Source organism: Pseudomonas sp. GW823-FHT03E05, assembly GCF_058796855.1.
The window spans coordinates 278,409-334,803 of sequence record NZ_JBXAJB010000006.1 but is presented as its reverse complement, the minus strand read 5'-3'; the positions used below and the strand labels follow the sequence as shown (position 1 = coordinate 334,803).

The following is a 56,395-nucleotide window of genomic DNA, read 5'->3' as shown; positions in this document are numbered from 1 at the left end:
CTGCTGCTGCCTAAGGCACTGCAAGCCCTTTCAAAATCATATGTTTAATTTGATGGCTGCGTAGGCTGTCACCCCAATACAGGAATTTATAGTCATGTCTCTGACTAACGAGCAAATCATCGAAGCAATCGGCCAGAAAACCGTTCTGGAAGTTGTTGAGCTGATCAAAGCAATGGAAGAAACCTTCGGCGTTACCGCTGCTGTTGCCGCTGCTGGCCCAGCTGCTGCTGCCGCTGTTGTTGAAGAGCAAACTGAATTCAACGTCATGCTGACCGAAGCTGGCGAGAAGAAAGTTAACGTGATCAAGGCTGTACGTGAACTGACCGGTCTGGGCCTGAAAGAAGCCAAGGCTGTAGTTGACGGCGCTCCTGCCATGGTTCTGGAAGCTGTTGCTAAAGAAGCAGCTGACAAAGCCAAAGCAGCTCTGGAAGAAGCAGGCGCTAAAGTCGAGCTCAAGTAAGCATCGACTTTGTGTCTCCAGCCCAAGCGTTAAGCGAACGGCTGATGGCTGGTGGCTTTTGCCACCGGCCTTTTTCCGTTATTGGCGACCGACTGGGTCGGTGCCAGTAACGTGCTGTAGCCCACCCTGTGCGGTGGCGCAAACCAAAGGGTTTGCACGATTTTCTGGCTGCTCCCGTCGGGAGGAGCCGAATAAGCAGGTGACCAAGCTGGGGAACGCTGATGGCTTACTCATATACTGAGAAAAAACGTATCCGCAAGGACTTTAGCAAGTTGCCGGACGTCATGGATGTGCCGTACCTCCTGGCCATCCAGCTGGATTCGTATCGTGAATTCTTGCAAGCGGGAGCGACTAAAGATCAGTTCCGCGACGTGGGCCTGCATGCGGCCTTCAAATCCGTTTTCCCGATCATCAGCTACTCCGGCAATGCTGCGTTGGAGTATGTCGGTTATCGCCTGGGCGAACCGGCGTTTGATGTTAAAGAATGCGTGTTGCGTGGTGTAACTTACGCCGTACCTTTGCGGGTAAAAGTCCGTCTGATCATTTTCGACAAAGAATCGTCGAACAAAGCGATCAAGGACATCAAAGAGCAAGAAGTCTACATGGGTGAAATTCCCCTGATGACTGAGAACGGTACCTTCGTAATCAACGGTACCGAGCGTGTAATCGTTTCCCAGCTGCACCGTTCCCCTGGCGTATTCTTCGACCACGACCGTGGCAAGACGCACAGCTCCGGTAAGCTGCTGTATTCCGCGCGGATCATTCCTTACCGCGGTTCGTGGCTGGACTTCGAGTTCGACCCGAAAGACTGCGTGTTCGTCCGTATCGACCGTCGTCGCAAGCTGCCGGCATCGGTTCTGCTGCGCGCGCTGGGCTATACCACTGAAGAAGTGCTGGACGCTTTCTACACCACCAACGTATTCCACGTGAAAGGCGAGAGCCTGAGCCTGGAGCTGGTGCCTCAGCGCCTGCGTGGTGAGATTGCCGTTCTGGACATCCAGGATGACAAGGGCAAGGTTATTGTCGAGCAGGGTCGTCGTATCACCGCTCGTCACATCAACCAGCTGGAAAAAGCCGGTATCAAAGAGCTGGATGTACCTCTGGACTACGTCCTGGGTCGTACCACCGCCAAGGCTATCGTGCACCCGGCTACCGGTGAAATCCTGGCAGAGTGCAACACCGAGCTGAACACCGAGATCCTGGCGAAAATCGCCAAGGCTCAGGTCGTTCGCATCGAGACTCTGTACACCAACGACATCGACTGCGGTCCGTTCGTCTCTGACACTCTGAAGATCGACTCCACCAGCAACCAATTGGAAGCCCTGGTCGAGATCTATCGCATGATGCGTCCTGGCGAGCCACCGACCAAAGATGCTGCCGAGACTCTGTTCAACAACCTGTTCTTCAGCCCTGAGCGGTATGATCTGTCCGCCGTTGGCCGGATGAAGTTCAACCGTCGTATCGGTCGTACCGAGATCGAAGGTTCTGGCGTTCTGTGCAAAGAAGACATCGTTGCCGTACTGAAGACTCTGGTCGACATCCGTAACGGTAAAGGCATCGTCGACGACATCGACCACCTGGGTAACCGTCGTGTTCGCTGTGTTGGCGAAATGGCCGAGAACCAGTTCCGCGTTGGCCTGGTGCGTGTAGAGCGTGCGGTCAAAGAGCGTCTGTCGATGGCTGAAAGCGAAGGCCTGATGCCGCAAGACCTGATCAATGCCAAGCCAGTGGCTGCGGCAGTGAAAGAGTTCTTCGGTTCCAGCCAGCTGTCCCAGTTCATGGACCAGAACAACCCGCTGTCCGAGATCACCCACAAGCGTCGTGTTTCTGCACTTGGCCCAGGTGGTCTGACCCGTGAGCGTGCAGGCTTCGAAGTCCGTGACGTACACCCGACCCACTACGGTCGTGTATGCCCGATTGAAACGCCGGAAGGTCCGAACATCGGTCTGATCAACTCCCTGGCGGCCTATGCGCGCACCAACCAGTACGGCTTCCTCGAGAGCCCGTACCGTGTGGTGAAAGACGCTCTGGTAACCGACGAGATCGTGTTCCTGTCCGCTATCGAAGAGGCCGATCACGTGATCGCCCAGGCTTCGGCGACGATGAACGACAAAGGTCAGTTGGTCGATGAGCTGGTAGCTGTTCGTCACTTGAACGAATTCACCGTCAAGGCGCCGGAAGACGTCACCTTGATGGACGTTTCGCCGAAGCAGGTAGTTTCGGTTGCAGCGTCGTTGATTCCGTTCCTCGAGCACGACGACGCCAACCGTGCATTGATGGGTTCCAACATGCAGCGTCAGGCTGTACCGACCCTGCGTGCTGACAAGCCGCTGGTAGGTACCGGCATGGAGCGCAACGTTGCCCGTGACTCCGGCGTTTGCGTCGTGGCTCGTCGTGGCGGTGTGATCGACTCGGTCGATGCCAGCCGTATCGTGGTTCGTGTTGCTGATGACGAAGTTGAAACCGGTGAAGCCGGTGTCGACATCTACAACCTGACCAAGTACACCCGCTCCAACCAGAACACCTGCATCAACCAGCGTCCGCTGGTGAGCAAGGGTGATCGGGTTCAGCGCAGCGACATCATGGCCGATGGTCCGTCCACCGACATGGGTGAGCTGGCACTGGGTCAGAACATGCGTATCGCGTTCATGGCGTGGAACGGCTTCAACTTCGAAGACTCCATCTGCCTGTCCGAGCGTGTGGTTCAGGAAGACCGTTTCACCACGATCCACATCCAGGAACTGACCTGTGTGGCTCGTGACACCAAGCTTGGCCCAGAGGAAATCACTGCAGACATCCCGAACGTGGGTGAGGCTGCACTGAACAAGCTGGACGAAGCCGGTATCGTTTATGTAGGTGCTGAAGTTGGCGCAGGCGACATCCTGGTGGGCAAGGTCACTCCGAAAGGCGAGACCCAGCTTACTCCGGAAGAGAAACTGCTGCGTGCGATCTTCGGTGAAAAAGCCAGCGACGTTAAAGACACCTCCCTGCGTGTACCTACCGGTACCAAGGGTACTGTTATCGACGTACAGGTCTTCACTCGCGACGGCGTTGAGCGCGATGCTCGTGCACTGTCGATCGAGAAGAGCCAGCTGGACGAGATCCGCAAGGACCTGAACGAAGAGTTCCGTATCGTTGAAGGTGCGACCTTCGAACGTCTGCGCTCCGCTCTGGTCGGCCATAAAGCCGAAGGCGGCGCCGGCCTGAAGAAAGGCCAGGAAATCACCGATGAAGTTCTCGACGGTCTTGAGCACGGCCAGTGGTTCAAACTGCGCATGGCTGAAGATGCTCTGAACGAGCAGCTCGAGAAGGCTCAGGCCTACATCGTTGATCGTCGCCGTCTGCTGGACGACAAGTTCGAAGACAAGAAGCGCAAGCTGCAGCAGGGCGATGACCTGGCTCCAGGCGTGCTGAAAATCGTCAAGGTCTACCTGGCAATCCGTCGTCGCATCCAGCCGGGCGACAAGATGGCCGGTCGTCACGGTAACAAGGGTGTGGTCTCCGTGATCATGCCGGTTGAAGACATGCCGCACGATGCCAATGGCACTCCGGTCGACGTAGTCCTCAACCCGCTGGGCGTACCTTCGCGTATGAACGTTGGTCAGATCCTCGAAACTCACCTGGGTCTCGCGGCCAAGGGTCTGGGCGAGAAGATCAATCGCATGGTCGAAGAGCAGCGCAAGGTCGCAGAACTGCGTACCTTCCTGGACGAGATCTACAACCAGATTGGCGGTCGTAACGAAGACCTGGACAGCTTCTCCGATCAGGAGATCCTGGATCTGGCGAACAACCTGCGCGGCGGTGTTCCGATGGCCACTCCGGTGTTCGACGGTGCCAAGGAAAGCGAAATCAAGGCCATGCTGAAACTGGCAGACCTGCCAGAAAGCGGCCAGATGCAACTGACCGACGGCCGTACCGGCAACAAGTTCGAGCGTCCAGTTACCGTTGGCTACATGTACATGCTGAAACTGAACCACTTGGTAGACGACAAGATGCACGCTCGTTCTACCGGTTCGTACAGCCTGGTTACCCAGCAGCCGCTGGGTGGTAAGGCGCAGTTCGGTGGTCAGCGTTTCGGGGAGATGGAGGTCTGGGCACTGGAAGCATACGGTGCTGCATACACTCTGCAAGAAATGCTCACAGTGAAGTCGGACGATGTGAACGGTCGTACCAAGATGTACAAAAACATCGTGGACGGCGATCACCGTATGGAGCCGGGCATGCCCGAGTCCTTCAACGTGTTGATCAAAGAAATTCGTTCCCTCGGCATCGATATCGATCTGGAAACCGAATAACACGTGACGCGAATCGAGAGCGGGGCAGGATTGCCCGCTCTCTGCTCCGCCAGGAGGAAAGGCCTTGAAAGACCTACTGAATTTGCTGAAAAACCAGGGTCAAGTCGAAGAGTTCGACGCCATCCGTATCGGATTGGCCTCGCCTGAGATGATCCGTTCGTGGTCGTTCGGTGAAGTTAAAAAGCCGGAAACCATCAACTACCGTACGTTCAAGCCTGAGCGTGACGGCCTGTTCTGCGCCAAGATCTTTGGCCCGGTAAAGGATTACGAGTGCCTGTGCGGTAAGTACAAGCGCTTGAAGCATCGCGGCGTGATCTGCGAGAAGTGCGGCGTTGAAGTTGCGCTGGCCAAGGTTCGTCGTGAGCGCATGGCGCACATCGAACTGGCTTCGCCGGTTGCCCACATCTGGTTCCTGAAATCGCTGCCGTCCCGTATCGGCTTGCTGATGGACATGACTCTGCGTGATATCGAGCGCGTTCTCTACTTCGAGAGCTACGTCGTTATCGATCCAGGCATGACCACCCTTGAAAAAGGTCAGCTGCTGAACGATGAGCAGTACTTCGAAGCGCTGGAGGAGTTCGGCGATGACTTCGACGCCCGCATGGGTGCCGAGGCTGTCCGCGAGCTGCTGCACGCTATCGACCTGGAGCACGAGATTGGCCGTCTGCGTGAAGAGATTCCGCAAACCAACTCGGAAACCAAGATCAAGAAGCTGTCCAAGCGTCTGAAGTTGATGGAAGCCTTCCAGGGTTCCGGCAACCTGCCAGAGTGGATGGTGCTGACCGTTCTGCCGGTTCTGCCGCCAGATCTGCGTCCACTGGTCCCGCTGGATGGCGGTCGTTTCGCGACTTCCGACCTCAACGATCTGTATCGTCGAGTGATCAACCGTAACAACCGTTTGAAGCGCCTGCTGGATCTGTCCGCTCCGGACATCATCGTGCGCAACGAAAAGCGTATGTTGCAGGAAGCTGTCGATGCACTGCTCGACAACGGTCGTCGTGGCCGCGCTATCACCGGTTCCAACAAGCGTCCTCTGAAATCCCTGGCTGACATGATCAAGGGTAAGCAAGGTCGTTTCCGTCAGAACTTGCTCGGTAAGCGTGTTGACTACTCCGGTCGTTCGGTAATTACCGTAGGTCCGACCCTGCGTCTGCACCAGTGCGGTCTGCCGAAGAAGATGGCTCTCGAGCTGTTCAAACCGTTCATCTTCGGCAAGTTGGAAATGCGTGGCCTGGCCACCACCATCAAAGCCGCCAAGAAGATGGTCGAGCGCGAACTGCCAGAGGTTTGGGACGTTCTCGCTGAAGTGATCCGTGAACACCCGGTTCTCCTCAACCGTGCACCGACCCTTCACCGTCTGGGTATCCAGGCGTTTGAACCGGTACTGATCGAAGGTAAGGCTATCCAGCTGCACCCTCTGGTCTGTGCTGCGTACAACGCCGACTTCGACGGCGACCAAATGGCCGTGCACGTGCCGCTGACACTGGAAGCCCAGTTGGAAGCGCGTGCGTTGATGATGTCGACCAACAACATTCTGTCGCCAGCCAACGGTGAGCCAATCATCGTTCCGTCGCAGGACGTTGTATTGGGTCTGTACTACATGACCCGTGAAGCGATCAACGCCAAGGGCGAAGGTCGTGTGTTCGCGGACCTGCAGGAAGTCGACCGCGTATTCCGCGCCGGCGAAGCGGCTCTGCACGCCAAGATCAAGGTTCGCATCAGCGAAACCGTCAATGATCGTGATGGCGGCAGCGTGAGCGCCACCCGTATCGTCGACACCACTGTCGGCCGTGCTCTGCTGTTCCAGGTTGTGCCGAAGGGCCTGTCGTTCGACGTCGTCAACCTGCCGATGAAGAAGAAGGCGATCTCCAAGCTGATCAACCAGTGCTACCGCGTGGTTGGTCTGAAAGAGACCGTGATCTTCGCTGACCAGTTGATGTACACCGGTTTCGCTTACTCGACCATTTCCGGCGTTTCCATCGGTGTTAACGACTTCGTTATCCCGGATGAAAAAGCTCGCATCATCGGTGCTGCCACCGACGAAGTGAAAGAAATCGAGAGCCAGTACGCCTCCGGCCTGGTAACCCAGGGCGAGAAGTACAACAAAGTGATCGACCTTTGGTCGAAGGCCAACGACGAAGTATCCAAGGCGATGATGGCCAACCTCTCGAAAGAGAAGGTCATCGACCGCAATGGCGACGAAGTCGAGCAAGAATCGTTCAACTCGATGTACATGATGGCTGACTCGGGTGCGCGGGGTTCCGCAGCACAGATCCGTCAGCTGGCCGGTATGCGTGGTCTGATGGCCAAGCCGGACGGCTCCATCATCGAAACGCCGATTACTGCGAACTTCCGTGAAGGTCTGAGCGTACTCCAGTACTTCATCTCGACTCACGGTGCTCGTAAAGGTCTGGCGGATACCGCGTTGAAAACTGCGAACTCCGGTTACCTGACTCGTCGTCTGGTGGACGTTGCGCAGGATCTGGTTGTAACCGAGATCGATTGCGGCACCGAACACGGCCTGCTGATGACTCCGCACATTGAAGGCGGCGACGTTGTAGAGCCACTGGGTGAGCGCGTATTGGGTCGTGTTATCGCCCGTGACGTATTCAAGCCGGGTACCGAGGACGTCATCGTTCCTGCTGGCACCCTGGTAGACGAAAAGTGGGTTGAATTCATCGAGCTCAACAGCATCGACGAAGTGATCGTGCGTTCGCCGATCAGTTGCGAAACCCGCTATGGCATCTGCGCCAAGTGCTACGGCCGTGACCTGGCTCGTGGTCACCAGGTGAACATTGGTGAGGCGGTCGGCGTTATCGCTGCCCAATCCATCGGTGAGCCGGGTACCCAGCTGACCATGCGTACGTTCCACATTGGTGGTGCGGCAAGCCGTACTTCCGCAGCCGACAGCGTTCAGGTGAAGAATGGCGGTACCGTCCGTCTGCACAACCTGAAGCACGTTGAACGTGTGGATGGCCACCTGGTTGCTGTGTCCCGTTCCGGTGAGCTGGCAATCGCTGATGACTTCGGTCGTGAGCGCGAGCGTTACAAGCTGCCGTACGGTGCTGTGATTTCGGTTAAAGAAGGTGACAAGGTCGACGCTGGCGCTATCGTGGCCAAGTGGGATCCGCACACTCACCCGATCGTTACCGAAATGAAAGGTACCGTGACCTACGTGGGCATGGAAGAAGGCATCACGATCAAGCGTCAGACTGACGAATTGACCGGTATGACCAACATTGAAGTGCTTGACGTCAAAGACCGTCCAGCTGCCGGCAAGGACATCCGTCCTGCTGTGAAGATGGTGGGTATGGATGGCAAGGATCTGCTGCTGCCAGGTACCGACGTACCGGCACAGTACTTCCTGCCGGCTAACGCCCTGGTCGGTGTTGCCGACGGTGCGCAGATTGCGATCGGTGATGTTATCGCTCGTATTCCGCAAGAAACTTCGAAGACCCGTGACATCACCGGTGGTCTGCCGCGTGTTGCCGACCTGTTCGAAGCTCGTCGTCCGAAGGAAGCGTCGATTCTGGCTGAAGTCAGCGGCACCATCGCGTTCGGTAAAGAGACCAAGGGCAAGCGCCGTCTGGTCATTACTCCGAACGACGGCAGCGATCCGTATGAAGAGCTGATTCCGAAGTGGCGTCACCTGAACGTCTTCGAAGGCGAACAAGTGAACCGCGGCGAAGTTATCTCCGACGGTCCGAGCGATCCACACGATATCCTGCGTCTGCTGGGTGTCAGTGCGCTGGCCAAGTACATCGTCAACGAGATCCAAGACGTTTACCGTCTGCAAGGCGTGAAGATCAACGACAAGCACATCGAGACCATTCTGCGTCAGATGCTGCGTAAGGTTGAAATCGCCGAGTCCGGCGACTCCAGCTTCATCAAGGGCGACCAGATGGAACTGACTCACGTACTGGTAGAAAACGAGCGTCTGAGCACCGAAGACAAGTTCGTCGCCAAGTTCACCCGCGTACTGCTGGGTATCACCAAGGCGTCCTTGTCCACCGAATCGTTCATCTCGGCGGCCTCTTTCCAAGAGACCACCCGTGTACTGACCGAGGCGGCGGTAACTGGCAAGCGCGACTACCTGCGTGGCCTGAAAGAAAACGTGGTCGTGGGTCGTCTGATCCCGGCCGGTACTGGCCTGGCGTATCACAGCGAGCGTAAGCGTCGTCGTGATGCAGACAAGCCGCTGCGCGTAAGCGCAAGCGAAGTCGAAGCAGCACTGACTGAAGCGCTGAACTCCAGCGGTAATTGAGGTCTGCAGTAGATTGAGACGGGGCCCCGGCTTTTTCGATTGAGAATCAAGACACTTTTTGTCGAGGTTCGCTGATCGGGGAGGCCGGGGCCTTGCCTTGACTGGGGGCAAGATCCTCTTTAGACTCTTGTACCCCTAAATTTGGTGGAGCTCCTGCTCTGCCATTTTGTTTATGTCGAAAGACAACAGTGGAGCTAGTAGATGGCAACTATCAACCAGCTGGTACGTCAGCCGCGTAAGCGTATCGTCGAGAAATCCGACGTGCCTGCGCTGCAGAACTGCCCGCAACGTCGTGGCGTGTGCACTCGCGTGTATACCACTACGCCGAAAAAACCTAACTCGGCACTGCGTAAAGTGTGCCGTGTGCGTCTGACCAACGGTTTCGAGGTTTCCTCGTACATCGGTGGTGAAGGCCACAACCTGCAAGAGCACAGCGTCGTACTGATTCGCGGCGGCCGTGTAAAAGACTTGCCAGGTGTTCGTTACCACACCGTTCGCGGCTCCCTGGATACCTCCGGCGTTAAAGGTCGTAACCAAGGTCGTTCGAAGTACGGTACCAAGCGTCCGAAGTAATCGGTCGTTTTGCAGTTTTTAATTATATTGAGTCGATAAGAGTAAGGTCGGGCACGCGTCCATTGGATCAACTGTCCCGAGCTAACCTGAAGACCGTTTGAGGGCTTATCAATGCCAAGACGTCGCGTAGCAGCCAAACGTGAGATTCTGGACGATCCGAAATACGGAAGCCAGATCCTCGCCAAGTTCATGAACCACGTAATGGAAAGCGGCAAGAAAGCCGTTGCCGAGCGTATCGTTTATGGCGCGCTGGAAAAAGTTAAAGAGCGCAAGAACAGCGATCCCCTGGAAATCTTCGAGAAAGCTCTCGACGCCATCGCTCCGCTGGTCGAAGTGAAGTCGCGCCGTGTAGGCGGTGCTACTTACCAGGTTCCGGTCGAAGTTCGTCCGTCCCGTCGTAACGCTCTGGCAATGCGCTGGTTGGTAGACTTCGCCCGCAAGCGCGGCGAGAAGTCTATGGCTCTGCGTTTGGCTGGCGAACTGCTGGACGCTGCCGAAGGCAAAGGTGCTGCAGTTAAGAAGCGTGAAGACGTTCACCGTATGGCTGAAGCCAACAAGGCTTTCTCGCACTACCGCTTCTAATATCGGCATCATTCATTTTGCGAGGGCTTTATGGCTCGTACTACAGCAATCAACCGCTACCGTAACATCGGTATCTGTGCCCACGTTGACGCGGGCAAGACTACCACTACCGAGCGGATCCTGTTCTACACAGGTCTCAGCCACAAGATGGGTGAGGTGCATGACGGCGCTGCGACCACCGACTGGATGGTGCAGGAGCAGGAGCGCGGTATCACCATTACCTCCGCTGCTGTAACTACCTTCTGGAAAGGTTCGCGCGGCCAATACGATAACTATCGTGTAAACGTTATCGATACCCCTGGCCACGTTGACTTCACCATTGAAGTAGAGCGCTCCCTGCGTGTACTCGACGGCGCGGTCGTTGTGTTCTGCGGTACTTCCGGTGTTGAGCCTCAGTCTGAAACCGTATGGCGTCAAGCCAACAAGTACGGTGTTCCACGTGTTGTTTACGTGAACAAGATGGACCGTGCCGGTGCCAACTTCCTGCGCGTTGTTGGCCAGATCAAGAACCGCCTGGGTCATACCCCGGTTCCGGTCCAGCTGGCTATCGGTGCTGAAGATAACTTCGAAGGTCAGGTTGATCTGATCAAGATGAAGGCTATCTACTGGAACGACGACGACAAGGGTACTACCTATCGCGAGGAAGAAATTCCTGCCGATATGCTGGACCTGGCTAACGAGTGGCGCTCCAACATGGTTGAAGCTGCTGCTGAAGCCAACGAAGAGCTGATGAACAAGTACCTTGAAGAAGGTGACCTGACTGTCGAAGAGATCAAGGCCGGTCTGCGTGCGCGCACCCTGGCTAGCGAGATCGTTCCGGCCGTCTGCGGTTCGTCGTTCAAGAACAAGGGCGTTCCCCTGGTTCTCGATGCCGTTATCGACTTCCTGCCTGCTCCTACCGAGATCCCGGCGATCAAGGGTATCCATCCGGATCTCATCGAGAAGCCGAAGGATGAGCTGGTAGAGGCTGACTACGACGAGCGTCATGCTGACGATGCTGAACCGTTCTCGGCTCTGGCATTCAAGATTGCTACCGACCCGTTCGTTGGTACTCTGACTTTCGTGCGCGTTTACTCGGGCTTCCTGAGCTCGGGCGACTCCGTGATCAACTCGGTCAAGGGCAAGAAAGAGCGCGTTGGTCGTATGGTGCAGATGCACGCCAACCAGCGTGAAGAGATCAAAGAAGTACGTGCAGGCGACATCGCTGCTCTGATCGGCATGAAGGACGTCACCACTGGTGACACTCTGTGCGATCTCGACAAGCAGATCATTCTTGAGCGTATGGACTTCCCTGAGCCTGTAATTTCGGTAGCGGTAGAGCCGAAAACCAAGCAGGACCAGGAAAAGATGGGTATTGCACTGGGCAAGCTGGCTCAGGAAGACCCGTCGTTCCGCGTCAAGACCGACGAAGAGACTGGCCAGACCATCATCTCCGGTATGGGTGAGCTGCACCTGGACATCCTCGTTGACCGCATGAAGCGCGAGTTCAACGTCGAAGCCAACATCGGCAAGCCGCAGGTTTCGTACCGCGAGAAGATCAGCAAGAGCAACGTTGAGATCGAAGGCAAGTTCGTTCGTCAGTCCGGCGGTCGCGGTCAGTTCGGTCACTGCTGGATCCGTTTCTCGGAGCCAGACGTCGATGCGAACGGCAACATCACCGAAGGTCTGGTCTTCACCAACGAAGTTGTTGGTGGTGTGGTTCCTAAGGAATACATCCCGGCTATCCAGAAGGGTATCGAAGAGCAGATGAAGAACGGCGTCGTTGCCGGTTATCCGCTGATCGGCCTGAAGGCTACCGTGTTTGATGGTTCCTACCACGACGTCGACTCCAACGAGATGGCGTTCAAGGTGGCAGCCTCCATGGCGACCAAGCAGCTGGCCCAGAAGGGTGGCGGCGTTGTGCTCGAGCCGATCATGAAGGTTGAAGTTGTAACCCCAGAGGACTACATGGGTGACGTGATGGGTGACCTGAACCGTCGTCGTGGTCTGATTCAGGGTATGGATGACTCGGTGTCCGGCAAGGTTATTCGTGCTGAAGTGCCACTGGGTGAAATGTTCGGTTATGCAACTGACGTTCGTTCCATGTCTCAGGGTCGCGCGAGCTACTCCATGGAATTCTCCAAATACGCCGAAGCTCCGTCGAACATCGTCGAAGCTCTCGTTAAAAAACAAGGCTGATTCAGTCTCCCCTTTAGGCTAGGAGTTAATTGTCGTGGCTAAAGAAAAATTTGAACGTAACAAACCGCACGTCAACGTTGGCACTATCGGTCACGTTGACCACGGTAAAACCACTCTGACCGCTGCTCTGACTCGCGTTTGCTCCGAAGTTTTCGGTTCGGCTCGTGTTGACTTCGACAAGATCGACAGCGCCCCAGAAGAAAAAGCTCGTGGTATCACCATCAACACTGCGCACGTAGAGTACGATTCGAACATTCGTCACTACGCGCACGTTGACTGCCCAGGTCACGCCGACTACGTCAAAAACATGATCACTGGTGCTGCCCAGATGGACGGCGCGATCCTGGTTTGCTCGGCTGCCGATGGTCCGATGCCACAAACTCGCGAGCACATCCTGCTGTCCCGTCAGGTAGGCGTTCCGTACATCGTTGTCTTCCTGAACAAGGCTGACATGGTTGACGACGCTGAGCTGCTGGAACTGGTTGAGATGGAAGTGCGCGATCTGCTGAGCACTTACGACTTCCCAGGTGACGACACTCCGATCATCATCGGTTCGGCTCTGATGGCTCTGAACGGCCAAGACGACAACGAAATGGGTACCACCGCTGTTAAGCGTCTGGTAGAAACTCTGGATACCTACATCCCAGAGCCAGAGCGTGCAATCGACAAGCCGTTCCTGATGCCAATCGAAGACGTATTCTCGATCTCCGGTCGTGGCACCGTGGTAACTGGCCGTGTTGAGCGTGGTATCGTTCGCATCCAGGAAGAAGTTGAGATCGTTGGTCTGCGCGACACTCAGAAAACTACCTGCACCGGCGTTGAAATGTTCCGCAAGCTGCTCGACGAAGGTCGTGCTGGCGAGAACTGCGGCGTTCTGCTGCGTGGTACCAAGCGTGACGACGTTGAGCGTGGCCAGGTTCTGGTTAAGCCAGGCACCGTTAAGCCGCACACCAAGTTCACCGCTGAAGTTTACGTTCTGAGCAAGGAAGAAGGCGGCCGTCATACTCCGTTCTTCAAAGGCTACCGTCCACAGTTCTACTTCCGTACTACTGACGTGACTGGTAACTGCGAGCTGCCAGAAGGCGTTGAAATGGTAATGCCAGGTGACAACATCCAGATGACTGTCACTCTGATCAAAACCATCGCGATGGAAGATGGTCTGCGTTTCGCTATCCGTGAAGGCGGTCGTACCGTCGGCGCTGGCGTCGTAGCCAAAGTCATCGAGTAATCGACGACTCATGAAGAAGCCCCCGCTTGCGGGGGCTTTTTTATTGGGTTGACACTCTGTGGGGCCGTCTATAGAATTGCGCCTCCTTTTAACGGGCGTATTGCGCCCGGTGGGAATAGCAGCCTGGAGTCTGAAATCCAATGCAAAATCAGCAAATCCGTATCAGGTTGAAGGCTTTCGACCATCGCCTGATCGACCAATCCACCCAGGAAATCGTGGAAACCGCGAAACGTACTGGTGCTCAAGTGCGTGGTCCAATTCCACTGCCTACCCGTAAAGAGCGGTTCACCGTTCTGGTCTCCCCGCACGTCAACAAAGACGCGCGTGACCAGTACGAGATCCGTACTCATAAGCGCGTACTGGACATCGTCCAGCCAACGGATAAAACCGTTGATGCTCTTATGAAGCTTGATCTTGCGGCAGGTGTGGAAGTGCAGATCAGCCTCGGCTAAGACTCGGTCTTAGTCGTGTAACGCTCTGAAATGGGCGGCCATAGCGGGTGAAAGCCCCGTACACTCATGAGGTTTACAACATGACTATTGGTGTAGTCGGTCGTAAATGCGGTATGACCCGTATTTTCACCGAAGAAGGTGTCTCCATTCCGGTCACGGTCATTGAGATCGAGCCGAATCGCGTCACCCAGTTCAAAACTGAAGAAACCGATGGCTATCGTGCAGTGCAGGTCACTGTAGGTGAGCGTCGTGCTTCGCGCGTGACTGCTGCTCAAGCAGGTCACTTCGCTAAAGCGAACGTTGCTGCCGGTCGTGGCGTTTGGGAATTCCGTCTTGAAGAAGGCGAGTACCAAGCTGGCGATCTGATCAATGCAGAAATCTTCGCTGCTGGCCAACTGGTAGACGTTACCGGTCAGTCGAAAGGTAAAGGCTTTGCCGGTACCATCAAGCGTTGGAATTTCCGCGGTCAAGATAACACCCACGGTAACTCCGTTTCCCACCGCGTCCCGGGCTCTATTGGCCAGTGCCAGACTCCTGGTCGTGTATTCAAGGGCAAAAAAATGTCCGGTCATATGGGCGCTGAGCGCGTGACCGTGCAGTCCCTGGAAGTAGTGCGCGTCGACGCTGAACGCAATCTGTTGTTGGTCAAGGGTGCTGTTCCTGGCGCTACTGGCGGCAACCTGGTTGTACGTCCGGCGGCCAAGGCTCGCGGTTAAGGGGAAGCTGACATGCAATTAAATGTAAATGACGCTCAAGCGATCGAAGTTTCCGAACTGACATTTGGCGGCGAATTCAACGAGACGCTGGTTCACCAAGCAGTCGTGGCCTACATGGCCGGCGGCCGTCAAGGTAGCAAGCAGCAAAAGACCCGTTCCGACGTTTCCGGTGGCGGCAAGCGCCCATGGCGTCAGAAAGGTACTGGCCGTGCTCGTGCCGGTACTATCCGTAGCCCAATCTGGCGTGGCGGCGGTACCACTTTCGCAGCTCGTCCTCAGGATCACTCCCAGAAGCTGAACAAGAAGATGTATCGCGCAGCAATGCGTTCCATCCTTGCTGAGCTGGTGCGTACTGATCGTCTGGTCGTGGTTCAGGATTTCGCTGTTGAAACTCCGAAAACCAAAGATCTGCTGGGCAAGCTGAACAACATGAGCCTGACCGACGTTCTGATCGTGTCGGACGCTGTTGATCAGAACCTGTACCTGGCTGCTCGTAACCTGCCACACGTTGATGTTCGTGACGTGCAAGGTTCCGATCCAGTTAGTCTGATCGCATACGACAAAGTGTTGATCACTGTGTCGGCCGTGAAGAAATTCGAGGAGCTGCTGGGATGAACCAGGAACGCGTATTTAAAGTTCTGCTTGGCCCGCACGTTTCCGAGAAGGCTACGGTTCTGGCAGACAAGAAAGGCCAGTTCGTTTTCAAGGTTGCTACTGACGCAACCAAGCTGGAAATCAAGAAGGCCGTCGAAAGCCTGTTCAGCGTGAAAGTGGAACGCGTTACTACCCTGAACGTTCTGGGTAAGAGCAAGCGTACCGCTCGCGGTCTGGGCAAGCGTAATGACTGGAAGAAGGCAGTTATCTCCCTTCAGCCAGGCCAAGATCTCGATTTCAGCAGCAGTGCTGAGTAAGGAAGGGGTGCATCATGGCAATCGTTAAATGCAAACCGACTTCCCCTGGCCGCCGTTTTGTGGTCAAGGTGGTCAACCAGGAGCTGCATAAAGGCGCTCCTCACGCACCGCTGCTCGAGAAGAAATCGAAGTCTGGTGGTCGTAACAACAATGGCCGCATTACCACTCGTCACGTTGGTGGTGGTCATAAGCAGCATTACCGTCTGGTCGACTTCCGTCGCAACGACAAAGATGGCATCGCTGCCACTGTCGAGCGTATCGAATACGATCCAAACCGTACTGCTCACATCGCTCTGCTGCTGTACGCAGATGGCGAGCGTCGCTACATCATCGCCCCTAAAGGCGTGAGCGCTGGCGACCAGCTGATCGCAGGTGCTCTGGCACCGATCAAGCCGGGCAACGCTCTGCAACTGCGCAACATTCCAGTTGGTAGCACCGTACACGGCATCGAACTGAAGCCAGGTAAAGGCGCGCAAATCGCTCGTTCGGCTGGTGCTTCGGCTCAGCTGGTCGCTCGTGAAGGTGTCTACGTGACCCTGCGTCTGCGTTCTGGTGAGATGCGTAAAGTGCTGGCTGAATGCCGCGCGACCCTGGGCGAAGTCTCGAACTCCGAGCACAGCCTGCGTTCGCTGGGTAAAGCTGGTGCCAAACGCTGGCGTGGCGTTCGCCCAACCGTTCGTGGTGTTGCCATGAACCCGGTTGACCACCCACATGGTGGTGGTGAAGGTCGTACCTCTGGTGGTCGTCATCCGGTATCGCCATGGGGCTTCCCGACTAAGGGCGCGAAGACTCGTGGTAATAAGCGTACCGACAAAATGATCGTCCGTCGTCGCAAGTAAATAGAGGGATACGACAGTGCCACGTTCTCTGAAAAAAGGTCCTTTTATTGATCTTCACCTACTGAAGAAGATCGAAGTGGCGGCGGAAAAGAACGATCGCAAACCAGTTAAGACCTGGTCGCGCCGTTCCATGATCCTGCCACAAATGGTCGGTCTGACCATTGCTGTGCATAACGGTCGTCAGCATGTTCCAGTTCTCGTGAACGAAGACATGGTCGGCCACAAACTGGGCGAGTTCGCCGGTACCCGTACATATCGCGGGCACGTGGCTGACAAGAAAGCCAAGCGTTAAGGGGTAAGGAATGATGGAAGTAGCCGCTAAGTTGTCGGGCGCTCGAATCTCCGCCCAGAAAGCCCGCTTGGTCGCCGACCAGATCCGCGGGAAGAAGGTGGGCGAAGCGCTCAACCTGTTGGCTTTCAGCAGTAAGAAAGCCGCCGAGATCATGAAGAAAGTGCTGGAGTCGGCCGTAGCCAACGCCGAGCATAACGAAGGCGCAGACGTTGATGACCTGAAGGTCTCCACCGTTTTCGTCAACGAAGGGCGTTCGCTGAAGCGCATCATGCCACGTGCCAAAGGCCGTGCTGATCGCATCGTCAAGCGGTCTTGCCATATCACTGTCAAGGTTGCTGACAAGTAACGGAGTCGAAGAGATGGGTCAGAAAGTACATCCCATTGGCATTCGCCTGGGAATCGTCAAGGAGCACACCTCCGTCTGGTACGCAGACGGTCGGACTTATGCGGACTATTTGCTCGCAGATCTGAATGTGCGTGAGTATCTCCAAGACAAACTAAAAAGCGCGTCCGTAAGCCGTATCGATATCCATCGTCCGGCTCAAACTGCACGCATCACCATCCACACCGCTCGTCCCGGCATCGTGATCGGCAAGAAAGGTGAAGATGTTGAGAAGCTGCGTCAGGACCTGACCAAGCAAATGGGTGTGCCTGTGCACATCAATATCGAAGAGATCCGCAAGCCGGAGCTCGACGGTATGCTGGTTGCGCAGAGCGTAGCTCAGCAGCTGGAGCGCCGCGTAATGTTCCGTCGTGCTATGAAGCGCGCCGTACAGAACGCCATGCGCATTGGTGCCAAAGGCATCAAAATCCAAGTGAGCGGTCGTCTCGGCGGTGCTGAAATCGCACGTACTGAATGGTATCGCGAAGGTCGTGTGCCACTGCACACCCTGCGTGCCGATATCGACTATGCCACCTACGAAGCTCACACCACTTACGGTGTGATCGGTGTGAAGGTTTGGATCTTCAAAGGCGAAGTAATTGGTGGTCGCCAAGAAGAGCTGAAGCCGCAAGCACCTGCGCCTCGTAAAAAAGCTGCTAAGTAAGGGGTACGCCAAATGTTGCAACCAAAGCGTACGAAGTTCCGCAAGCAAATGACCGGCCACAACCGTGGTCTGGCATTGCGCGGTAGCAAAGTCAGCTTCGGCGAGTTCGCGCTGAAGTCTGTTGCTCGTGGTCGTCTCACCGCTCGTCAGATCGAGTCAGCGCGTCGTGCTCTGACCCGTCACGTAAAACGTGGTGGCAAGATCTGGATCCGTGTATTCCCGGACAAGCCTATTTCCAAAAAGCCTCTCGAAGTTCGGATGGGTAAAGGTAAGGGTAACGTCGAATACTGGGTAGCCCAGATTCAGCCAGGCAAAGTCCTGTATGAAATCGAGGGTGTTTCTGAAGAGCTGGCGCGTGAGGCTTTCGCCCTGGCTGCTGCAAAGCTGCCGCTCGCCACCTCCTTTGTTAAACGGACGGTGATGTGATGAAAGCGAATGAACTTCGTGAAAAATCCGCACAGCAGCTGAACGAGCAACTGCTCGGCCTGCTGCGCGACCAGTTCAATCTGCGTATGCAGAAAGCAACTGGCCAGTTGGGGCAGTCTCATCTGCTCTCGCAAGTTAAGCGTGACATCGCTCGCGTGAAGACTGTGCTCAACCAGCAGGCAGGTAAGTAATCATGGCTGAAGCCGAAAAAACTGTCCGTACGCTGACTGGCCGTGTTGTCAGCGACAAGATGGACAAGACCATCACCGTTCTGATCGAGCGTCGCGTTAAGCACCCTATCTACGGTAAATACGTTAAGCGTTCGACTAAGCTGCACGCGCACGACGAAACCAATCAGTGCCACATCGGCGACAAAGTCACTATTCGTGAAACTCGTCCGATGGCCAAGACCAAGTCTTGGGCCCTGGTTGATGTTCTCGAACGCGCTGTGGAAGTCTAAGGGCTAGGGGTCGGAGAAATTATATGATTCAGACTCAATCCATGCTCGATGTGGCCGATAACAGCGGCGCTCGCCGCGTTATGTGCATCAAGGTGCTGGGTGGCTCCCATCGTCGTTACGCTGGTATCGGTGACATCATCAAAGTTACCGTCAAGGAAGCAATTCCTCGCGGTAAGGTGAAAAAAGGCCAGGTGATGACTGCTGTTGTAGTCCGCACTCGCCATGGTGTTCGTCGTGCAGACGGCTCCATCATCCGCTTTGATGGCAACGCTGCTGTTCTGTTGAACAACAAGCAAGAGCCGATCGGCACCCGTATCTTTGGGCCAGTGACCCGTGAACTTCGCAACGAGAAGTTCATGAAGATCGTCTCGCTCGCCCCAGAAGTGCTGTAAGGAGATCCGACATGCAAAAGATTCGTCGTGACGACGAGATCATCGTGATCGCCGGCAAAGACAAAGGTAAGCGCGGTAAGGTGCTTAAGGTTCTGGCTGACGACCGTCTGGTCGTCGGTGGCCTGAACCTGGTCAAGCGTCATACCAAGCCTAACCCGATGTCGGGCGTACAGGGCGGTATCGTCGAGAAAGAAGCGCCACTGCACGCTTCCAACGTCGCCATTTTCAACAGCGAAACCAACAAGGCTGACCGCGTTGGTTTCAAAGTAGAAGACGGCAAAAAAATTCGTGTCTTCAAGTCGACCCAAAAAGCGGTTGATGCTTGAACACTGCTAGGTAGAAGACCATGGCACGACTAAAAGAGATTTACCGGAAGGAAATCGCTCCGAAACTTAAGGAAGAACTTAAGCTTTCGAACGTGATGGAAGTTCCGCGCGTTACCAAAATCACCCTGAACATGGGTCTGGGCGAAGCAATCGGCGACAAAAAAGTCATCGAGCATGCTGTTGCTGACCTGGAAAAGATCACCGGCCAGAAAGTCGTTGTGACCTACGCTCGTAAATCCATCGCGGGCTTCAAAGTCCGCGAAGGATGGCCGATCGGCGTCAAAGTGACCCTGCGCCGTGAGCGTATGTACGAGTTCCTGGATCGTCTGCTGTCGATCTCCCTGCCTCGGGTTCGCGACTTCCGCGGCCTGAATGCCAAGTCCTTCGACGGTCGTGGCAACTACAGCATGGGCGTTAAAGAGCAGATCATTTTCCCGGAAATCGATTACGACAAGATCGATGCTCTCCGCGGTCTGGACATTACCCTGACCACCACTGCTAAGAACGATGATGAAGGCCGCGCTCTGCTGCGTGCTTTCAAATTCCCGTTCCGCAACTGATTGGAGTAGGAAAATGGCCAAGAAGAGCATGAAGAACCGTGAGCTGAAGCGTCAGCTCACCGTTGCCAAGTACGCCACCAAGCGTGCAGCGCTGAAAGCTATCATCGTGGATCTGAACGCAAGTCCAGAAGCTCGTTGGGAAGCTACCGTAGCTCTGCAGAAGCAGCCACGTGATGCAAGCGCTTCGCGCATGCGTAACCGCTGCCGCCTGACTGGTCGTCCGCACGGCGTTTACCGCAAGTTCGGCCTGGGCCGTAACAAGCTGCGTGAAGCTGCAATGCGTGGTGACGTACCAGGTCTGGTTAAAGCCAGCTGGTAATAGCTATCAAAGTCTCGGTGTTCGGGCTCGCAAGATCCCGATCGCCGGTGGCCTTGAACGTGAATCAAGCCCCTTTTGGGGCTTGATTCATTTCTGGGGTGTGTCTAGAATGACCGGCTCGCCTGAGCCCGTGTTTTTTGCCCGGAATTTCTCGGCGACAGTTGTAGCCGCAAGGCTAATTCTTTTTGTATCAGGAGCATCTAGCCCATGAGTATGCAGGACCCGTTAGCGGACATGCTAACTCGAATCCGTAATGCCCAGATGGCTGAAAAGTCCGTCGTAAGCATGCCGTCTTCCACGCTGAAGGTGGCTGTAGCAAAAGTCCTGAAGGACGAAGGTTACATCGCGGGTTATCAGATCAGCAGCGAAATCAAACCTCTGCTGTCCATCGAGCTGAAGTACTTCGAAGGCCGTCCGGTCATCGAAGAAGTGAAGCGCGTTAGCCGTCCAGGCCTGCGTCAGTACAAGTCCGTTGAAGAACTGCCGAAAGTACGTGGCGGTCTTGGCGTGTCTATCGTCTCCACCAACAAAGGTGTGATGACTGATCGTGCTGCGCGCGCTGCCGGTGTCGGCGGCGAAGTTCTTTGCACTGTGTTCTAAGGGGGGATAAGCATGTCTCGCGTCGCTAAGAACCCCGTTAAGCTGCCAGCTGGTGTCGAAGTCAAATTCGCCGGCCAACAGCTTTCGGTGAAGGGTGCCAAGGGCACTCTCGAACTGAACGTACACTCGTCCGTTGAAATTGTTCAGGAAGCTGGTGAGCTGCGTTTCGCTGCTCGCAACGGCGACCAACAAACTCGCGCAATGGCCGGTACCACTCGTGCTCTGGTAAACAACATGGTCCAAGGCGTAAGCCAAGGCTTCGAGCGCAAGCTCCAGCTGGTCGGTGTTGGTTACAAGGCACAGGCAAAAGGCACAGTGCTGAACCTGGCCCTCGGCTTCTCGCATCCAGTGGATTACGAACTGCCGGAAGGCATCACCGCTGAGACTCCTAGCCAGACCGATATCCTGATCAAGGGCATCGATAAGCAGCTGGTAGGTCAAGTGGCCGCTGAGATCCGCGACTTCCGTCCACCAGAGCCTTACAAAGGCAAAGGTGTGCGCTACGCGGACGAAGTCGTCCGTCGTAAAGAAGCCAAGAAGAAGTAGGGCATAGCAAATGACCGACAAAAAAGTTACTCGACTGCGTCGCGCTCGCAAAGCACGCCTGAAAATGCACGAACTCGAAGTCGTGCGTCTCTGCGTGTTCCGCTCTTCGCAGCACATCTACGCCCAGGTCATTTCGGCCGACGGCAACAAAGTCCTGGCAAGTGCCTCGACTTTGGATAAAGAACTGCGTGATGGCGCCACTGGCAACATCGACGCGGCCACTAAGGTTGGCCAGCTGGTCGCTACGCGTGCGAAAGCCGCTGGCGTCTCGCAGGTGGCTTTCGACCGCTCTGGCTTCAAGTACCACGGCCGCGTCAAGGCGCTGGCTGATGCTGCTCGTGAAGCTGGGCTGGAGTTCTAAGTTATGTCAAATAACGACCAAAAGCGCGACGAAGGCTACATCGAGAAGCTGGTTCAAGTTAACCGCGTAGCCAAAACCGTAAAAGGCGGCCGTATCTTCACTTTCACCGCGTTGACCGTGGTTGGTGATGGTAAGGGCCGTGTTGGCTTCGGCCGTGGCAAGTCGCGTGAAGTGCCTGCTGCGATCCAGAAGGCAATGGAAGCTGCTCGCCGCAACATGATCCAAGTTGACCTGAACGGCACCACTCTGCAGTACGCAATGAAGTCCGCTCACGGCGCTTCCAAGGTGTACATGCAGCCTGCTTCTGAAGGTACCGGTATCATCGCTGGCGGCGCTATGCGTGCTGTCCTCGAGGTAGCTGGCGTTCAGAACGTTCTGGCCAAGTGCTACGGCTCGACTAACCCAGTAAACGTGGTTCACGCCACTTTCAAGGGTTTGAAAGCAATGCAGTCCCCTGAATCCATTGCCGCCAAGCGTGGCAAAAGCGTCCAGGAGATCATCTGATCATGGCTACCGTAAAAGTAACGCTGATCAAAAGCATGACCGGCCGTATCCCTAACCACAAACTGTGCGTTAAGGGTCTGGGTCTGCGTCGCATCGGTCACACTGTAGAAGTCCAGGATACTCCCGAGAATCGCGGGATGATCAACAAGGCTTACTACATGCTGCGTGTCGAGGGTTAATCGATGAAACTCAATGATCTGAGTCCAGCGCCGGGTTCCCGTCGCGAAAAGCATCGTCCGGGCCGTGGTATCGGTAGTGGTTTGGGTAAGACTGGTGGCCGTGGCCACAAAGGTCAGACTTCCCGCTCCGGTGGCACCATTGCTCCAGGCTTTGAAGGCGGTCAACAGCCGCTGCATCGTCGCCTGCCGAAGTTCGGTTTCGTTTCCCTGAAGGCCATGGATCGCGCAGAAGTGCGTTTGTCCGAGCTGGCTAAAGTGGAAGGCGACATCGTCACCGTGCAGTCCCTGAAAGATGCCAACGTGATTAACCAAAACGTTCAGCGTGTGAAAATCATGCTGTCCGGCGAAGTTACTCGCGCTGTGACCATCAAGGGTATCGCAGCCACCAAAGGTGCGCGTGCGGCTATCGAAGCAGCTGGCGGCAAGTTCGAGGAATAAATGGCTAAGCAAGGTGCTCTCTCTGCGCTCGGCAAAGGCGGTATGTCTGAACTTTGGGCTCGTCTGCGTTTTCTGTTCTTGGCGATTATCGTCTACCGAATAGGCGCACACATCCCGGTTCCAGGTATCAACCCTGACCGACTCGCGGACCTGTTTCGACAGAATGAGGGGACCATTCTTAGCTTGTTCAACATGTTTTCCGGCGGCGCGCTGGAACGGATGAGCATCTTTGCACTGGGGATCATGCCGTATATCTCGGCATCGATCATCATGCAGCTGATGACAGCCGTCAGCCCGCAGTTGGAGCAGTTGAAGAAGGAAGGTGAAGCTGGCCGTCGCAAGATCAGCCAGTACACCCGCTACGGCACTGTCATCCTGGCCCTGGTTCAAGCTATCGGCATGTCCGTTGGCTTGGCGGGTCAGGGTGTTGCGTTCACTGGTGACTTTGGCTTCCATTTCGTCGCGGTATCCACTTTTGTGGCTGGTGCGATGTTCATGATGTGGCTGGGTGAGCAGATTACTGAGCGTGGTGTTGGCAACGGTATCTCGATGTTGATTTTCGCAGGTATCGTCGCCGGTCTTCCGAGAGCGATCGGGCAGTCTTTCGAGTCTGCACGTCAGGGTGATATCAACATTTTTGCCTTGGTTGCGATCGGTTTGCTGGCAGTAGCGATTATCGGTTTTGTGGTGTTCATTGAGCGTGGTCAGCGTCGTATTGCTGTTCATTACGCCAAGCGTCAGCAGGGCCGCAAGGTATTTGCTGCGCAGACCAGCCACTTGCCGCTGAAAGTGAATATGGCCGGTGTTATTCCTGCTATCTTCGCGAGCAGCATTTTGCTGTTTCCGGCTTCGTTGGGTGCCTGGTTCGGTCAGTCTGAAGGTATGGGCTGGTTGCAGGACATCTCGCAGTCGATCGCTCCTGGTCAGCCGTTGAATATTCTGCTGTTTAGTGCAGGGATTATTTTCTTCTGCTTCTTCTATACGGCGTTGATGTTCAATCCGAAAGACGTAGCGGAAAACCTGAAGAAGTCCGGTGCCTTTATTCCGGGCATCCGTCCAGGTGAGCAGTCGGCGCGCTACATTGATGGCGTTCTGACTCGTTTGACCATGTTCGGTGCTCTATATATGACGGCCGTCTGCCTGTTGCCCCAGTTCCTGGTGGTTGCTGCAAACGTTCCGTTCTACCTTGGCGGGACCTCGTTGCTGATCGTGGTCGTGGTTGTTATGGACTTTATGTCGCAAGTACAATCGCACCTCGTTTCCCACCAGTACGAATCCCTGATGAAGAAAGCCAACCTGAAGGGTTACGGCAGCGGCATGCTGCGCTAATCCATAAGGTTCGAGGAGTTGGTGATGAAAGTTCGTGCATCGGTGAAAAAGCTGTGCCGTAACTGCAAGATTATTCGCCGCGAAGGTGTTGTTCGAGTAATTTGCAGCGCGGAACCGCGTCACAAACAGCGCCAAGGCTGAGTGTGATTGTGCTTCAAGCCCGGCAGCTAGTGCGCTGCCGGGTTGATTATTTGTTATTACAGCGATATTATCTCGCGCCCTATTTCTTGGCTTCCGGGGCGTAGGTAGCTGTCAATTGGAGTCCCACTGAATGGCCCGTATTGCAGGCGTTAACATTCCAGATAACAAGCATACTGTTATCTCGCTGACCTACATCTATGGTGTTGGTCGCACTACTGCGCAGAAAATCTGCGCGGTGACTGGGGTCAACCCAGCTGCGAAGATCAAGGATCTGAGCGACGAGCAAATTGAACAGCTGCGTGGCGAAGTGGCGAAGTTCACCACTGAAGGTGACCTGCGTCGCGAAATCAACATGAAAATCAAACGCTTGATGGATCTGGGCTGCTACCGCGGTCTGCGCCATCGTCGTGGTCTTCCAGTGCGCGGTCAGCGTACCAAGACCAACGCGCGTACTCGCAAAGGTCCGCGTAAGCCGATCCGCAAGTAATCGCACCAGCGAATCGACAGGAATTTAGTCATGGCAAAACCTGCTGCTCGTCCTCGTAAAAAGATTAAAAAGACAGTGGTTGATGGCATCGCCCACATCCACGCGTCTTTCAACAACACCATCGTGACCATCACCGACCGTCAAGGTAATGCTCTTTCCTGGGCAACCTCCGGTGGTTCGGGTTTCCGCGGTTCTCGCAAGTCCACCCCGTTCGCTGCTCAAGTAGCTGCTGAGCGTGCTGGTCAAGCTGCGCTGGAATATGGCCTGAAAAACCTCGACGTCAACGTCAAGGGTCCAGGTCCAGGTCGTGAATCCGCAGTCCGCGCTTTGAACGGCTGTGGCTACAAGATCGCCAGCATCACCGACGTGACGCCAATCCCGCACAACGGGTGCCGTCCGCCGAAGAAGCGCCGCGTGTAATCCAGGAGATTGTAAAGAATGGCTCGTTACATTGGTCCAAAATGCAAACTGGCTCGTCGCGAAGGCACCGATCTCTTCCTGAAGAGCGGCGTGCGCGCTATCGAATCCAAGTGCAACATCGAAGCAGCTCCTGGCATCCACGGCCAGCGTCGCGGTCGTCAATCCGACTACGGCACCCAGCTGCGTGAAAAGCAAAAAGTTCGTCGTATCTACGGCGTACTCGAGCGTCAATTCAGCGGCTACTACAAACAAGCAGCTGGCAAGAAGGGCGCAACCGGCGAAAACCTGTTGCAACTGCTCGAATGCCGTCTGGACAACGTTGTGTACCGCATGGGCTTCGGTTCTACTCGTGCCGAATCCCGTCAGCTGGTATCGCACAAGTCGATCAGCGTAAACGGTCAGACCGTTAACGTTCCGTCCTACCAGGTTCGTGCTGGTGACGTGGTCGCTGTTCGCGAGAAAGCAAAAAATCAACTTCGCATTGTCCAAGCTCTCGATCTGTGTGCTCAACGTGGCCGCGTAGAATGGGTAGAAGTAGACACTGAGAAGAAGTCGGGCGTTTTCAAGAACGTTCCAGCTCGCAGTGATCTGTCCGCCGACATCAACGAAAGCCTGATTGTCGAGCTCTACTCCAAGTAAGGGCTAGAAAATAGGTGCATCCATGCAGATTTCGGTAAATGAGTTCCTGACACCCCGCCACATTGATGTGCAGGTTGTCAGTCCAACCCGCGCCAAGATCACCCTCGAGCCTCTCGAGCGTGGTTTTGGCCACACCCTGGGCAACGCGCTGCGCCGCATCCTGTTGTCCTCAATGCCCGGCTGTGCAGTAGTCGAGGCCGAGATTGACGGTGTGCTCCACGAGTACAGCGCCATCGAAGGTGTACAGGAAGACGTAATTGAAATCCTGTTGAACCTTAAAGGTCTGGCTATCAAGCTGCACGGCCGTGACGAAGTTACGCTGACCTTGTCGAAGAAGGGTTCGGGGGTGGTTACCGCTGCCGATATTCAGCTGGATCATGATGTCGAGATCGTTAATCCCGATCACGTAATCGCTAACCTGGCGTCTAACGGCGCACTGAACATGAAGCTCGTAGTAGCTCGTGGTCGTGGTTATGAACCGGCCGACTCGCGTCAGAGCGATGAAGACGAAAGCCGCAGCATTGGTCGCTTGCAGCTCGACTCTTCGTTCAGCCCGGTTCGCCGTATCGCATACGTGGTGGAAAACGCCCGTGTCGAGCAGCGTACTAACCTGGACAAGCTGGTTATTGATCTGGAAACCAACGGTACTCTGGATCCTGAAGAGGCTATCCGTCGTGCTGCAACCATCCTGCAACAGCAGTTGGCTGCGTTCGTCGACCTCAAGGGTGACAGTGAGCCAGTGGTAGTCGAGCAGGAAGACGAGATCGATCCGATCCTGCTTCGCCCGGTTGACGATCTGGAACTGACTGTACGTTCGGCTAACTGCCTTAAGGCGGAAAACATTTACTACATCGGCGACCTGATTCAGCGTACCGAAGTAGAACTGTTGAAGACTCCGAACCTGGGCAAGAAATCCTTGACTGAAATCAAGGACGTTCTGGCCTCCCGCGGTCTGTCCCTCGGCATGCGCCTCGACAACTGGCCGCCTGCAAGTCTTAAGAAGGACGACAAGGCGACTGCCTGATCGTCGTAATCACCGAACGTTGTGTTTGGTAAGGAATGAACCATGCGTCATCGTAAAAGTGGGCGTCACCTGAGCCGCACCAGCTCGCACCGCAAGGCCATGTTCCAGAACATGGCGGTGTCGCTGTTCGAGCACGAGCTGATCAAAACTACACTGCCGAAAGCTAAAGAACTGCGCCGCGTTGCCGAGCCGCTGATCACTTTGGCCAAGACAGACAGCCTGGCTAACCGCCGTCTGGCTTTCGATCGTACTCGTTCGAAAGCTATCGTTGGTAAGCTCTTCAACGACCTGGGCAAGCGCTACGCTACCCGTGAGGGTGGCTACCTGCGCATCCTCAAGTGCGGTTTCCGCGCTGGCGACAACGCTCCTATGGCGTACGTTGAACTGGTTGATCGTGCTGTCGGCGGTGAAGCTGTATCCGCTGAGTAAGACGTCAGTCTGAAACAAGGAACCGGGCCTAGCGCCCGGTTTTTTGTGTCTGCCTATATTGGATATTTCTATCGTTAGCTAATGTGTAATGCATTGGATGTTGTAACACTGGTGGTCAATACTCTTTGTCAGCCGATTAGCCGGCAGTTTCACAGACTGACAGAGGAAGATTGAGCATGAGCCAGACCAAAACTCTTACTACCGCAAGTGGCGCTCCTGTCGCAGATAACCAGAACTCTCGTTCCGCCGGCCCCCGGGGCCCTCTGCTTCTCGACGATTTTCACCTGATCGAAAAGCTCGCCCATTTCAACCGCGAGAATATTCCCGAGCGTCGCGTGCACGCCAAGGGTTCAGGCGCCTATGGCACTTTCACCGTTTCTCGTGATATCACCGAGTACACCAGCGCCAAGCTGTTTCAGGCGGTAGGCAAGAAGACTCCGACCTTCCTGCGTTTTTCCACGGTAGGCGGCGAGCGTGGTTCGGCAGACACCGAGCGTGACCCACGCGGCTTTGCCCTCAAGTTCTACACCGAAGAAGGCAACTGGGACATCGTAGGCAACAACACCCCGGTGTTCTTCATTCGCGACCCGCTGAAGTTTCCCGACTTTATCCACACCCAGAAGCGCTTGCCCCAGAGCAATCTGAAAAGTGCCCAGATGATGTGGGATTTCTGGTCCCATTCGCCAGAGGCGCTGCACCAGGTAACCATTCTGTTTTCCGATCGGGGTATTCCGGACGGCTACCGCCACATGCATGGCTTTGGCAGCCACACCTACAGCCTGATCAACGCCAAGGGTGAGCGGCACTGGGTCAAGTGGCACTACAAGACCAAGCAGGGCATCAAGAACCTGGCGCCGGCTGACGCAGCGCGCCTGGCCGGTACCGATCCTGATTACGCCCAGCGCGACCTGTTCAATGCGATCGAGCGCGGTGAGTTTCCGAAATGGAGCGTGTGCATCCAGGTCATGACCGAAGCTCAAGCCGCCGCGCATTACGAGAACCCCTTCGATGTGACCAAGACCTGGTCGCAGAAAGAGTTCCCGTTGATCGAAGTGGGTGAGCTGGAACTGAATCGCAACCCGTTGAATTACTTTGCAGAGGTCGAGCAGGCTGCATTCGGCCCTAGCAACATGGTACCTGGGGTAGGTCTTTCGCCGGACCGCATGCTGCAAGGCCGGGTATTCGCATACGCCGACGCGCATCGCTACCGTGTGGGTACCAACCACCAACAGTTGCCGGTGAACGCTCCATTGAGCCCGGTGAACAGCTACCAGCGCGACGGCTCCATGGCTTTCGGTACCAATGGGGGGGCGGCGCCTAACTACGAGCCCAACAGCTACGGCGATGCGCCGAAGCAAGCTCCACGTTATGCCGAGCCGGCCCTGGCACTCAGCGGTGCTGCGGACCGCTACGATCATCGTGAAGACACCGACTACTACAGCCACGCTGGTGCTTTGTTCCGCCTGATGAACGATGAGCAGAAGGCGTTGCTGATCAACAACATCGCCGGCGCCATGGCTGGAGTGACGGCTGATGTGGTTGATCGGCAGTTGCAGCATTTCTACAAGGCCGACCCGGCTTACGGCGAAGGCATCGCCAAAGCTTTGGGCGTATCGCTCAAGTAAGTCTAAATAAGAAGCAGAACCGCCCTCATTCGGGCGGTTTTTGCGTTATTTCTACTGGTTTTCTCAGATATTCTTCACTTTTTCAGCTGTTTCTAAGTGACCTGCAAGTCAGCTTGGTTCAAACTATCCACTTTCAAGCAGGGAGATGTAGGGCGATGCAAGGTCACCCGGACGTAATCGATTACCTCAACACGTTGCTGACGGGTGAACTGGCAGCACGCGACCAATATTTCATCCACTCGCGGATGTACGAAGACTGGGGCTTTACCAAGCTCTATGAGCGTATCAACCATGAAATGGAAGAAGAGGCGCAACACGCCGACGCCCTGATGCGCCGCATCCTGATGCTCGAAGGCACTCCGCGCATGCGCCCTGACGATCTCGACACCGGAACCACGGTGCCCGAGATGCTGGCCAGCGACCTGCGCCTGGAATACAAGGTGCGCGCCGCGTTGTGCAAAGGCATCGAGCTGTGCGAGTTGCACAAGGACTATGTCAGCCGCGACATCTTGCGGATCCAGCTGGCGGATACCGAGGAAGATCACACCTACTGGCTGGAGAAGCAGTTGGGCCTGATCAAGTCCATCGGCCTGGAGAACTACCTGCAATCGCAGTTCTGATTGCGTTAGGTGTTGCTGCCTGTTCGCGAGTAAAGCTCGCTTCTGCGGGAGGGGCAGCAACCCCTAGAGACAAAAAAGCCCCTGGCACCGTCAAGTGCCAGGGGCTTTTTCATGGGCCTCAGGCGCGGTCGCGGGTCAGCAACGGCTTGAGGTAGTGCCCGGTATGGGACTGCGGCATCTCCGCAACCTGCTCCGGGGTGCCCACGGCAATGATCTGGCCGCCCTTGGAGCCGCCTTCCGGCCCCAGGTCCACCAGCCAGTCGGCGGTCTTGATCACATCCAGGTTGTGTTCGATCACCACCACGGTGTTGCCGTGATCGCGCAGGCGGTGCAGTACGTCCAGCAACTGCTGGATATCCGCAAAGTGCAGGCCCGTGGTCGGCTCATCAAGGATATACAGAGTCTTGCCGGTGTCGCGCTTGGACAGCTCGCGAGACAACTTGACCCGCTGCGCTTCGCCACCGGACAGGGTCGTCGCCGACTGCCCCAACTTGATGTAGGACAGGCCCACATCCATCAGGGTCTGCAGCTTGCGCGCCAGGGCAGGCACCGGGTCGAAGAACTCCCTGGCTTCCTCTATGGTCATTTCCAGCACCTCGTGGATGCTCTTGCCCTTGTACTTGATTTCCAGGGTTTCGCGGTTGTAGCGCTTGCTCTTGCACACGTCGCAGGGCACGTAGATGTCCGGCAGGAAGTGCATTTCCACCTTGATCAGGCCATCGCCCTGGCAAGCCTCGCAGCGCCCACCCTTGACGTTGAAGGAGAAGCGACCGGGCCCGTAGCCCCGGGAGCGCGACTCGGGTACCCCGGCGAACAGCTCGCGGATCGGGGTGAACAGCCCGGTGTAGGTCGCCGGGTTGGAGCGCGGAGTCCGGCCGATCGGGCTCTGGTCGATATCCACTACCTTGTCCAGGTGCTGCAGGCCGTTGATGCTGTCGTGTGGCGCGGCTTCCAGGGTGGTGGCGCCATTCAGTGCGGTGGCGCTCAAGGGGAACAGGGTGTTGTTGATCAGGGTCGACTTGCCCGAGCCCGATACCCCAGTGACGCAGGTCAGCAGGCCAATGGGGATCTCCAGGTCGACATTGCGCAGGTTGTTGCCGCGAGCGCCCTTGAGGGTCAGGGAGAGCTTCTTGTTGCGCGGCGTGCGCTTGGCCGGCACCACGATCTTCACCCGGCCCGAGAGGTATTTGCCGGTCAGGGAGTCCGGATGGGCCATGACCTCTGCGGCGGTGCCTTCGGCAACGATTCGCCCGCCGTGCACACCGGCCCCCGGGCCGATATCGACGACATAGTCGGCCAGGCGAATGGCGTCTTCATCGTGTTCAACCACGATCACCGTGTTGCCGATGTCGCGCAGGTGTTTCAGGGTTCCCAGCAGGCGATCATTGTCCCGCTGGTGCAGTCCGATGGACGGCTCGTCGAGGATGTACATCACCCCCACCAGGCCGGCGCCGATCTGGCTGGCCAGGCGGATACGCTGGGCTTCGCCGCCGGACAGGGTGTCCGCGCTGCGGTCCAGGGTCAGGTAGTCGAGCCCGACGTTGACCAGGAACTGCAGGCGCTCGCGGATTTCCTTGAGGATCTTGTCGGCGATTTCGCCACGGCGCCCGGTGAGTTTCAGGGTGCCGAAATAATCGGTGGCGTCGCCGATGGGCAGGCTGGTGACTGCCGGCAGGGTTTTCTCGCCCACCCAGACGTGCCGCGCTTCGCGACGCAGGCGGGTGCCACGGCAATCCGGGCAGGGCTGGGTGCTGAGGAACTTGGCCAGCTCTTCACGCACGGTGGCCGACTCGGTTTCCCGGTAGCGGCGCTCCAGATTCGGCACTATCCCTTCGAACGGATGGGAGCGCTTGACGATGTCGCCCCGGTCGTTGAGGTATTTGAAGTCGACGTTCTGGGTGCCGCTGCCGTGCAGGATGACCTTCTGCTGATCCGCGGGCAGTTGGTTGAACGGTACTTCCAGGCTGAAGCCGTAATGAGAGGCCAGCGAACCGAGCATCTGGAAGTAATAGACGTTGCGCCGGTCCCAGCCGCGTATCGCCCCTTCGGCCAGGGTCAGCTCGCCATTGACCAGGCGCTTGATGTCGAAGAACTGCTTGACCCCCAGCCCGTCGCAGGTCGGGCACGCACCGGCCGGGTTGTTGAAGGAGAACAGCTTGGGTTCCAGTTCGCTGATGGCATGGCCGCAGATCGGGCAGGCGAAGCGCGCGGAGAAGATCATCTCTTCTCCCGGCTCGTCGTCCATCGGCGCCACCAGGGCAATCCCGTCCGCCAGTTTCAAGGCGGTTTCAAAGGATTCGGCCAGGCGCTGCTGCAGGTCGGCGCGGACCTTGAAGCGGTCGACCACCACATCGATGGAGTGCTTCTTCTGTTTATCCAGCTTCGGCAGCTCGTCCAGCTCGAACAGCTTGCCGTTGACCCGGGCGCGAACGAAGCCCTGGGCTCGCAACTCTTCGAAGACCGACAGATGTTCGCCCTTGCGCTCGCGGATCACCGGGGCCAGCAGCATCAGCTTGCTGCCTTCGGGCTGGGCCAGCACCAGGTCGACCATCTGGCTGACGGTCTGGGCTTCCAGCGGGATGTCGTGGTCCGGGCAGCGTGGAGTACCGACGCGGGCATAGAGCAGGCGCAGGTAGTCGTAGATCTCGGTGATGGTGCCGACGGTGGAGCGCGGGTTGTGGGAGGTGGATTTCTGTTCGATGGAAATCGCCGGCGAGAGGCCTTCGATGGTGTCGACATCGGGCTTTTCCATCATCGACAGGAACTGTCGGGCATAGGCCGAGAGCGACTCGACATAGCGGCGCTGGCCTTCGGCATACAGCGTGTCGAAAGCCAGGGACGACTTGCCGGACCCAGACAGCCCGGTGATGACGATCAACTTGTCCCGCGGCAGGGTCAGGTCGATGTTCTTCAGGTTGTGGGTGCGGGCCCCACGAATCAGAATCTTGTCCAAAAGTGGCCTCGATCGGCGGGCGTAAAGGCAGGAGTATAAAACCAAACACTGGATGGATGCACACTATCGTTCGGCGCTTTTTTGATCGCTGGCATGGGCTGCGCGGCAAAGCGTCGCCATATACCCCCTCAATCGATCCGACTGGTAGAATCGCCGCCGGTTCACATGAGGTTTATCCATGCACGATCCCCACAACGAACGCATGAGTGGCAGCGAGACCCGCGCGGCAAGCGGGCTGGCCCTGGTGTTCGCCTTCCGTATGCTTGGCATGTTCATGGTACTGCCGGTCCTGGCGACCTATGGAATGGATCTCGCAGGAGCGACCCCGACCCTGATCGGGCTGGCGATTGGTGCCTATGGCCTGACCCAGGCAGTGTTCCAGATTCCCTTCGGGATCATTTCCGACCGTATCGGTCGTCGTCCGGTTATCTACCTGGGGTTGATCGTGTTCGCCCTGGGCAGTGTGCTGGCGGCCAACGCCGATTCGATCTGGGGGGTGATCGCCGGGCGTATCCTGCAGGGCGCCGGCGCAATTTCCGCGGCGGTGATGGCACTGCTTTCCGACCTGACCCGCGAACAGCACCGGACCAAGGCCATGGCCATGATTGGCATGACCATCGGTCTGTCCTTTGCCGTGGCCATGGTGGTTGGCCCGCTGCTGACCCGCAGTTTCGGACTTTCGGGGCTGTTCCTGGCCACCGGGGCCATGGCCCTGGTGGGCATTCTGATCATCGCCTTCATGGTGCCGCGCTCAACCGGGCCGCTGCAGCACCGGGAATCCGGAGTGGCGCGCCAGGCGCTGATCCCGACCCTCAAGCACCCCGATCTGCTGCGCCTGGATCTTGGTATCTTCGTGTTGCACGCGATGCTCATGTCGAGCTTCGTGGCCTTGCCCCTGGCGCTGGTGGAAAAAGCCGGCCTGCCCAAGGAGCAGCACTGGTGGGTCTACCTCACCGCACTGCTGATTTCGTTCTTCGCCATGATCCCGTTCATCATCTACGGCGAGAAGAAACGCAAAATGAAACGAGTTCTGTTGGGTGCGGTCAGTACGCTGCTGCTCACCGAGCTATTCTTCTGGGAGTTCGGCGACAGCCTGCGGGCGCTGGTGATTGGTACCGTGGTGTTCTTCACCGCGTTCAACCTGCTGGAAGCGTCCTTGCCGTCGCTGATCAGCAAGGTTTCGCCGGCGGGTGGTAAAGGAACGGCGATGGGGGTGTATTCCACCAGCCAGTTCCTCGGTTCGGCACTGGGCGGCATCCTCGGCGGCTGGTTGTTCCAGCATGGCGGTTTGTCGGCTGTGTTCCTTGGATGCGCAGTCCTGGCTGCACTCTGGCTGGCCTTTGCTGTTACCATGCGCGAGCCCCCGTATGTGACGAGCCTGCGCTTGCCGTTATCGCCCGAAGCGATCCGCGAAGCCGGCCTGGTCGAGCGCCTGAAGGCCGTTGTTGGGGTAACAGATGCCGTAGTGGTGGCCGAAGAGGCCGCCATTTACATCAAATTGGACACCGAATTATTGGATCGCACGACCCTCGAGCAACTGGTCAATCCAGCGCCGTCGGCGAGCGAAGCCTAGGAGAACGTTATGGCCCGTGGGGTTAACAAAGTCATATTGGTCGGCACTTGCGGCCAGGATCCCGAAGTTCGCTACCTGCCTAACGGTAACGCCGTGACCAACCTGAGTCTGGCCACCAGCGAGCAGTGGACCGACAAGCAGACCGGTCAGAAGGTCGAGCGCACCGAGTGGCACCGCGTGTCGATGTTCGGCAAGGTCGCGGAGATCGCCGGTGAATACCTGCGCAAGGGTTCGCAGGTCTACATCGAGGGCAAGCTGCAGACCCGCGAGTGGGAGAAAGACGGTATCAAGCGCTACACCACCGAAATCATCGTCGACATGCAGGGCACCATGCAGCTGCTGGGTGGCCGTCCACAGGGCGACCAGCAAGGCCAGGGCGGCATGTCCAACTCGGCACCGCGTCCACAGCAGTCCCGTCCTGCTCCGCAGCCTCAGCGTGAGTCGCGTCCAGCGCCACAGCAGGCCGCTCCGCAGCCGGCTCCGGACTTCGACAGCTTCGATGACGATATTCCGTTCTGATCGCTGTTTTCAGCGTTCAGCATCGATAAAAACGGGGCCATGCAGATGGCCCCGTTTTTTTATGCCCGGGTTTAACCGGTGTGCCGCATCACTCAGCTCAAAGCGCCACTCGCCGCAGTCGGCCGCTCAGTGCGACCACCTGCTGCTCCGGCGTTGGAATCGGCCGCCCACTCAGGCCCATGCCTTCACTCACCAGCACCGCGTCTCCGACGCAGCACAGGTTGGAAGGCGTATCCAGGCCCTTGGCGAGTACTTGCACGCTGCGTTGCTGCAAATCGCAGCGCAGCAGGCGGCCGCTGAAGCGGGCGAAGCCGCCGTGCAGAACTTCGCCGGCCCAGTCCGGCGGCAACGGTTGCAGCAGCCGGTCGCACAGTTCCAGCACCAGGATCCGCTCCTGCGGGTCCAGCGCCAGCCCGGTGGGCAGTTGCAGTCCGCGAATCAGCACCTCGATCCTGCCGCTCTCGGGCCAGACCCGGATCACCTGGCCCGCCTTGTCGGCGAAGTCGATACCCATCCGCGCCGGGTCCCGGCGCAGCTCGCCGGAGAACAGGCTGATCAGCACGGCATCCGTCTGCGGCTCGTGCACCAGGGTCACCGGCACGGCTTCCTGGCCCTGATCCAGATCGGGCAGTTGCGCCAGGACTTGTTCACCGCCCTCGCTGAACTCCACCAGTTGGTTGCTATCGGGCTTGACCGCCAGCCAGCTGCGGCGCGACGGGTGATAGCACAGCGAGTTGAGGTTGCCGCGACTATGGAACAGCGGCTCGGGCGGGTTGTATTGCAGGTCCAGCAGCTTGGAGCCGGCGACGTAGTCGGTTTGGCTGGCCAGGCAGCGCCCGTCGCCGAGGGCGATGTCCGACAGGCCCATGATTTCGTCGCGCAGCATGCGCGATTGCATGTTCATCGAACGAAAACCCTGAGCCACGACCTGGGGCGGCAGGTAGGCGCCCGGCTGGCCCGGATCCGGACGCAGGCGGCTGATGCGGCCGCTGAACGGCTGGTCCGGCAGGCCCGAGCCGGCTTCCGCCAGCAGCAGGCTGCCATCGCCTTGCAGGCAAACCCCGCGAGGGTTGAGCAGGCCCTCGGCGATGACGTGATCCGGTCGCAGCACCTGCTCGAGCTGGGTGGGAATATGCAGAGCAACGGGCATGGTCTTCTCCTTGTTCAAGGCTGCCAGGGCGTGCCATTGAGATAGGCGGTCAGCAGGGAGCGTTGGCTCGGCGACATCGAACGCACCACGGACATGTACAAGGTGGTGTTCTGGTACTCGGGGGATATCCGGGCCAGGATCGCCTGTTTGTAACCCATCACCGCGTCGGGCTGATTGAGCTGGATGTAGCGCGACATGGCGGGGAAGGCCAGGTAATGAAAGCGCAGCACGTTTTGAAACGCCTGTTCCCAGGTGACGATGCTGCCTGTTGGAACGCCGAAGTCGCTCCAGGCGTACTTGCGGAAGTTGCTGAAGCTCTGGGTCAGAGGGTTGTTGTCGATGGTGTAGGTCAGTGTGGTGAAGCCAGCCTGAGTATTGGAACCGGCGACGGGAACGACGTTGAAACTCACCGAAGGTTGACCGGCCGGCACCGTTACCGAGTTCGGAAGCTCCAGGAAGTTCCAGTAGCGGTTGGCTTGATAGACGGCGGTCGCCGAGGCATCGATGCTGATCGGCGTAGCCTTCTGCACCGGCGCTCCCAGGTAACGGACTTGCAAGGTGATCTGCACGCCTGTGCTGTCGGGATCGAGGTAGGTGTTGCGCTGATCGCTGTAGACCCGATAGGGGCATTCGGGGGCCGACAGCGCCGGGTTGCGGGTGGTCCCGGGGGCACTAATGCACAAGGGCGTGCTCTGCACCAACTGTGTCTGGGTCGAGTTGAGCGGCACGTCGATGATGCCGCCGTACCGGTAGTAGTCTTGCAGCAGCGGATTGCTGGGCTCGAAGCTCGCCAGGGGCGTGGTTCCGGCCGCGATGGTGACGGTCCCGAAGTCGGCGTTGGGGCCGATGGGGCTGGTGATGTCGTCGCGTACAGCCCTGAACGTCTGCTTGGGGATCAGGTTGACCATGTCGATGCTCAGTTGCCCGTTGGCGACCTCGGCATAGGCCACGCTGTTGATGTTCAGGTCTTTGTCGGCATTGATGATTTGGCGGCCCGGCGGACAGATCTGCGGCTCATCGGTGAACGCAGTGGCCAGGGTACCGATGACCCGGCCGATGCTCGGGTTCGGGCTGAACTGGTTGGCTGCGTAGTCGGCATTCAGTTGCTCGGTGGTCAGGGTCGGACACATTTCGAACATCACGAAACGCAGCACGATCCCGGTAGCGTTGGGCGCCTCGATCAGGGCCCGGAGTCCGGCACTTTCCTTGTTGTAGCTGACGATGCTGCTCAGCGGAAAGGTCAGTTGAAAGGTGCCGCTGGCGTGGAAGGAGCCCGGCGAGTCCATGGTTGCAGGCTCCAGCACCCGGGTATTGAGGTCGAAACTGCTGCACACGGTATCCCAGCGAATCAAGAGCTGAGGCGTGTTGCCGTTGCCGATCTGCAGGCCTCCGACAAAGATCTGGGTCGTGGTGCTGGCTGTGGGGTCCAGGTCGACCATCATTGGGCCGGAGTAGGGACCTTGTCCGGTGCCGGGGGTCACGGAGCCGAGCAGGTAAACCGGCTGTCCGACCATATCCCCTTCCAGCGCAATGTTGCCCGGGGTGCCTTGGGAACTGATCAGCGCGTTGTGCAGCGTCACCACGTGTTCGCCATAGTGGTTCCAGCCGCCGGCCGTGTACCGGCTGTTGGGGCCGATTCTCGGGTCCGGGGCGTTGATCAGTTGGTACAGGTGCTCATCGCTATAGGTCTTGGCCTGGTCCGCCACGGTCGAGGTGGTCAGGTCGAACAGCTCAAGGGAGGTGGCGATGCCATTGGGCAAGGTCGGTGAGTTGTTTGGCACGCTGACGTCGGTAGAGATGCCGCCCCAGAAGTTCAGTCGGGGTCCATTCAATATGCTCATGATCTATTCCTTATCCTTGGCGACGCTGGTGACTGGGGCTTGGGCGAATCTGAACAGGAAGGAGAAGTCGCTCTTGTACTGGCTGTTGAGCGGTGCGGCCATGGAATGGCAGTTCATGCAGCTGCTGTTGGTCTGGATGTAACTTTCCATGGTGACGTTGGCCGACAGTGATGGCGTTGGTTGCCCCAAGGGGTTGCCGGGGTTATCCGGCGACTGCGGGCGTTGGGTGGTGATCAACTGGTAGTACTTGAACACGCTTTGCTGTACCTGCGGATCGCCCTGGTATTGGGTATTGATCTGCTGGGTGACGTCCGTGATCGGGGTGACCCGGTTCAGTGGGTCCGGGGTACTGAAGCTGTTACCGGGTTTTGGGGTACAGACCATTTGTCCAGCTTGTTGCTGCCACAGGCAGGGGGATTGGTTGAGGCTTTCGGCGGGCGCCTTGGCGTTGAAGTAGGAGTAGAAAATCCCCGAGACCGGTTGGTCCACCCAACGGCCCCCCAGCTGGGTCTTGGGAGGCACGTTGTCGACCTGCTCGAAGGTCGACCAGATCCACTGCGGGAACCCCTCCACCTTGCTGATGATGTGCAACCCCACCAATCCCAAAGTGGCCTCGGTGGTGCCGTTGGGCTGTCCCTGACTGTCGAACTGGGTGACCAGGGCCTTCATTGTCAGATAGCGGCTGCTGTCGTCGGCGCTGCTGAGGATGCGCCAACTGCTCTTGATCTCGCCGGCGTTGTTGGGAAAGCTGATGTTCTTCGCTGCGTTGACGACCACCGCGTTGTAGAAGTCGTTATCGACGATGTAGTTGTAGGAGACCTCGTTGGCGGCGATGTCGTAGTAGGTCGGGTTGCCGCGCTGGTCAATCAGCCAGCCGCCCACCGCCTGGTTGTCCGATTGCACCACCTGGGTGTTCTTGACCGCGGCGATGTTGATCAGGCTGAGATTTCTGCGGGGCAGTTGCGAGTTCCAGAGGCCCGGATTCTTGGCCCCGGGGAGGAAGGTCTCGCTGACGCTCTTGTAGGTCTGCCACACGGTATCGCCAGGGCTGCCCAGGGGCTTGCTGCAATCGGCCACTCCGCGCTGTCCCGCCTGGGCCGGCCAGTTCAGGTTGATGAACATCTTCCAGCTGTATTGATCGAAAGCCTGCTGCGACGCGCCCGCAGCAGGCACCGCAGCCGTGGGTGGGCAGCTGGTCTGCGGCGCCGCTGCGCTGGGTTGCAGGGCGCTGGCCTGCTGGCTGCCCAGGCCAAGCAACAACAGGGCGGTGAAACGGCTCCAAGGGTTCATGAGGCGGCTCCTGTCATGGCGAGGGGGGCGAAAGTTGGTTCCACTGCGGCCGCGCACCGTTCTTCAGCGATGGCGGTGGCGTGAAGAGCTGGCAGTCCGGCGGGTTGGCCGGGCACATCTTCGCCACCTGGTCCCAGGTCGTGGCCGGATTTGGTTTCTCGGTGCGCCAGTTGAGGTAGTTCTGGCTGACGATTGGCGCGTTGGCGACGCTCTCGTCACCGGAGAAATAGAACGATTGCGGATGCTGATAGGCCGGCTGGCCCGGGCCGTCGCTGCTGGCTTTCTTGTAGAACGCATAGCCGAACAGAATCGGGCTCGGCTGGACCGGGATCTCCAGCGCGTAGGCCTGCACGCTGCCATCCAGATGCTGGCTGCGGGCGGCGCTGTAGGGCAGGTGCTTGATGAAGTCCCGGCGCGGCGGGTGGTTCATGGGCGAGAACATGCAGCAGGCCGGCATGTCCTTTGGCCGGTCCTCGGGGTAGGTGAGGAAGTAGGCCTTGTTGCCCAGGGAAACGAAGGAGCAGGTGTAGTTGTTGTCCTTGATCGGGAAGATCGGCAGGCAGTACTTCTCGTAGTGCTCCATCATCGCCCCGGTGCCGTCCTTGTCGGCCGGCACATAGTCGTTGTCGTAGTAGCTGGTGCCCCGGGACACGGTGTAGTCGGCCGGTTTCAGGGTGCTGGGCGGGCTGCTGTAGGGCGGTGGGTTCTTCACGTAGTTGGCGGTGACCCGGTACATAATCCAGTCACTGACCCAGGTTGCCGGGTAGAGCGGATCGGCCGGCTCGCCGGGTTTGCGCTTGGCGATGCAGTTGTTGGTCTTGGCGTCGCACCCCCGGTCGTTGTGCACGCCCATGTTGAAGTAGACGTTGTCGGGGTAGGTCTCGGCCCATAGCGTTTGGCTGGCGCTCAGCAGGCTGGCGGCCAACAGCAGTTGCTTGAAGAGACTGGCGTTCATCTGACACTCCTTTGAAAGCGCCGGGCGACGGGGTCGCCCGGCATTCCATGGGCTGGCCTTTGCGGCTCAGCCGTGGGGGTAGTCGTTGAGTTTCAGCGGGATCGGTGGGTAGCCCTTGCTCACCAGGTCCTGGGCCCAGATTTCCAGCACCCTGCGCCGGCTTTGCGGCAGGTCCCGGGTGATCGGCATGGCCAGGGTGCTTTCCTCCTGGTAGTCCTTGCTGATCAGCACGATGAACTGGTTGATCGCGCCCTCGATGCGTTGCAGGGAGTTGAGCGGCATGAACTTGTTCATGATCGGGTAGAGGTAATAGAAAGGCTGGAGGATTCTGGGGAAGATGAACTCCTTCCAGATCCGCACGCTGGCGTCGTCCTGGGTGCACACCCGGTTCCAGCAGTCGATGAAGTCCTTGAGCATCTCCGGCTCCTGGGGCAGGACCCGCAGGGGCGCAAGGAAGTCGGTGTAGGCGTCGGTGTAGTTGAAGCTGAAGGGCACCGTCGGTTGCTGCTGGCCGTCCTGGATGAAGAAGCGCAAGGTCGGGAAGCCGGCCGCCACGGCCTTGACCGATACCTGGGCGATGCCATTGGCGTCGGTCAGGATCTGCGCCAGGCTGTACTGCACGGTGGCGTTCAGCGGGTCGGCCAGGGTGCCGCTGCGTGCCTGCCCATTGGTGAACTGCAGGCGGGGGCTCAGGGCCGCGGCCGAGGGCGTGGTCAGGAAGCTCTGGTAGAGCATGGGCTCGGATGGCTCGCTGTCCTCGACGTTCAGCACCGCGCTGAGCCGGCGGCCGCTGCCCACGTGCAACAGGCTTTCAGCGGTCTGGGTGCCGACGAACTGCGGTCGGTTCGACGTGTTGCTCCCGGGGTCCTTCGGGTAGTTGTTGAACAGGGTGAAGTTGGCCGCGTTACTGAAGGCCAGGTAATAGTCGCTGGTGGTCAGCATGTAGGCGTTGTTGTACTCCGCCACCCACAGCGCGGTGCCCGCGGGCGCGGGCAGGCCGTCGTACTGCACCATGATGCTCAGGACCCGAGTGTCGCCCACATCGATGAAGCAGCCGCTGTCGAGGACCTCGGCGGTCCACATATTCTGGGCGGCGGCGACCAGTTCCTGGCTGCCCTGCAACTGCAGCTCCAGGGCGCCCTGTTGCAACGCGGCCTGGTCGGCGGGGCTGATGGGCAGGTCCAGCAGGCCGGCGCGCTTGTCGAAGGCGGTCTGGCGATACTGTTCGAAGCCAAAACTGGCGACTTTGTGGAAAGCGCCGCCAGTGGGCCGTACCCCGATGTCGTAATCACCGGCCAGGTATTTCCCGGGCACCGGAATTCCCTGGCTCAGGTCAGTGTTGGTGGGCGGCAGTGCGGCGCTGTCTCCGGCGGGATAGAACGGAAAGGTATTGCCCAGGTCCAGGGACAGGGTGTTGTCGTGCACTTGGGCGCTGATCACCCCCAGGGTCATGGCCGCAGGCTTGGTGTCTCTGGGAACCGCCTTGCACACCGGTACCGGGGCCTTGGGTTCCAGGCGCCGGCCAGCCGGAGCGGTGGGGTATTCATTGTCGAACCACAGGCCCAGAGTACCGGCGGTGCGGCTGTAGGCCGGGTTGAAGAAGATGTCGGCGACGTTATCCAGGCCCTTCTGGTACATCGCCTGCAGCGCGGCCATGGCTTCGGGCGTCTTGGAGTGGCTGTCCACCACCGGGAAGTCGTTGAAGATGCCGTTCTTGTCGTAGAAGGTCAGGTAGGTGGTGAACCGGAACATCAGGCCCTTGGCGTTCTGGTTGATCATCTCCTGTTGCAGGGTCTTCAGCAGTTGCGAGTCGCCGACGATCCACTGCAGCTGGTCTTTCGGGAAGCAGGTCTGCCAGGTGGTAGTCACGTAGCTCAAGCCGCCGAAGGCCCCCCAGTTGAAGTTGAGGAAGCGGTCGAGCATGCGGTACCGGCGCTTCAAGGTCAGGCCGCAGGTGGCGTCCCCCAGTACCAGTTTGTCGAAGTACAGGGCGGTGAAGGTGTTCTGCCAGGGGCTGATATCGACGAAGCGCGCGGCTGTCGGCGCGGCGCTGCCGAACGGGTTGCCCTGCAACTGGTAACACTTGTTCACCAGCGGGTCGTTGTCGATGTAGGTGTTGGCCTGGAACTCGCCACCGACGATCACCGAGCGGGTCTGCTCGTAGTCGACCAAGCCGCAGGCGTTGTCGCCGAACAGGTCCCATTCGGCGGGAATCATCGGGTAGCCACTGGGCGAGCCATTGGTGGGCACCTGCAGCACGTAGTCCGGCACGTTCTCGTAGGCCAGCGGGGCGATGGTCCAGGGCATCAGCTGTTGCGGGGCGTTCTGGTCGTTGATCCCGTAGTAGGACAGGAACGGCCAGTTCATGCGCATCTTCACCGCGTCATATAGCGGGAAAACGTCGTTGTTGTTGGCCGTCGGTGGGTTCCAGAACATGTGGCCATTGAAGTAGATCCGGGGAAAGTTCAAGACGCTCATGAGCTGCTCCTTAGCGCTGCCACTGGGCGCGTTTGAGCGACCAGACGTAGTCCAGTTTCTGGTAGCCGACGAAGTCGGAGTCCGGTAGTACGGTGGTGGGGTAGACGATCCCGCCATCCTCTTTCAAGGCGAAGTTGAAGTAGGTGTTGTTGCTCGAATAGGCCGCGGTGTTGTGGCAGGCCAGGCACGAGGAGTGGCTCTGGAAGGCTGATTCCAGCTGGGAGTTGGCCAGCAGCTTGGGCTCGGCCTGGGCCTGGTCGTACTGCACGCCGATCAACTCGTACTGGGCCAGCGTGGGGTTCTGCTGCTGGAACGTGGCATTCACCGGCTGGGCCGCGTCAGTGGGCCCGGTGATGTTGGTCATGGGCTTGGCCGGCGTGCCGTTGGTCACGGTGTACTTGCTGTTGTTGCGGTTCTCGAAGGTGGTCCAGACCCAGTCGTGGGTCAGCTTGTTGATGACGTGCATGCCGCTGAGGCCGGCGTAGCCGGTGTGGTATTGGCCCTGCTTGTCGACGTAGTAGGCCTGGGCGATGAAGTAGCCATCCTTTGCCAGTTGCGCCTGGAAGGTGCTATCGCTGCCGATCCACAACCAGGAGGTCTTCAGCTCCCAGGCCGTGGCGGGAAAGTTCAGGCTGCTGGTCAGGGCGGCAATGCCGTTCCGGTTGTAGATCTTCTGCTGGACGATGTAGTTGAAGGTGTCCTGGCCCATCAACATGTGAAAACGCACCGACTGGCCCCGTTGCGCTTCCGGCACCTGGTTGCCCATTTCCAGGGCCAGGCCATCGACCTGCTGGGTGCCGTTGTCGGTGCTGCCGTCGGTGTCGTTGCCCAGGTTGAGGAACAGCCCGCTGGTGTTCATGCCCGGGATCTTCTGCGCCTGGGTCTGCACCTGGCTCGGCAGGTTGGCCTGGGTGCTGTAGGGCTGGGGAGCCTGCCCCTTGCTCAGGTAGACCTCATCGGATGGTTTGAACGTCTCCCAGAGCCGCTCCGGGCTACCGGAGCCGGCCGGCTGGTTGAGGCACACGAACCAGTTCCATGCCATGGTTTCCGGGCTCTGCTTGAAGGTGCTCAGGGTGCCGGCCTGGTCACCATTGAACGTCAGGAAGTTGCTGCAATTGAAGGCGGGCGTGGTCTGTGCGTGAGCGAGGCCGCTCAACACACCGAGCACGACTATAGGGATGGTTCGCCGCATGGAATCTCCTTGGCCTGAGCCGTATCGTCATAGGGGCGCCCTAGGAAATGCTCTAGGAGCAGGTGCTTTACCGCGGTGGCCGGCAGGTGCGCCGGCAGGGGTAAATCGCAATCGGTGATGAGCAGGGGCCCTGCCTCGGCACTGCTGGGCAAGCGTCCGTGGCTGCCGCGAATCAGTGAGGTGTCCAGGGGAATCAGGTCCATGTAGTAGCGAAAGCCGAGCTTCTTCTGCAGCAGCCGGCGAGCGACCCGCAGCTTGGGAAAGCGGATCGCCGGGTCGATGAACAGCTCCAGTGGGTCGTAGCCCGGCTTGCGGTGGATATCCACAGTGCGGGCGAAATCCGGGGCCAGGCGGTCGTCGAACCAGTAGTAGTAATCGAACCAGAAGCCCGGGGCGGCCACCGCCACCAGCTCGCCGCTGCGTGGGTGATCGAGCTGGCAGGCCCGCTGCTCGCTCCTGTCCAGCACCTGCTCGATACCGGGCTGGCGCAGCAGCAGGGCCTTGACCCGGGCAATGTCCTCGGGCTGGCGCACATAGACGTGGGCGATCTGGTGGTCGACCACGGCGAAGGCCGCGCTGGCGCCGGGGTCCAGCAGCTCCCAGCTCAGTGAACGACGTATCTGCAGCAGACCTTGCTCGCGCAGCACGCGGTTGATCGAGATGGACTGCTGCACCGCCTCGATGCCGTATTCGGAGACCAGCATCACGGCCGCGCCTTGCTGCTGGGCAAAATCCAGCAGGCGCCCGACTTCATGGTCGATGGCCCGCACTTCGTCGCTGATGGACGGATGCTCCGGCCCCAGGCGTTGCAGGCTGTAGTCCAGGTGCGGCAGGTAGATCAGTTGCAGGTCGGGGCGGCTGATCTGGAACTCGGCGATGGCGCAGTCGACGATCCAGCGGCTGGAGGCAATCCCCGCGGCCGGGCCCCAGAAGCTCGGAAAGGGGAACTCGCCGATCTGCTGTTCGATGCGTTCGTGCAGCCCCGGAGGCGACGAATAGAGGCCGAACATCTTGCGCCCGTCGGCCGGGTAGTGGGGGCGCGGGGTGATGGCTGCCTCCACCTGGGCATACATGTTGAACCACCAGAACAGCTGGCTGCAGCGCAGGCCGGGGATCTCCCGTTGCAGCGCCTGCCAGACCTTTTCACCCTGGATCAGCGCGTTGGGCTGCAGCCAGAAACGCACCTCGGCCTGATCGCGGAAATACCAGCCGTTGCCGACGATGCCGTGTTCCGAAGGCGGCAGCCCGGTGAGGATCGAGGCCTGCACGGTGGAGGTCACGGCGGGGAACACCGGGCGCAGCCGGGCCATTCGCGCCCGTTGCAGCAGGTTGTTGATCCGCGGCGTGGCCGGCCCCAGCAGGCTGGGTGTCAGGCCCACCACATTGATCAGCAGCAAGGGCTGGCGCGGGCGTTCAGAAGGCATGGGCCGGAGCCTCCAGGGCAGACGAGTGGGTACGCAGCAGATGCCGCTGGCGCAGTTGGCCCTCGACCCATTGCAGCTCGGCGGCGATGCCTTGCAGCAAGGCCTGCTCGCTGTCCGGGCGCAGCGCACCGGGCAGCACGTTCCAGCTGTAGGTTTCCACCTCCAGCACCGGCTGGAAGTTCGGGTGCGCGGCGAGAAAGTCGAAGGTGCGCAGCAAGGCCTGCTGGCTGCCGCTGAGCTCGGCCAGTAGAAACTGTTCGCTGAACAGCGGCACATGAAAGTGAATGCGCAACTCGGGGCATTGCCCCTGGGCCGGTTCGGCGGCGTCCAGGGCCCCGGGCAGGTCGGCCCAGGCCAGTAGCTGCCCGGCCATATCCCGGGCCTTGACCTGATGCAGGTAGGTGGCTTCGGCGAAGTTGCCCAGGGCCTGCAGTACCTGCTGGCGGCGTGGGCGATCGGCAAACGGCAACTGGCAGATCAGGGCGTTGGACAGCTGGATCTTGCCCACCGGAACCCGCGCATCCAGCAGCCGTTGCAGGGATTGGTAGCAGTCTTCGAAGACCACCGCCTGATGGCAGACGTCGAAGCACAGCGCCAGGTAGCCATGATGGGGATCGGTGGCCTGCCAGTGCTTGAAAAAGGCCAGGGCCTGATCGGTGTTTTCCAGCACGCAATCCGGCTCCATCTCCAGGCACACCAGGATCTTCCTGCCGCTGCTGCGATGCAGGCTGGCCAGCTCGGCGGTCAGTTGCCGCAGGTGGGTTTCGGCCTGTTGCTGCTGGGCCTCGTCCCAGGTGGCGGCATAACCGAAGGGCACGCTGGAAATCACCCCCTGCTGGCAATCCAGGGGCAGAGCGGCGGCCAGCAGATGCGCCAGTTGCAGGCTGTATTCCAGGCGCTGGGGTTCGGCCCAGGTGGGCCGGTAGACCTCGGCCTTAACTGCGCCTTCATGGAACTGGCCATAGGGGAAACCGTTGAGCGAGGTCAGGCGCAGGCCACAATCGTGCAGCAGTTCGATGAAGGCCTCGCGCACCTCGGGCACCTGTAGTTCGGCGGCGGCCTGGGCGCTGATCCACAGGCCGCTGTCCTGCACCGCCAGCCCACGCTGACGCCGCACGCCCTGGAAATGTTCCTGGATCGACGCCCGCAGGCCGGCCACGTCACGGGCCGGGTGCACGTTGCTGCAATAGCCGATCTGCGCGGCGTTCCAGCCGGCCCGGGCACTCATTTGACCACCGGTTCCTGGCCCCTCAGGGCCGAGTTGTCCTGCCACTGGCGGCGCTGGTCGATAGGCAGCGGGGTGCCCACCAGTTGCTTGTCCAACTGCCCGCTCTGGGCGAAGAAATCCACCGGGTTGTGGAACAGCACCTGCTCCACCTGGGCTTCGCTGAAGCCGGCGGCGAGCATGGCCTGGCCGGTCTTGGGCACTTTGAGCGGGTCGCTGATGCCCCAGTCGGCAGCGCTGTTGACCACCATTTTTTCGCTGCCGTATTCCTGCAGCAGGGCCACCATGCGCTGTTCCGACATCTTGGTGTTGGGGTAGATCGAGTGCCCGCGCCAGCAGTCGCTGTCCAGCACCAGGGGCAGGGTCAGTTCGTTGAGGTGGTCGATGATCACCAGGTTTTCGGCGATGCCCACCTCGCGGATCACCGCCAGGGTGCGCTTGGTGCCGCCGATCTTGTCGCGGTGCGGGGTGTGCACCAGCACCGGCAGGTTGAACTGTCTGGCCAGTTCCAGTTGCGCGGCGAGAAAGCGATCTTCTTCCGGGGTGATGTCGTCGTAGCCGATTTCCCCTACCGCTACCACGCCGTCCTTAACCAGGTAGCGCGGCAGGATCTCCAGCACTTCGTTGGCCACCGACAGGTCGTTGGCTTCCTTGGGGTTGAGGCCGATGGTGCAGAAATGGTGGATGCCGAACATGCTGGCGCGAAAGCGCTCCCAGCCCAGCAGGGTGTCGAAGTAGTCGATGAAGCTGCCGACGCTGGTGCGCGCCTGGCCTTGCCAGAACGCAGGCTCGATGACCCCGGTGATGCCGGCGGCGGCCATGTTCTGGTAGTCGTCGGTGGTGCGGCTGACCATATGAATGTGCGGGTCGAAGTACTTCGCCATGGTGGCTCCTTGCTTGAGTGCGGGAAAAATCGTGGGCTCAGCTGCCGGGGGTCAACCGCCTGCCGGGAAGTGGTCGCGCCAGTGCGCAGGCAATCGTCCCTGCTGGTACAGGCCTCGCAGGCGCTGCAGCTGGGCCTGGCTCAACAGCTTGAAGGCAATGGCCTGGGGCAGGCCGTCGGCGACCTCGCGTTCGGCGGCCAGCTGTTCTTCCATCAGGTCCAGGGCCAACTGGTTGAGGTCGACGCTGCGCCGTTCTGCCAGGCCGTGGATGTGGCGGCTGTCCAGGCCCATGCCCAGGGTCTTGAGCACCAGCTGGTGGAAGGCCCGTTCCGGGTAGTGGCGCGCGGCAAAGGGGTTGTCCAGGGCGATGGCGGCGAACACCTCGCGGTTGTTGGTGCGCCCGGCCTGGAGCGCCAGGTCGAGGCTGGCCCCCTGGCTGTCGAGGTCATCCAGGGCCTTGAGCAGGGCAGCCTTTTCCTGGTCGTCGCCCCAGAGAAACAGCTGGCGCAACAGGGCCAGTTGCCCGGCGCCGGCCTGCTGCTCCAGCAACTGGGCCAGCAGCAGCGCCCGGGCCAGTTGAGTGCGGTTGCAGTCCGGGCTGGGGGCCAGCGGTGCGCTGGCCAAGCGGCGCCGACACTGACTGCTGAGCAGCATCAGGGTGTTGGCCGAGGGCTGTCGGGCCAGTTGTTCCCGGGCTTGCTGCCACCAGCTTCGGCTGTCGTCGTCCAGATGCCGTTCCAGCAATTGCTGGCGCTCGGCGAAGGCACCATGGCGAATGGCAAGCGCCGGCGGCGCAGGGGCGATGGGATCCATGTTCATGTCGGCTTGATCCAGCGTTGAAGGTGGGGAAGCAGAAAGAACACCAGCACACACAGCAGGCTGCCCAAGGGCTGGTTGGCCACCGCCAGCACCAGGGCGTCGAACAGCGGCAGGGCGGCCAGTCCGGCACCGATGAAGGCGCGGACCTGCCGTTGTTGCGGGTTGGCCAGGTGGCGCTGGTAGTGCCAGCCCAACCAGCCCAGCCACAGCAGCAGGACCAGCCAGAACACGCTGTTGCCGGCATAGGCGGCCAGGAGCAGAGGGCTGAGCATGAGCAGCAGCGGCAGGCGACTGAGCAACTGGTTGCGATGCTCCAGGCGGGCCAGGTAGGTCAAGCCGGCGATGTAGGTGCCCAGCAGCGCGGCGCACAGCCACAATGGCTGGGGCGGCATGGCCAGGCTGGCGGCGGCGGTCAGGTACAGCGCCGAGCGGCAGCCGCCCATCAGCCAGACGCTGTGGGGATATTTCTTGTGCAGAAGGTTGTAGCCAAGGATAAACAGCAGCAGCAATCCGGCGCTGGCCAGCAGCCAGTGGGGCTGGGCAATCATCCGGCTCAGGCCGAGGACCGCCAGCGCCGCCAGCAGCAGCAGCGCGGCAGTGGCCAGGCGGACCTGGGCGCGGCTGACCAGGCCGAGAACGATCGGCCGCGGGTTGTGGTGCTGCTGGTCCCAGTCGGCGTCCATAAGGTCGTTGAGCAGCATGCCCGCCAGGTACAGCGCCGAGAGCGCCACCAGCAGCAGGGTCCAGACCAGCGGCGAGGGCGGCGCCAGGGTGGTAGCGCTGCTGGCCAGCAGCGCGGCGGCCAGGGCATTGGTCCATACCGTTGGCAGGTTGGAGACCCGGCCCAGGGTCAGCCAGGTGGTCAGCGACGATTGGGTCATTGCGCGCACCCCGGGCCCCAGGCGAAATCCGGCCCGCCGAAACCCGCCAGGCGCAGCAGGGCCTGTTCCATCAGCGGCATGTCGATCTGGTGCACATCCACCGACTGGCCCAGGCGGTTGAGCATCGGGATCGACAGCTGGCCCCCCAGGTGCTGGCGGAACTCTTCCAGGCCCACCAGGATCGGCGAACGCCCCTGGCTGTCCCGCAGGCTCAGTTCCGGCGGGCAGAGGTTGAAGCCGAGCCTGTCCAGCAGTCGCAGCAGGCGCTGGCAGTCGGCGTCGGACAGCAGGCCGCTGGCGTTGGCATACAGCGCATCCAGGGCCATGCCCACGGCCACCGCTTCACCGTGGCGCAAGCGATGCTGGCTGAGGTTCTCCAGCTTGTGGGCGGCCCAGTGCCCGTAGTCCAGGGGGCGGCCATTGCCCCGTTCGAACGGATCGCCGGCACCGGTGATATGACCCAGGTGCAGTTCGGCGCAGCGGCGAATGGCGTAGCGGCTGGCGTTGTGCTCGAAACCGGCCAGGGCTTCGGCCTGCTGCTCCATCCACTGGAAGAACGCGGCATCCTTGATCACCGCGACCTTGACCGCTTCGGCCAGGCCGGCAATCTGGTCCCGGTGGGAAAGGCTGAGCAGCAGCTGGAAGTCGTTGATCACCGCTGTGGCCGGGTAGAAGGCCCCCAGCAGGTTTTTCTGGGCGAAGGCGTTGATGCCATTCTTCACCCCGATGCCGGCATCGTTCTGCGCCAGCACGGTGGACGGGATGCGGATCAGGCGCATGCCCCGATGGAAGGTGGCGCAGGCATAGCCCACTGCGTCCAGCACTGCGCCGCCGCCCAGGGCCAGCACATAGCAGTGGCGATCCAGGCCGTGTTCCAGCATCTGCGCGTACAGCTGCTGGAGCACGTCCGGGGTCTTGCTCAATTCGCCGGCCGGCACCGCGATCGGTGCGGCCTGCAGATGCAGGTCGGCGGCGTGGGCGCTGAAGTAGTGGTCGATCTGCAGCGGCAACTGGGGCGAGCACAGCAGCAGTTGTTCATCGACAAACACCAGCACCGTGGTGCGCCCCGGGTTCTGCCGGGTCAGTTGCTGGTGCAGGCAGGGGTTGTCGGCCTGGAAGATGTGATCGGTGAACAGCACCGGGTAGTGGTAGCTCACCTGGAAGCGGCCCTCCAGAGAATGCGCCTGATCGTACCGGGGCTGGGCCAGGCGGCTCTTGAACAGGCTGCGGGTGCCGAGGAACAGCCCGGGCAGCACCATGCTGGCGAGAATGGTTGCCAGCAGGGCGTTCTGTTCCACCAGCAGGCTGCCGATGGCGGCATAGGCCAGGGCCAGCCCGGCGTTGGCCAGGGTGGTGACCAGGAGAAACTGGCGCAGCGGATAACGTTGCATGCCGGCGGCCAGCACCGAGGTTTCTGCCAGCACCGGCACGCCACGCAGGCACACCAGCGACAGGGTGCTGAGGCGATAGGCCAGTTGCCCGGGTTGCCAGGTCCTGAGCCCCAGCCAATTGGACAGCAGGCGGAAGTAGCCGGCCCCCAGCCAGTAGCCAAGGCTGGCCCCCAGGCACAGGCCGATGAAGATCACCAGGTAGCCGCCAATGGCGCCCAGGGCCGCCACGGCCAGCAGTGCCACCAGGCTGGAGGGCACGGGCAGCAGCACGTCCAGGGCCAACAGGGTTACCAGCAACAGGGCCAGGCTCAGGCGCTGTACGGGATCGGTGGGAAGGAAGGTGCCCAGGTGACTCAGCAGTTGTTGGATCTGCTGTTCAAACAACAGGAAACTGGCGATAACCAGGATCGAGAATAGTAATAACGAGAGCCAGTAATTTTCGGCCGCACCCTTGAGTGAAAAGGCACGAGACAACGAGCTGCGCTTCATCAAGCGTCCCTCTTGATTGATATGACTGGATTCCGTGTCAGTGTCAGCTGGGTAGGGCAGGAGGGCGTCTGGTTATTGAATTCCTCGACGGTTTTTATTGATCTTCTGGCGGCTGAAGAACACTTCAGTGGCGAGTAGCTATCAACTTAGTCAAGGCCGAGGGTTTTGCAAGTAAGTTGAATGAAGTGGCCTGCAAGGCATTTTTATGGCTTCAGGGGAAAGTGCGTGTTTAGTCCGGGACGGCTCCGCTGAACGTCTTGCAAGAAGTCTGATGGAGCCTGTTCTTGCTCAATGAATGCTGGGGGTGGTATAGGCGGCGGGGCTGTTTTTTTACTTTGCTATAAATATTATGAAAATTGGATATATAGAAAAAATCGTTTCATGAAAGCGCACTAAGTAATGTGCGAGGGCAGCTCTTGATGGATTTTTACAAATGTTTCAAATCAGGTTTTGAAATAACGGATTAACCCTTGATTACTATTAGTCAGCTATTTAATGGCTTGCTTATTAAAGGGGAGTTATTTAGTTGTTCCATAGAGCTGTCCGAGCGGGTTGTCGGGGAGTGTTTTTTGTTAATGGGAATCATTCGTGCGCATTGTGGTTAACTTGTAGGTCCTGCAACTATTGGCATTTGCCGCTATTAACCTCTCGGTAAACAGCGGCGAACTTAATCCGGGAAATGCCTGGTGCCATGAAGTTGCGGTGAGCCACGGCTCACCGCTTGCGGGTGATCAAGCCGCAGGGGCCTGCCCGGCCGCCAGAAACTGCTCGGTGGACAGCACGCTGGCATAGGCGAACGCCAGGGCCGCCATCACCGCACTTTGTACCTGGGCGGCAGGCACGCGCTGGCCAGCGAACTCCAGGTCGAGAGTGGCACAGGCGTCATGGATCACCTTGACCGGGTAGCCCAGGTCGGCAGCGGCCCGGGCAGTGCCTTCCACACACATGTGGCTCATGTTGCCGACGATCACCAGTTCCTCGATGCCCTGCCGCGTGAGCAGAGATTGCAGCTCGGTGTCGCGGAATGCGTTGACGAAATGCTTGAGCACCACCGGCTCATCGGCGTGGTTCTGGACCTTGGGGTGCAACTGCGCACCTGGGGAGCCGGGAGTGAAGAAGGGAGCGTCGTCGGAGGTGAATTCGTGGCGGATGTGCACCACAGGTTCAGCGTTCTGGCGAAATGCCTGGATCAGCCGGGCGGCGTTGTCCGCTGCAGCGTCGACGCCGATCAGGGGCCACTTGCCGTCGGCGAAGTAGTCGTTCTGGATATCGATTACGATGAGTGCCTGTCTGGCCATGGGTAATACCTGCGGGTGAGTGATTGACGTGGGAGCCAGTATCGCCATCGGTCGTTCCTTCGAGGATTGGCCGCACCGACATTAACCGGGGGAAAACTGACAGTGGGTATTCAAGGCACGCACGCCGAATTGGGGGTACTGCTCTATCCCGGTGTGCAGATGGCGGCGGTACATGGCCTGAGCGACTTGTTCGAGGTGGCCAACCGGATTGCCGGCGAACAGCCGCAGGCGCAGTTGCCGCGGTTGCGCGTCAGCCACTGGCAGGCCAGCGGCGAACTGCCTCCGGTGCGGGTCCACGACAGCCTGGCCGAAGCCCCCGGGGCCTTGTTGGCGGTATTGATCCCGCCTTCGCTGGCGGGCTTCTCAAGCCATCAGTCATCTGCCGCCCTGATGGACTGGCTGCGCCAGCAACACGCCGCCGGAGCCACCCTGGGCGGGGTCTGTGTGGGCTCGATCCTGCTGGCCGAAAGCGGCCTGCTCGATGGCCGCAGCGCCACCACCCACTGGACCTCGGCCCAGGCCTTCGCCGAGCGTTACCCACAGGTGCGCCTGGAAGCGGACAAACCCATTGTCGATGACGGCGACCTGATCACCAGCGCCGGGCTGATGGCCTGGGCCGAGCTTGGTCTGCGTCTGGTGAACCGCTTGCTGGGGCCGAGCATCGCCAGTGCCACGGCGCGCTTTCTGGTGATGGAACACAGTGCCAGCGCGAGCCAGTGCGGCAGCAATTTCGCACCGATCCTCAGCCACGGCGACGGGGCGATTCTCAAGCTCCAGCACTGGTTGCAGGCCAATGGCGCGGTGGATGTTTCGCTGCCGGTGATGGCGCAGCAGGCGGGGCTTGAGCCGCGCACCTTGCTGCGGCGCTTCCGGGCGGCCACCGGCCTCAAGCCGACCCAGTACTGTCAGCACCTGCGGGTGGGCAAGGCCCGGGAACTGCTGGAGTTCACCAACGGCAGCATCGATCACATCGCCTGGACCGTGGGTTATCAGGACCCTGCCACCTTTCGCAGCCTGTTCCGGAAAATCACCGGGCTGGCGCCCAGTGAATATCGCAATCGCTTCGGTGCCACCTCAACGGCTGCAAGCCGGGTACCGTAACCCGGCTGCGGCCTGTTCAGTGGCCGGCCACTGCCCGGACGCTGCCGCCGGCCGGCGCGAACGCTAGCGGGTTGCGGCGATCCAGGTGGCCGCTCAAGACGGTCAGGGCCAGGGCCACCAGCACCACCAGCGCGCCGATCCAGGCGGTGTGGATCAGCCCCAGGTGAGCGACGATCAAGCCCCCCAGCCAGGCTCCACCGGCAATCCCCAGGTTGAAGGCGGCAATGTTCAGGCCGGACGCCACGTCCACCGCCTGGGGTGTGTAGTGCTCGGCCTGACGTACCACATAGACCTGCAGCCCCGGTACGTTGCCAAACGCCACCGCGCCCCACAGCAGCACGGTCAGCAGCGCCAGCCATGGGTTGCCGGCGGTGAGGCTGAGCATCAGCAGCACCGCGGCGAGCAGGGCGAAGATGATCTTCAGGGCGCCGATCGGTCCGCGCCGGTCCGCCAGCTTGCCGCCCCAGATATTGCCCACCGCCACCGACACGCCGTACACCAGCAGCACCAGGCTCACGGTGCCGGCGCTGAAGCCGGAAATGTCCTGGAGGATCGGCGCCAGGAAGGTGAAGGCGATGAACGAGCCGCCGTAGCCCACCGCGGTCATGGCGTACACCAGCAGCAGGCGCGGTTGCTTGAGCACCTGCAGTTGTTGCAGCAGCGACGCCGGCGGGCGGTGGGTAATGTTCTTCGGCACGAACAGCAGGCTGCCGATAAAGGCGATCACCCCCAGGGCGGACACTGCGAGGAAGGTTTCGCGCCAGCCCAGATGCTGGCCGATAAAGGTGCCCAGGGGTACGCCGGTGACCAGGGCCACGGTGAGCCCGGTGAACATGATGGCGATCGCGCTGGCGGCTTTTTCCTTGGGCACCAGGCTGGTGGCGATGGTCGAGCCGATGGAGAAGAACACCCCGTGGGCCAGGCCCGTGACAATCCGTGCCAGCACCAGGGATTCATACCCGGGTGCCTTCCAGGCCAGCAGGTTGCCAAGGGTGAACAGCACCATCAGCGACAGCAGCAACAGCTTGCGCGGCACCTTGCCGCTGAGGGCGGTGAGCACCGGGGCGCCAATCGCCACGCCCAGAGCGTAGAGGCTGACCAGCAGGCCGGCGGACGGCAGGCTGACCCCGAGGTCGGTACCTATGGTGGGTAGCAGGCCAACGATAACGAACTCGGTCGTGCCGATGGCGAATGCGCTGAGGGTCAGCGCGAGCAGGGCAATGGGCATCACTGCAACTCCGGTGAAAGTGGGATTGGCGCGCAGTGTCCGGGTTTGACTCGTGCGGAAAAATAGCCCTATCGGCACAAGATATTTGCCTGTGGGTCAAGGATCCCGGAGCCCGTCGTTCACCGGCGCGCCGGCCTCGGGGGCAACTGAAGCGAACTTGCCGGGCGTTTGCTGATCAGTTCCTTACAGACCCTGCTGAAGGAGCCCTGCGTTGTGTTGAATTTCAAGACCGCGATCTTGCTCGGGATGCTGCTCGTTCTGGGCAGCAGCGAGCTCTGCGCCGCCACTGCCGCAACAGCCCCGGCGGCGGCCCCGGCCAAGCCGGAACTGCTGGTGGAAGGGGGCCTGCTGGGCGCCATCAGTTCGAGCATCGACGATGTCCAGGACAAGCTCGACCTCAATGAAAACCTGATCGACGCCTGGCGCCTGCGGGCCGACCGCGCGGCGGACGAAGTGGGGCGCCTGGTGAACCAACCCTCGGACCGTTCGGGCTGGAGCGTGGCCGGGGATTTCCTCACCTTGTCCGGCACCTGGCTGGGCAGCTTCGCCCTGCTCACGGTGCTGGCCGGGCTGCTGGTACGGCGGCTGAGCCAGCGGCCCTGGCTGCAAGCCCGGCCCCGAGGCCAGGGCCTGTTGGAATACCTGCTGCCTTACACCTTGCCGGCCTTGGTCTGCCTGCCGCTGACGCTTTACGTCAGCCATTCCCTGAACGGTTCGGTGGGGCGGGCGCTGGCCCTGTGCCTGGCCTATGCCACCAGCAGCGGCATCGTCTCGACCTCGGTGCTGTTGTGCCTGATCGTGATGTTCAACGTCGGGCACAAGCGGCCCGCGGTGCGGATCATCCGTGGCTACTGCCCGAAACCGCTGTTTCTGATCGGTTTCCTTGCGGCTCTCAGCGATGCCCTCACCAGCCCGCAGATCGCTCGCCAGCTGGGGGGCAATATCACCAGCAGCGTGGCGGTATTCACCGGCCTGCTGGCCTCGCTGATCTTCGCGGTGCTGGTGATCCGCCTGCGCCGGCCGGTGGCGCACCTGATCCGCAACCGCTCCCTGGCCCAGCGTCTGAAACAGCCGGCGTTGCAGGAGTCGCTGCGGATCTTTTCCGGGCTCTGGTACTGGCCGATCCTGCTGATGGTGCTGGTCTCGGCGGTGAGCCTGATCGGTGCCGGCGAGGACAGCCAGCAGGCCCTGCGCTGCGCCTTGCTGACCACCGTGCTGCTGATCGCCACGGTGTTCCTCAGCACCGTGCTGCAGCACCTGTTCAAGTCCCGTAGCGCCCAGACGATTCAGCGCAGCAGCGCCTACAAGGAGCGTTTCCTGAGCCTGTTGCACGCCCTGCTGCGGATCGTCATGGCCATCGCCTTCATCGAGATCCTCGGGCGCATCTGGGGGATCTCGCTGTTCGAGTTCGCCCAGCGCAATACCGTGGGCCGGGCCATCAGCGACTCCCTGAGCAGCATCGGCCTGATCTTCCTGGTGACCTGGCTGCTGTGGGTGGTGCTCGACACAGCGATCCAGGAGGCCCTCAAGCCACCGGCCAACAAGCGTTCGGCGCGTCAGCCCAGTACCCGGGTCAAGACCATCCTGCCGCTGCTGCGCAATGCGATCAAAATCATCCTGGTGGTGATCTGCGCGATCACCACCATGGCCAACCTGGGGATCAACGTCGCGCCGCTGCTGGCCGGTGCCGGGGTGGTGGGCCTGGCCATCGGTTTCGGCTCCCAGCAACTGGTGCAGGACGTGATCACCGGCCTGTTCATCATCATCGAAGACACCCTGTCCATTGGTGACTGGGTGGTGCTCGACTCCGGCCATGCCGGCACCGTCGAGGGCCTGACCATCCGCACCCTGCGCCTGCGCGACGGCAAGGGTTTCGTGCATTCGGTGCCGTTCGGCCAGATCAAGGCGGTCACCAACCAGTCGCGGCAGTTCGCCTATGCCTTCTTCTCGGTGCAGTTCACCTACGACACCGACGTCGACAAGGCCATCGAACTGATCCGCGAAGCCGGGCGCTCCATCAGCGAGGACAGCTTCCTGCGCTAC

Annotated in this window: 57 protein-coding genes (2 of these 57 only partly in view); 42 read left to right on the top strand and 15 right to left on the bottom strand. The window is 59.5% G+C overall.

Annotation, left to right across the window (positions count from 1 at the left end; all coding sequences use genetic code 11):
• From rplJ to bfr, 38 genes are all read left to right on the top strand, one after another.
• Positions 1-14, top strand: the final stretch of a protein-coding gene (gene rplJ / locus AC1RCO_RS25220) for a 50S ribosomal protein L10 (protein ID WP_011063781.1). Its footprint begins 487 nt before the window's first position; 14 of the gene's 501 nt are visible here — the last part of the coding sequence; its start codon lies beyond the left edge, outside the window; its stop codon occupies positions 12-14.
• Positions 15-94: 80 nt separating this feature from the next.
• A complete protein-coding gene (gene rplL / locus AC1RCO_RS25215) occupies positions 95-460 on the top strand; it encodes a 50S ribosomal protein L7/L12 (RefSeq protein ID WP_011063780.1) in 366 nt (121 codons plus the stop codon).
• Positions 461-681: 221 nt separating this feature from the next.
• Positions 682-4,755 carry a DNA-directed RNA polymerase subunit beta gene (gene rpoB / locus AC1RCO_RS25210; protein WP_011063779.1) on the top strand — a complete coding sequence of 1,358 codons (4,074 nt, stop codon included), beginning with the start codon at positions 682-684 and terminating at the stop codon, positions 4,753-4,755.
• A 64-nt stretch (positions 4,756-4,819) separates the two neighbouring features.
• Positions 4,820-9,019 carry a DNA-directed RNA polymerase subunit beta' gene (gene rpoC / locus AC1RCO_RS25205; protein ID WP_011063778.1) on the top strand — a complete coding sequence of 1,400 codons (4,200 nt, stop codon included), beginning with the start codon at positions 4,820-4,822 and terminating at the stop codon, positions 9,017-9,019.
• Between the two features lie 201 nt (positions 9,020-9,220).
• A complete protein-coding gene (rpsL, locus tag AC1RCO_RS25200; protein WP_003186084.1) occupies positions 9,221-9,592 on the top strand; it encodes a 30S ribosomal protein S12 in 372 nt (123 codons plus the stop codon).
• 111 nt (positions 9,593-9,703) lie between these two features.
• A complete protein-coding gene (gene rpsG / locus AC1RCO_RS25195; RefSeq protein ID WP_007925959.1) occupies positions 9,704-10,174 on the top strand; it encodes a 30S ribosomal protein S7 in 471 nt (156 codons plus the stop codon).
• Between the two features lie 30 nt (positions 10,175-10,204).
• Positions 10,205-12,352, top strand: coding sequence for an elongation factor G (gene fusA / locus AC1RCO_RS25190; protein ID WP_011063777.1), 2,148 nt, complete (start codon positions 10,205-10,207; stop codon positions 12,350-12,352).
• A 34-nt stretch (positions 12,353-12,386) separates the two neighbouring features.
• Complete coding sequence (tuf, locus tag AC1RCO_RS25185) at positions 12,387-13,580, top strand: elongation factor Tu (protein ID WP_011063776.1); 1,194 nt, start codon at positions 12,387-12,389, stop codon at positions 13,578-13,580.
• A 140-nt stretch (positions 13,581-13,720) separates the two neighbouring features.
• On the top strand, positions 13,721-14,032 hold the full coding sequence (rpsJ, locus tag AC1RCO_RS25180) for a 30S ribosomal protein S10 (RefSeq protein ID WP_003186070.1): 312 nt from the start codon (positions 13,721-13,723) through the stop codon (positions 14,030-14,032).
• Between the two features lie 80 nt (positions 14,033-14,112).
• Positions 14,113-14,748, top strand: coding sequence for a 50S ribosomal protein L3 (gene rplC, locus AC1RCO_RS25175; protein WP_007924205.1), 636 nt, complete (start codon positions 14,113-14,115; stop codon positions 14,746-14,748).
• A gap of 12 nt (positions 14,749-14,760) precedes the next feature.
• A complete protein-coding gene (gene rplD, locus AC1RCO_RS25170; protein WP_007924200.1) occupies positions 14,761-15,363 on the top strand; it encodes a 50S ribosomal protein L4 in 603 nt (200 codons plus the stop codon).
• Entirely contained in the window at positions 15,360-15,659 is a 300-nt protein-coding gene (gene rplW, locus AC1RCO_RS25165) for a 50S ribosomal protein L23 (RefSeq protein ID WP_002555488.1), read from the top strand. The genes rplD and rplW overlap by 4 nt, the downstream gene beginning before the upstream one ends.
• A 14-nt stretch (positions 15,660-15,673) precedes the next feature.
• Entirely contained in the window at positions 15,674-16,498 is an 825-nt protein-coding gene (gene rplB, locus AC1RCO_RS25160) for a 50S ribosomal protein L2 (protein ID WP_011063775.1), read from the top strand.
• 16 nt (positions 16,499-16,514) lie between these two features.
• Positions 16,515-16,790 carry a 30S ribosomal protein S19 gene (rpsS, locus tag AC1RCO_RS25155; protein ID WP_002555486.1) on the top strand — a complete coding sequence of 92 codons (276 nt, stop codon included), beginning with the start codon at positions 16,515-16,517 and terminating at the stop codon, positions 16,788-16,790.
• A gap of 13 nt (positions 16,791-16,803) precedes the next feature.
• Positions 16,804-17,136, top strand: a complete 333-nt coding sequence (gene rplV / locus AC1RCO_RS25150) for a 50S ribosomal protein L22 (RefSeq protein ID WP_003103908.1) — start codon at positions 16,804-16,806, stop codon at positions 17,134-17,136.
• A gap of 13 nt (positions 17,137-17,149) precedes the next feature.
• A complete protein-coding gene (rpsC, locus tag AC1RCO_RS25145; protein ID WP_007924192.1) occupies positions 17,150-17,836 on the top strand; it encodes a 30S ribosomal protein S3 in 687 nt (228 codons plus the stop codon).
• A 12-nt stretch (positions 17,837-17,848) separates the two neighbouring features.
• Entirely contained in the window at positions 17,849-18,262 is a 414-nt protein-coding gene (rplP, locus tag AC1RCO_RS25140) for a 50S ribosomal protein L16 (protein ID WP_003228729.1), read from the top strand.
• Positions 18,262-18,453 (top strand): 50S ribosomal protein L29, encoded by a 192-nt coding sequence (gene rpmC / locus AC1RCO_RS25135; protein WP_002555481.1) that lies wholly within the window; start codon positions 18,262-18,264, stop codon positions 18,451-18,453. Before rplP ends, rpmC begins: the two co-directional genes overlap by 1 nt.
• A 2-nt stretch (positions 18,454-18,455) precedes the next feature.
• Positions 18,456-18,722, top strand: coding sequence for a 30S ribosomal protein S17 (gene rpsQ, locus AC1RCO_RS25130; RefSeq protein ID WP_003194644.1), 267 nt, complete (start codon positions 18,456-18,458; stop codon positions 18,720-18,722).
• Positions 18,723-18,745: 23 nt separating this feature from the next.
• Positions 18,746-19,114: a 50S ribosomal protein L14 gene (rplN, locus tag AC1RCO_RS25125; RefSeq protein WP_011063774.1), complete on the top strand. Its 369-nt coding sequence runs from the start codon at positions 18,746-18,748 to the stop codon at positions 19,112-19,114.
• Between the two features lie 11 nt (positions 19,115-19,125).
• A complete protein-coding gene (rplX, locus tag AC1RCO_RS25120; RefSeq protein ID WP_010443924.1) occupies positions 19,126-19,440 on the top strand; it encodes a 50S ribosomal protein L24 in 315 nt (104 codons plus the stop codon).
• Positions 19,441-19,460: 20 nt separating this feature from the next.
• Positions 19,461-20,000 (top strand): 50S ribosomal protein L5, encoded by a 540-nt coding sequence (rplE, locus tag AC1RCO_RS25115; RefSeq protein WP_003210069.1) that lies wholly within the window; start codon positions 19,461-19,463, stop codon positions 19,998-20,000.
• Positions 20,001-20,013: 13 nt separating this feature from the next.
• The gene (rpsN, locus tag AC1RCO_RS25110; protein ID WP_003228726.1) at positions 20,014-20,319 is read left to right on the top strand and encodes a 30S ribosomal protein S14; all 306 of its coding nucleotides are present in this window, start codon (positions 20,014-20,016) and stop codon (positions 20,317-20,319) included.
• Between the two features lie 207 nt (positions 20,320-20,526).
• On the top strand, positions 20,527-20,919 hold the full coding sequence (rpsH, locus tag AC1RCO_RS25105) for a 30S ribosomal protein S8 (protein WP_011063773.1): 393 nt from the start codon (positions 20,527-20,529) through the stop codon (positions 20,917-20,919).
• A gap of 12 nt (positions 20,920-20,931) precedes the next feature.
• Entirely contained in the window at positions 20,932-21,465 is a 534-nt protein-coding gene (gene rplF / locus AC1RCO_RS25100) for a 50S ribosomal protein L6 (RefSeq protein ID WP_007924185.1), read from the top strand.
• 10 nt (positions 21,466-21,475) lie between these two features.
• Positions 21,476-21,826 (top strand): 50S ribosomal protein L18, encoded by a 351-nt coding sequence (gene rplR, locus AC1RCO_RS25095; RefSeq protein WP_003186037.1) that lies wholly within the window; start codon positions 21,476-21,478, stop codon positions 21,824-21,826.
• A 3-nt stretch (positions 21,827-21,829) separates the two neighbouring features.
• Positions 21,830-22,330 (top strand): 30S ribosomal protein S5, encoded by a 501-nt coding sequence (gene rpsE, locus AC1RCO_RS25090; protein WP_007924184.1) that lies wholly within the window; start codon positions 21,830-21,832, stop codon positions 22,328-22,330.
• Positions 22,331-22,332: 2 nt separating this feature from the next.
• Complete coding sequence (gene rpmD, locus AC1RCO_RS25085; protein WP_003176408.1) at positions 22,333-22,509, top strand: 50S ribosomal protein L30; 177 nt, start codon at positions 22,333-22,335, stop codon at positions 22,507-22,509.
• A gap of 3 nt (positions 22,510-22,512) precedes the next feature.
• Entirely contained in the window at positions 22,513-22,947 is a 435-nt protein-coding gene (gene rplO, locus AC1RCO_RS25080; protein ID WP_007924183.1) for a 50S ribosomal protein L15, read from the top strand.
• Positions 22,948-24,276, top strand: a complete 1,329-nt coding sequence (secY, locus tag AC1RCO_RS25075) for a preprotein translocase subunit SecY (RefSeq protein WP_003210064.1) — start codon at positions 22,948-22,950, stop codon at positions 24,274-24,276.
• A gap of 24 nt (positions 24,277-24,300) precedes the next feature.
• The gene (gene rpmJ / locus AC1RCO_RS25070) at positions 24,301-24,417 is read left to right on the top strand and encodes a 50S ribosomal protein L36 (RefSeq protein WP_002555468.1); all 117 of its coding nucleotides are present in this window, start codon (positions 24,301-24,303) and stop codon (positions 24,415-24,417) included.
• A gap of 130 nt (positions 24,418-24,547) precedes the next feature.
• Positions 24,548-24,904 carry a 30S ribosomal protein S13 gene (gene rpsM / locus AC1RCO_RS25065; protein WP_003186020.1) on the top strand — a complete coding sequence of 119 codons (357 nt, stop codon included), beginning with the start codon at positions 24,548-24,550 and terminating at the stop codon, positions 24,902-24,904.
• Positions 24,905-24,934: 30 nt separating this feature from the next.
• The gene (gene rpsK, locus AC1RCO_RS25060; protein ID WP_007924177.1) at positions 24,935-25,324 is read left to right on the top strand and encodes a 30S ribosomal protein S11; all 390 of its coding nucleotides are present in this window, start codon (positions 24,935-24,937) and stop codon (positions 25,322-25,324) included.
• 18 nt (positions 25,325-25,342) lie between these two features.
• Positions 25,343-25,963, top strand: coding sequence for a 30S ribosomal protein S4 (gene rpsD, locus AC1RCO_RS25055; RefSeq protein ID WP_011063772.1), 621 nt, complete (start codon positions 25,343-25,345; stop codon positions 25,961-25,963).
• A gap of 22 nt (positions 25,964-25,985) precedes the next feature.
• Positions 25,986-26,987, top strand: a complete 1,002-nt coding sequence (locus tag AC1RCO_RS25050) for a DNA-directed RNA polymerase subunit alpha (protein ID WP_007970428.1) — start codon at positions 25,986-25,988, stop codon at positions 26,985-26,987.
• Positions 26,988-27,029: 42 nt separating this feature from the next.
• The gene (gene rplQ, locus AC1RCO_RS25045; RefSeq protein ID WP_007924175.1) at positions 27,030-27,416 is read left to right on the top strand and encodes a 50S ribosomal protein L17; all 387 of its coding nucleotides are present in this window, start codon (positions 27,030-27,032) and stop codon (positions 27,414-27,416) included.
• 176 nt (positions 27,417-27,592) lie between these two features.
• Complete coding sequence (locus tag AC1RCO_RS25040) at positions 27,593-29,041, top strand: catalase (RefSeq protein ID WP_492618145.1); 1,449 nt, start codon at positions 27,593-27,595, stop codon at positions 29,039-29,041.
• Positions 29,042-29,196: 155 nt separating this feature from the next.
• On the top strand, positions 29,197-29,661 hold the full coding sequence (gene bfr, locus AC1RCO_RS25035; RefSeq protein ID WP_011063770.1) for a bacterioferritin: 465 nt from the start codon (positions 29,197-29,199) through the stop codon (positions 29,659-29,661).
• A 118-nt stretch (positions 29,662-29,779) separates the two neighbouring features.
• On the opposite strand, the gene uvrA is transcribed toward bfr, so the two are convergent.
• The gene (gene uvrA, locus AC1RCO_RS25030; RefSeq protein WP_019094235.1) at positions 29,780-32,614 is read right to left on the bottom strand and encodes an excinuclease ABC subunit UvrA; all 2,835 of its coding nucleotides are present in this window, start codon (positions 32,612-32,614) and stop codon (positions 29,780-29,782) included.
• Between the two features lie 178 nt (positions 32,615-32,792).
• On the opposite strand from uvrA, the gene AC1RCO_RS25025 reads away from it, so the two are divergent.
• Together AC1RCO_RS25025 and AC1RCO_RS25020 are read left to right on the top strand one after the other, a co-directional pair.
• Positions 32,793-34,187: an MFS transporter gene (locus tag AC1RCO_RS25025; RefSeq protein ID WP_011063768.1), complete on the top strand. Its 1,395-nt coding sequence runs from the start codon at positions 32,793-32,795 to the stop codon at positions 34,185-34,187.
• A gap of 9 nt (positions 34,188-34,196) precedes the next feature.
• Positions 34,197-34,706, top strand: a complete 510-nt coding sequence (locus tag AC1RCO_RS25020) for a single-stranded DNA-binding protein (protein WP_011063767.1) — start codon at positions 34,197-34,199, stop codon at positions 34,704-34,706.
• 97 nt (positions 34,707-34,803) lie between these two features.
• On the opposite strand, the gene AC1RCO_RS25015 is transcribed toward AC1RCO_RS25020, so the two are convergent.
• From AC1RCO_RS25015 to AC1RCO_RS24955, 13 genes are all read right to left on the bottom strand, one after another.
• Positions 34,804-35,856, bottom strand: a complete 1,053-nt coding sequence (locus tag AC1RCO_RS25015; RefSeq protein WP_123397282.1) for a hypothetical protein — start codon at positions 35,854-35,856, stop codon at positions 34,804-34,806.
• A 14-nt stretch (positions 35,857-35,870) separates the two neighbouring features.
• A complete protein-coding gene (locus AC1RCO_RS25010) occupies positions 35,871-37,697 on the bottom strand; it encodes a hypothetical protein (protein WP_019094233.1) in 1,827 nt (608 codons plus the stop codon).
• A gap of 3 nt (positions 37,698-37,700) precedes the next feature.
• Entirely contained in the window at positions 37,701-38,987 is a 1,287-nt protein-coding gene (locus AC1RCO_RS25005) for a hypothetical protein (RefSeq protein ID WP_072444862.1), read from the bottom strand.
• 13 nt (positions 38,988-39,000) lie between these two features.
• Entirely contained in the window at positions 39,001-39,942 is a 942-nt protein-coding gene (locus AC1RCO_RS25000) for a hypothetical protein (protein ID WP_053154150.1), read from the bottom strand.
• A 66-nt stretch (positions 39,943-40,008) separates the two neighbouring features.
• Entirely contained in the window at positions 40,009-42,420 is a 2,412-nt protein-coding gene (locus AC1RCO_RS24995) for a hypothetical protein (protein WP_041120042.1), read from the bottom strand.
• Between the two features lie 10 nt (positions 42,421-42,430).
• The gene (locus AC1RCO_RS24990; RefSeq protein ID WP_011063761.1) at positions 42,431-43,612 is read right to left on the bottom strand and encodes a hypothetical protein; all 1,182 of its coding nucleotides are present in this window, start codon (positions 43,610-43,612) and stop codon (positions 42,431-42,433) included.
• On the bottom strand, positions 43,591-45,036 hold the full coding sequence (locus AC1RCO_RS24985) for an alkaline phosphatase family protein (protein ID WP_053160190.1): 1,446 nt from the start codon (positions 45,034-45,036) through the stop codon (positions 43,591-43,593). Before AC1RCO_RS24985 ends, AC1RCO_RS24990 begins: the two co-directional genes overlap by 22 nt.
• Positions 45,026-46,264 carry a metabolite traffic protein EboE gene (gene eboE, locus AC1RCO_RS24980; RefSeq protein ID WP_019094228.1) on the bottom strand — a complete coding sequence of 413 codons (1,239 nt, stop codon included), beginning with the start codon at positions 46,262-46,264 and terminating at the stop codon, positions 45,026-45,028. Before eboE ends, AC1RCO_RS24985 begins: the two co-directional genes overlap by 11 nt.
• The gene (locus AC1RCO_RS24975) at positions 46,261-47,145 is read right to left on the bottom strand and encodes a TatD family hydrolase (protein ID WP_492618144.1); all 885 of its coding nucleotides are present in this window, start codon (positions 47,143-47,145) and stop codon (positions 46,261-46,263) included. The genes eboE and AC1RCO_RS24975 overlap by 4 nt, the downstream gene beginning before the upstream one ends.
• 51 nt (positions 47,146-47,196) lie before the next feature.
• Positions 47,197-47,964 carry an EboA domain-containing protein gene (locus AC1RCO_RS24970; protein ID WP_265577574.1) on the bottom strand — a complete coding sequence of 256 codons (768 nt, stop codon included), beginning with the start codon at positions 47,962-47,964 and terminating at the stop codon, positions 47,197-47,199.
• Positions 47,961-48,845, bottom strand: a complete 885-nt coding sequence (locus tag AC1RCO_RS24965) for a UbiA family prenyltransferase (RefSeq protein ID WP_015637217.1) — start codon at positions 48,843-48,845, stop codon at positions 47,961-47,963. Before AC1RCO_RS24965 ends, AC1RCO_RS24970 begins: the two co-directional genes overlap by 4 nt.
• Positions 48,842-50,725, bottom strand: a complete 1,884-nt coding sequence (locus AC1RCO_RS24960; protein ID WP_492618143.1) for a 3-dehydroquinate synthase — start codon at positions 50,723-50,725, stop codon at positions 48,842-48,844. Before AC1RCO_RS24960 ends, AC1RCO_RS24965 begins: the two co-directional genes overlap by 4 nt.
• 731 nt (positions 50,726-51,456) lie before the next feature.
• Positions 51,457-52,023, bottom strand: a complete 567-nt coding sequence (locus AC1RCO_RS24955) for a cysteine hydrolase family protein (protein WP_011063754.1) — start codon at positions 52,021-52,023, stop codon at positions 51,457-51,459.
• 159 nt (positions 52,024-52,182) lie between these two features.
• Between AC1RCO_RS24955 and AC1RCO_RS24950 the strand changes: the two genes are divergently transcribed.
• A complete protein-coding gene (locus tag AC1RCO_RS24950) occupies positions 52,183-53,124 on the top strand; it encodes a GlxA family transcriptional regulator (protein WP_217438384.1) in 942 nt (313 codons plus the stop codon).
• Positions 53,125-53,140: 16 nt separating this feature from the next.
• Here the strand turns inward: AC1RCO_RS24950 and AC1RCO_RS24945 are convergent, their stop codons facing one another.
• Positions 53,141-54,352 carry an MFS transporter gene (locus AC1RCO_RS24945; RefSeq protein ID WP_041120030.1) on the bottom strand — a complete coding sequence of 404 codons (1,212 nt, stop codon included), beginning with the start codon at positions 54,350-54,352 and terminating at the stop codon, positions 53,141-53,143.
• A gap of 213 nt (positions 54,353-54,565) precedes the next feature.
• Between AC1RCO_RS24945 and AC1RCO_RS24940 the strand changes: the two genes are divergently transcribed.
• Positions 54,566-56,395, top strand: partial view of a mechanosensitive ion channel family protein gene (locus AC1RCO_RS24940; RefSeq protein ID WP_041120721.1) — the 5' portion only. It continues 276 nt past the right edge of the window; only the first 1,830 of its 2,106 coding nucleotides appear in the window; the start codon lies at positions 54,566-54,568; the stop codon falls past the right edge of the window.

Bases quoted from the DNA above. Each gene is read 5' to 3' on its own strand.
- rplL (WP_011063780.1), top strand. From the start codon at position 95: ATGTCTCTGACTAACGAGCAAATCATCGAAGCAATCGGCCAGAAAACC.
- rpoB (WP_011063779.1), top strand. From the start codon at position 682: ATGGCTTACTCATATACTGAGAAAAAACGTATCCGCAAGGACTTTAGC.
- rpsL (WP_003186084.1), top strand. From the start codon at position 9,221: ATGGCAACTATCAACCAGCTGGTACGTCAGCCGCGTAAGCGTATCGTC.
- rpsG (WP_007925959.1), top strand. From the start codon at position 9,704: ATGCCAAGACGTCGCGTAGCAGCCAAACGTGAGATTCTGGACGATCCG.
- fusA (WP_011063777.1), top strand. From the start codon at position 10,205: ATGGCTCGTACTACAGCAATCAACCGCTACCGTAACATCGGTATCTGT.
- rpsJ (WP_003186070.1), top strand. From the start codon at position 13,721: ATGCAAAATCAGCAAATCCGTATCAGGTTGAAGGCTTTCGACCATCGC.
- rplC (WP_007924205.1), top strand. From the start codon at position 14,113: ATGACTATTGGTGTAGTCGGTCGTAAATGCGGTATGACCCGTATTTTC.
- rplD (WP_007924200.1), top strand. From the start codon at position 14,761: ATGCAATTAAATGTAAATGACGCTCAAGCGATCGAAGTTTCCGAACTG.
- rplW (WP_002555488.1), top strand. From the start codon at position 15,360: ATGAACCAGGAACGCGTATTTAAAGTTCTGCTTGGCCCGCACGTTTCC.
- rplB (WP_011063775.1), top strand. From the start codon at position 15,674: ATGGCAATCGTTAAATGCAAACCGACTTCCCCTGGCCGCCGTTTTGTG.
- rplV (WP_003103908.1), top strand. From the start codon at position 16,804: ATGGAAGTAGCCGCTAAGTTGTCGGGCGCTCGAATCTCCGCCCAGAAA.
- rpsC (WP_007924192.1), top strand. From the start codon at position 17,150: ATGGGTCAGAAAGTACATCCCATTGGCATTCGCCTGGGAATCGTCAAG.
- rplP (WP_003228729.1), top strand. From the start codon at position 17,849: ATGTTGCAACCAAAGCGTACGAAGTTCCGCAAGCAAATGACCGGCCAC.
- rpmC (WP_002555481.1), top strand. From the start codon at position 18,262: ATGAAAGCGAATGAACTTCGTGAAAAATCCGCACAGCAGCTGAACGAG.
- rpsQ (WP_003194644.1), top strand. From the start codon at position 18,456: ATGGCTGAAGCCGAAAAAACTGTCCGTACGCTGACTGGCCGTGTTGTC.
- rplN (WP_011063774.1), top strand. From the start codon at position 18,746: ATGATTCAGACTCAATCCATGCTCGATGTGGCCGATAACAGCGGCGCT.
- rplX (WP_010443924.1), top strand. From the start codon at position 19,126: ATGCAAAAGATTCGTCGTGACGACGAGATCATCGTGATCGCCGGCAAA.
- rplE (WP_003210069.1), top strand. From the start codon at position 19,461: ATGGCACGACTAAAAGAGATTTACCGGAAGGAAATCGCTCCGAAACTT.
- rpsN (WP_003228726.1), top strand. From the start codon at position 20,014: ATGGCCAAGAAGAGCATGAAGAACCGTGAGCTGAAGCGTCAGCTCACC.
- rpsH (WP_011063773.1), top strand. From the start codon at position 20,527: ATGAGTATGCAGGACCCGTTAGCGGACATGCTAACTCGAATCCGTAAT.
- rplF (WP_007924185.1), top strand. From the start codon at position 20,932: ATGTCTCGCGTCGCTAAGAACCCCGTTAAGCTGCCAGCTGGTGTCGAA.
- rplR (WP_003186037.1), top strand. From the start codon at position 21,476: ATGACCGACAAAAAAGTTACTCGACTGCGTCGCGCTCGCAAAGCACGC.
- rpsE (WP_007924184.1), top strand. From the start codon at position 21,830: ATGTCAAATAACGACCAAAAGCGCGACGAAGGCTACATCGAGAAGCTG.
- rpmD (WP_003176408.1), top strand. From the start codon at position 22,333: ATGGCTACCGTAAAAGTAACGCTGATCAAAAGCATGACCGGCCGTATC.
- rplO (WP_007924183.1), top strand. From the start codon at position 22,513: ATGAAACTCAATGATCTGAGTCCAGCGCCGGGTTCCCGTCGCGAAAAG.
- secY (WP_003210064.1), top strand. From the start codon at position 22,948: ATGGCTAAGCAAGGTGCTCTCTCTGCGCTCGGCAAAGGCGGTATGTCT.
- rpmJ (WP_002555468.1), top strand. From the start codon at position 24,301: ATGAAAGTTCGTGCATCGGTGAAAAAGCTGTGCCGTAACTGCAAGATT.
- rpsM (WP_003186020.1), top strand. From the start codon at position 24,548: ATGGCCCGTATTGCAGGCGTTAACATTCCAGATAACAAGCATACTGTT.
- rpsK (WP_007924177.1), top strand. From the start codon at position 24,935: ATGGCAAAACCTGCTGCTCGTCCTCGTAAAAAGATTAAAAAGACAGTG.
- rpsD (WP_011063772.1), top strand. From the start codon at position 25,343: ATGGCTCGTTACATTGGTCCAAAATGCAAACTGGCTCGTCGCGAAGGC.
- AC1RCO_RS25050 (WP_007970428.1), top strand. From the start codon at position 25,986: ATGCAGATTTCGGTAAATGAGTTCCTGACACCCCGCCACATTGATGTG.
- rplQ (WP_007924175.1), top strand. From the start codon at position 27,030: ATGCGTCATCGTAAAAGTGGGCGTCACCTGAGCCGCACCAGCTCGCAC.
- AC1RCO_RS25040 (WP_492618145.1), top strand. From the start codon at position 27,593: ATGAGCCAGACCAAAACTCTTACTACCGCAAGTGGCGCTCCTGTCGCA.
- bfr (WP_011063770.1), top strand. From the start codon at position 29,197: ATGCAAGGTCACCCGGACGTAATCGATTACCTCAACACGTTGCTGACG.
- AC1RCO_RS25025 (WP_011063768.1), top strand. From the start codon at position 32,793: ATGCACGATCCCCACAACGAACGCATGAGTGGCAGCGAGACCCGCGCG.
- AC1RCO_RS25020 (WP_011063767.1), top strand. From the start codon at position 34,197: ATGGCCCGTGGGGTTAACAAAGTCATATTGGTCGGCACTTGCGGCCAG.
- AC1RCO_RS25015 (WP_123397282.1), bottom strand. From the start codon at position 35,856: ATGCCCGTTGCTCTGCATATTCCCACCCAGCTCGAGCAGGTGCTGCGA.
- AC1RCO_RS25010 (WP_019094233.1), bottom strand. From the start codon at position 37,697: ATGAGCATATTGAATGGACCCCGACTGAACTTCTGGGGCGGCATCTCT.
- AC1RCO_RS25005 (WP_072444862.1), bottom strand. From the start codon at position 38,987: ATGAACCCTTGGAGCCGTTTCACCGCCCTGTTGTTGCTTGGCCTGGGC.
- AC1RCO_RS25000 (WP_053154150.1), bottom strand. From the start codon at position 39,942: ATGAACGCCAGTCTCTTCAAGCAACTGCTGTTGGCCGCCAGCCTGCTG.
- AC1RCO_RS24995 (WP_041120042.1), bottom strand. From the start codon at position 42,420: ATGAGCGTCTTGAACTTTCCCCGGATCTACTTCAATGGCCACATGTTC.
- AC1RCO_RS24990 (WP_011063761.1), bottom strand. From the start codon at position 43,612: ATGCGGCGAACCATCCCTATAGTCGTGCTCGGTGTGTTGAGCGGCCTC.
- AC1RCO_RS24985 (WP_053160190.1), bottom strand. From the start codon at position 45,036: ATGCCTTCTGAACGCCCGCGCCAGCCCTTGCTGCTGATCAATGTGGTG.
- eboE (WP_019094228.1), bottom strand. From the start codon at position 46,264: ATGAGTGCCCGGGCCGGCTGGAACGCCGCGCAGATCGGCTATTGCAGC.
- AC1RCO_RS24975 (WP_492618144.1), bottom strand. From the start codon at position 47,145: ATGGCGAAGTACTTCGACCCGCACATTCATATGGTCAGCCGCACCACC.
- AC1RCO_RS24970 (WP_265577574.1), bottom strand. From the start codon at position 47,964: ATGAACATGGATCCCATCGCCCCTGCGCCGCCGGCGCTTGCCATTCGC.
- AC1RCO_RS24965 (WP_015637217.1), bottom strand. From the start codon at position 48,845: ATGACCCAATCGTCGCTGACCACCTGGCTGACCCTGGGCCGGGTCTCC.
- AC1RCO_RS24960 (WP_492618143.1), bottom strand. From the start codon at position 50,725: ATGAAGCGCAGCTCGTTGTCTCGTGCCTTTTCACTCAAGGGTGCGGCC.
- AC1RCO_RS24955 (WP_011063754.1), bottom strand. From the start codon at position 52,023: ATGGCCAGACAGGCACTCATCGTAATCGATATCCAGAACGACTACTTC.
- AC1RCO_RS24950 (WP_217438384.1), top strand. From the start codon at position 52,183: ATGGCGGCGGTACATGGCCTGAGCGACTTGTTCGAGGTGGCCAACCGG.
- AC1RCO_RS24945 (WP_041120030.1), bottom strand. From the start codon at position 54,352: ATGCCCATTGCCCTGCTCGCGCTGACCCTCAGCGCATTCGCCATCGGC.